Origin of the sequence: Nostoc sp. C117, assembly GCF_043099735.1 — a bacterium.
In the GTDB taxonomy this organism is placed as follows: domain Bacteria; phylum Cyanobacteriota; class Cyanobacteriia; order Cyanobacteriales; family Nostocaceae; genus Nostoc.
Window position 1 is genome coordinate 902,228 of sequence record NZ_CP170991.1, and the last position, 57,671, is coordinate 959,898.

Annotated in this window: 48 protein-coding genes and 1 pseudogene; 31 read left to right on the forward strand and 18 right to left on the reverse strand. The window is 41.9% G+C overall.

Features of this window, described 5'->3' with window-relative positions:
- The first annotated feature begins 605 nt into the window (after window positions 1–605).
- Window positions 606–2,105, forward strand: a complete 1,500-nt coding sequence (locus ACFG4S_RS05415) for an IS5 family transposase (RefSeq protein ID WP_392530881.1) — start codon at window positions 606–608, stop codon at window positions 2,103–2,105.
- Between the two features lie 291 nt (window positions 2,106–2,396).
- Window positions 2,397–2,777: a calcium-binding protein gene (locus tag ACFG4S_RS05420; protein ID WP_392533820.1), complete on the forward strand. Its 381-nt coding sequence runs from the start codon at window positions 2,397–2,399 to the stop codon at window positions 2,775–2,777.
- A gap of 3 nt (window positions 2,778–2,780) precedes the next feature.
- On the opposite strand, the gene ACFG4S_RS05425 is transcribed toward ACFG4S_RS05420, so the two are convergent.
- The 3 genes from ACFG4S_RS05425 to folB all read right to left on the reverse strand — a co-directional run bounded on the left by ACFG4S_RS05425 (window position 2,781) and on the right by folB (window position 6,004).
- Window positions 2,781–3,341 (reverse strand): sugar O-acetyltransferase, encoded by a 561-nt coding sequence (locus ACFG4S_RS05425; protein WP_392533821.1) that lies wholly within the window; start codon window positions 3,339–3,341, stop codon window positions 2,781–2,783.
- Between the two features lie 266 nt (window positions 3,342–3,607).
- A complete protein-coding gene (locus tag ACFG4S_RS05430; protein ID WP_392533822.1) occupies window positions 3,608–4,888 on the reverse strand; it encodes a diguanylate cyclase domain-containing protein in 1,281 nt (426 codons plus the stop codon).
- Between the two features lie 747 nt (window positions 4,889–5,635).
- Complete coding sequence (folB, locus tag ACFG4S_RS05435; RefSeq protein WP_392533823.1) at window positions 5,636–6,004, reverse strand: dihydroneopterin aldolase; 369 nt, start codon at window positions 6,002–6,004, stop codon at window positions 5,636–5,638.
- 259 nt (window positions 6,005–6,263) lie between these two features.
- Between folB and menD the strand changes: the two genes are divergently transcribed.
- Entirely contained in the window at window positions 6,264–8,057 is a 1,794-nt protein-coding gene (gene menD / locus ACFG4S_RS05440) for a 2-succinyl-5-enolpyruvyl-6-hydroxy-3-cyclohexene-1-carboxylic-acid synthase (RefSeq protein ID WP_392533824.1), read from the forward strand.
- A gap of 561 nt (window positions 8,058–8,618) precedes the next feature.
- Here the strand turns inward: menD and ACFG4S_RS05445 are convergent.
- Window positions 8,619–9,446 (reverse strand): carbohydrate ABC transporter permease, encoded by an 828-nt coding sequence (locus tag ACFG4S_RS05445; RefSeq protein ID WP_392533825.1) that lies wholly within the window; start codon window positions 9,444–9,446, stop codon window positions 8,619–8,621.
- Window positions 9,447–9,624: 178 nt separating this feature from the next.
- Between ACFG4S_RS05445 and ACFG4S_RS05450 the strand changes: the two genes are divergently transcribed.
- The 5 genes from ACFG4S_RS05450 (at window position 9,625) to folE (ending at window position 14,711) form a co-directional block, all read left to right on the forward strand.
- Complete coding sequence (locus ACFG4S_RS05450) at window positions 9,625–10,323, forward strand: aldehyde oxygenase (deformylating) (RefSeq protein WP_392533826.1); 699 nt, start codon at window positions 9,625–9,627, stop codon at window positions 10,321–10,323.
- Window positions 10,324–10,495: 172 nt separating this feature from the next.
- The gene (locus ACFG4S_RS05455) at window positions 10,496–11,515 is read left to right on the forward strand and encodes a long-chain acyl-[acyl-carrier-protein] reductase (RefSeq protein ID WP_392533827.1); all 1,020 of its coding nucleotides are present in this window, start codon (window positions 10,496–10,498) and stop codon (window positions 11,513–11,515) included.
- A 114-nt stretch (window positions 11,516–11,629) separates the two neighbouring features.
- Complete coding sequence (locus ACFG4S_RS05460) at window positions 11,630–12,610, forward strand: acetyl-CoA carboxylase carboxyltransferase subunit alpha (RefSeq protein ID WP_392533828.1); 981 nt, start codon at window positions 11,630–11,632, stop codon at window positions 12,608–12,610.
- A gap of 569 nt (window positions 12,611–13,179) precedes the next feature.
- Complete coding sequence (locus ACFG4S_RS05465) at window positions 13,180–13,905, forward strand: SDR family oxidoreductase (RefSeq protein WP_392533829.1); 726 nt, start codon at window positions 13,180–13,182, stop codon at window positions 13,903–13,905.
- 98 nt (window positions 13,906–14,003) lie between these two features.
- The gene (gene folE / locus ACFG4S_RS05470; protein WP_392533830.1) at window positions 14,004–14,711 is read left to right on the forward strand and encodes a GTP cyclohydrolase I FolE; all 708 of its coding nucleotides are present in this window, start codon (window positions 14,004–14,006) and stop codon (window positions 14,709–14,711) included.
- 72 nt (window positions 14,712–14,783) lie between these two features.
- Here the strand turns inward: folE and ACFG4S_RS05475 are convergent, their stop codons facing one another.
- Window positions 14,784–15,440, reverse strand: a complete 657-nt coding sequence (locus tag ACFG4S_RS05475; RefSeq protein WP_392533831.1) for a phosphoribosylanthranilate isomerase — start codon at window positions 15,438–15,440, stop codon at window positions 14,784–14,786.
- Between the two features lie 121 nt (window positions 15,441–15,561).
- On the opposite strand from ACFG4S_RS05475, the gene psaK reads away from it, so the two are divergent.
- The 10 genes from psaK to ACFG4S_RS05525 all read left to right on the forward strand — a co-directional run bounded on the left by psaK (window position 15,562) and on the right by ACFG4S_RS05525 (window position 28,271).
- Entirely contained in the window at window positions 15,562–15,813 is a 252-nt protein-coding gene (gene psaK, locus ACFG4S_RS05480; protein ID WP_392533832.1) for a photosystem I reaction center subunit PsaK, read from the forward strand.
- A gap of 677 nt (window positions 15,814–16,490) precedes the next feature.
- Complete coding sequence (locus ACFG4S_RS05485) at window positions 16,491–17,687, forward strand: site-2 protease family protein (protein ID WP_392533833.1); 1,197 nt, start codon at window positions 16,491–16,493, stop codon at window positions 17,685–17,687.
- Window positions 17,688–17,925: 238 nt separating this feature from the next.
- Window positions 17,926–19,296 carry a ribosome biogenesis GTPase Der gene (gene der, locus ACFG4S_RS05490; RefSeq protein ID WP_392533834.1) on the forward strand — a complete coding sequence of 457 codons (1,371 nt, stop codon included), beginning with the start codon at window positions 17,926–17,928 and terminating at the stop codon, window positions 19,294–19,296.
- Between the two features lie 137 nt (window positions 19,297–19,433).
- Window positions 19,434–20,357 carry an energy-coupling factor transporter transmembrane component T family protein gene (locus tag ACFG4S_RS05495; protein ID WP_392535915.1) on the forward strand — a complete coding sequence of 308 codons (924 nt, stop codon included), beginning with the start codon at window positions 19,434–19,436 and terminating at the stop codon, window positions 20,355–20,357.
- A gap of 122 nt (window positions 20,358–20,479) precedes the next feature.
- Complete coding sequence (locus ACFG4S_RS05500) at window positions 20,480–22,030, forward strand: anthranilate synthase component I (RefSeq protein ID WP_392533835.1); 1,551 nt, start codon at window positions 20,480–20,482, stop codon at window positions 22,028–22,030.
- 535 nt (window positions 22,031–22,565) lie between these two features.
- Entirely contained in the window at window positions 22,566–22,844 is a 279-nt protein-coding gene (gene pipX, locus ACFG4S_RS05505) for a transcriptional coactivator PipX (RefSeq protein ID WP_096536564.1), read from the forward strand.
- The gene (locus ACFG4S_RS05510; protein ID WP_392533836.1) at window positions 22,841–23,509 is read left to right on the forward strand and encodes a YggS family pyridoxal phosphate-dependent enzyme; all 669 of its coding nucleotides are present in this window, start codon (window positions 22,841–22,843) and stop codon (window positions 23,507–23,509) included. The genes pipX and ACFG4S_RS05510 overlap by 4 nt, the downstream gene beginning before the upstream one ends.
- Window positions 23,510–23,892: 383 nt before the next feature.
- On the forward strand, window positions 23,893–24,498 hold the full coding sequence (locus tag ACFG4S_RS05515) for a cell division protein SepF (protein ID WP_392533837.1): 606 nt from the start codon (window positions 23,893–23,895) through the stop codon (window positions 24,496–24,498).
- Window positions 24,499–24,622: 124 nt separating this feature from the next.
- Entirely contained in the window at window positions 24,623–25,441 is an 819-nt protein-coding gene (gene proC, locus ACFG4S_RS05520; RefSeq protein WP_392533838.1) for a pyrroline-5-carboxylate reductase, read from the forward strand.
- A gap of 157 nt (window positions 25,442–25,598) precedes the next feature.
- On the forward strand, window positions 25,599–28,271 hold the full coding sequence (locus tag ACFG4S_RS05525) for a DEAD/DEAH box helicase (RefSeq protein ID WP_392533839.1): 2,673 nt from the start codon (window positions 25,599–25,601) through the stop codon (window positions 28,269–28,271).
- A 209-nt stretch (window positions 28,272–28,480) separates the two neighbouring features.
- On the opposite strand, the gene ACFG4S_RS05530 is transcribed toward ACFG4S_RS05525, so the two are convergent.
- On the reverse strand, window positions 28,481–28,861 hold the full coding sequence (locus ACFG4S_RS05530) for a hypothetical protein (protein WP_392533840.1): 381 nt from the start codon (window positions 28,859–28,861) through the stop codon (window positions 28,481–28,483).
- 242 nt (window positions 28,862–29,103) lie between these two features.
- Here ACFG4S_RS05530 and ACFG4S_RS05535 point away from each other — a divergent pair, with 242 nt between their 5' ends.
- On the forward strand, window positions 29,104–29,664 hold the full coding sequence (locus ACFG4S_RS05535; RefSeq protein ID WP_392535916.1) for a hypothetical protein: 561 nt from the start codon (window positions 29,104–29,106) through the stop codon (window positions 29,662–29,664).
- Window positions 29,665–29,764: 100 nt separating this feature from the next.
- On the opposite strand, the gene ACFG4S_RS05540 is transcribed toward ACFG4S_RS05535, so the two are convergent.
- The 3 genes from ACFG4S_RS05540 to ACFG4S_RS05550 all read right to left on the reverse strand — a co-directional run bounded on the left by ACFG4S_RS05540 (window position 29,765) and on the right by ACFG4S_RS05550 (window position 35,194).
- On the reverse strand, window positions 29,765–30,760 hold the full coding sequence (locus ACFG4S_RS05540; RefSeq protein ID WP_392533841.1) for a PRC-barrel domain-containing protein: 996 nt from the start codon (window positions 30,758–30,760) through the stop codon (window positions 29,765–29,767).
- 58 nt (window positions 30,761–30,818) lie between these two features.
- Window positions 30,819–34,442 (reverse strand): chromosome segregation protein SMC, encoded by a 3,624-nt coding sequence (gene smc, locus ACFG4S_RS05545; protein WP_392533842.1) that lies wholly within the window; start codon window positions 34,440–34,442, stop codon window positions 30,819–30,821.
- A gap of 284 nt (window positions 34,443–34,726) precedes the next feature.
- Complete coding sequence (locus tag ACFG4S_RS05550; protein ID WP_392533843.1) at window positions 34,727–35,194, reverse strand: BON domain-containing protein; 468 nt, start codon at window positions 35,192–35,194, stop codon at window positions 34,727–34,729.
- Between the two features lie 624 nt (window positions 35,195–35,818).
- Between ACFG4S_RS05550 and ACFG4S_RS05555 the strand changes: the two genes are divergently transcribed.
- Window positions 35,819–36,739, forward strand: a complete 921-nt coding sequence (locus ACFG4S_RS05555; protein ID WP_392533844.1) for a ribonuclease D — start codon at window positions 35,819–35,821, stop codon at window positions 36,737–36,739.
- Window positions 36,740–36,898: 159 nt separating this feature from the next.
- Window positions 36,899–37,741, forward strand: coding sequence for a tetratricopeptide repeat protein (locus ACFG4S_RS05560; protein WP_392533845.1), 843 nt, complete (start codon window positions 36,899–36,901; stop codon window positions 37,739–37,741).
- Between the two features lie 243 nt (window positions 37,742–37,984).
- Here ACFG4S_RS05560 and ACFG4S_RS05565 read toward each other — a convergent pair whose 3' ends face one another.
- Together ACFG4S_RS05565 and ACFG4S_RS05570 are read right to left on the reverse strand one after the other, a co-directional pair.
- Window positions 37,985–39,553 (reverse strand): sodium/solute symporter, encoded by a 1,569-nt coding sequence (locus ACFG4S_RS05565; RefSeq protein WP_392533846.1) that lies wholly within the window; start codon window positions 39,551–39,553, stop codon window positions 37,985–37,987.
- A gap of 53 nt (window positions 39,554–39,606) precedes the next feature.
- Window positions 39,607–39,882: a DUF485 domain-containing protein gene (locus ACFG4S_RS05570; protein ID WP_392533847.1), complete on the reverse strand. Its 276-nt coding sequence runs from the start codon at window positions 39,880–39,882 to the stop codon at window positions 39,607–39,609.
- A gap of 706 nt (window positions 39,883–40,588) precedes the next feature.
- On the opposite strand from ACFG4S_RS05570, the gene ACFG4S_RS05575 reads away from it, so the two are divergent.
- Window positions 40,589–41,212 (forward strand): site-2 protease family protein, encoded by a 624-nt coding sequence (locus ACFG4S_RS05575; protein WP_392533848.1) that lies wholly within the window; start codon window positions 40,589–40,591, stop codon window positions 41,210–41,212.
- Window positions 41,213–41,269: 57 nt separating this feature from the next.
- Here ACFG4S_RS05575 and ACFG4S_RS05580 read toward each other — a convergent pair whose 3' ends face one another.
- From ACFG4S_RS05580 to ACFG4S_RS05595, 4 genes are all read right to left on the reverse strand, one after another.
- Window positions 41,270–42,661, reverse strand: a complete 1,392-nt coding sequence (locus ACFG4S_RS05580) for a hypothetical protein (protein WP_392533849.1) — start codon at window positions 42,659–42,661, stop codon at window positions 41,270–41,272.
- Between the two features lie 562 nt (window positions 42,662–43,223).
- The gene (locus ACFG4S_RS05585) at window positions 43,224–44,894 is read right to left on the reverse strand and encodes a phosphatidylglycerol lysyltransferase domain-containing protein (RefSeq protein ID WP_392533850.1); all 1,671 of its coding nucleotides are present in this window, start codon (window positions 44,892–44,894) and stop codon (window positions 43,224–43,226) included.
- 34 nt (window positions 44,895–44,928) lie between these two features.
- Window positions 44,929–45,831, reverse strand: coding sequence for an alpha/beta hydrolase (locus tag ACFG4S_RS05590; protein ID WP_392533851.1), 903 nt, complete (start codon window positions 45,829–45,831; stop codon window positions 44,929–44,931).
- Window positions 45,832–46,042: 211 nt separating this feature from the next.
- Window positions 46,043–46,978, reverse strand: coding sequence for an alpha/beta hydrolase (locus tag ACFG4S_RS05595; RefSeq protein WP_392533852.1), 936 nt, complete (start codon window positions 46,976–46,978; stop codon window positions 46,043–46,045).
- A gap of 148 nt (window positions 46,979–47,126) precedes the next feature.
- Between ACFG4S_RS05595 and ACFG4S_RS05600 the strand changes: the two genes are divergently transcribed.
- The 4 genes and pseudogenes from ACFG4S_RS05600 to ACFG4S_RS05615 form a co-directional block, all read left to right on the forward strand.
- Window positions 47,127–48,071: a lysylphosphatidylglycerol synthase domain-containing protein gene (locus ACFG4S_RS05600; RefSeq protein WP_392533853.1), complete on the forward strand. Its 945-nt coding sequence runs from the start codon at window positions 47,127–47,129 to the stop codon at window positions 48,069–48,071.
- Window positions 48,072–48,338: 267 nt separating this feature from the next.
- Window positions 48,339–48,728, forward strand: coding sequence for an agenet domain-containing protein (locus ACFG4S_RS05605; RefSeq protein ID WP_392533854.1), 390 nt, complete (start codon window positions 48,339–48,341; stop codon window positions 48,726–48,728).
- 245 nt (window positions 48,729–48,973) lie between these two features.
- A complete protein-coding gene (locus ACFG4S_RS05610; RefSeq protein WP_392533855.1) occupies window positions 48,974–49,189 on the forward strand; it encodes a hypothetical protein in 216 nt (71 codons plus the stop codon).
- Window positions 49,177–49,852: pseudogene (locus tag ACFG4S_RS05615) on the forward strand (tetratricopeptide repeat protein); the annotation flags it as partial. The gene ACFG4S_RS05610 and the pseudogene ACFG4S_RS05615, both read left to right, overlap by 13 nt.
- A 450-nt stretch (window positions 49,853–50,302) precedes the next feature.
- Here the strand turns inward: ACFG4S_RS05615 and ACFG4S_RS05620 are convergent.
- Window positions 50,303–50,521 carry a hypothetical protein gene (locus tag ACFG4S_RS05620; protein WP_392533856.1) on the reverse strand — a complete coding sequence of 73 codons (219 nt, stop codon included), beginning with the start codon at window positions 50,519–50,521 and terminating at the stop codon, window positions 50,303–50,305.
- On the reverse strand, window positions 50,521–50,850 hold the full coding sequence (locus ACFG4S_RS05625; RefSeq protein ID WP_392533857.1) for a DUF433 domain-containing protein: 330 nt from the start codon (window positions 50,848–50,850) through the stop codon (window positions 50,521–50,523). The genes ACFG4S_RS05620 and ACFG4S_RS05625 overlap by 1 nt, the downstream gene beginning before the upstream one ends.
- 98 nt (window positions 50,851–50,948) lie before the next feature.
- Between ACFG4S_RS05625 and ACFG4S_RS05630 the strand changes: the two genes are divergently transcribed.
- The 3 genes from ACFG4S_RS05630 (at window position 50,949) to ACFG4S_RS05640 (ending at window position 53,859) form a co-directional block, all read left to right on the forward strand.
- Window positions 50,949–51,242 (forward strand): type II toxin-antitoxin system HicA family toxin, encoded by a 294-nt coding sequence (locus ACFG4S_RS05630; protein ID WP_392533858.1) that lies wholly within the window; start codon window positions 50,949–50,951, stop codon window positions 51,240–51,242.
- Between the two features lie 68 nt (window positions 51,243–51,310).
- The gene (locus tag ACFG4S_RS05635) at window positions 51,311–51,880 is read left to right on the forward strand and encodes a Uma2 family endonuclease (protein WP_392533859.1); all 570 of its coding nucleotides are present in this window, start codon (window positions 51,311–51,313) and stop codon (window positions 51,878–51,880) included.
- Window positions 51,881–52,002: 122 nt separating this feature from the next.
- Window positions 52,003–53,859 carry an aspartate kinase gene (locus ACFG4S_RS05640; protein WP_392533860.1) on the forward strand — a complete coding sequence of 619 codons (1,857 nt, stop codon included), beginning with the start codon at window positions 52,003–52,005 and terminating at the stop codon, window positions 53,857–53,859.
- A 312-nt stretch (window positions 53,860–54,171) separates the two neighbouring features.
- Here ACFG4S_RS05640 and ctpA read toward each other — a convergent pair whose 3' ends face one another.
- Window positions 54,172–55,416: a carboxyl-terminal processing protease CtpA gene (gene ctpA / locus ACFG4S_RS05645; RefSeq protein WP_392533861.1), complete on the reverse strand. Its 1,245-nt coding sequence runs from the start codon at window positions 55,414–55,416 to the stop codon at window positions 54,172–54,174.
- A gap of 521 nt (window positions 55,417–55,937) precedes the next feature.
- Between ctpA and petB the strand changes: the two genes are divergently transcribed.
- Both petB and petD read left to right on the forward strand, forming a co-directional pair.
- On the forward strand, window positions 55,938–56,585 hold the full coding sequence (gene petB, locus ACFG4S_RS05650) for a cytochrome b6 (protein WP_392533862.1): 648 nt from the start codon (window positions 55,938–55,940) through the stop codon (window positions 56,583–56,585).
- Window positions 56,586–56,840: 255 nt separating this feature from the next.
- On the forward strand, window positions 56,841–57,323 hold the full coding sequence (petD, locus tag ACFG4S_RS05655) for a cytochrome b6-f complex subunit IV (protein WP_392533863.1): 483 nt from the start codon (window positions 56,841–56,843) through the stop codon (window positions 57,321–57,323).
- Window positions 57,324–57,671: the final 348 nt, after the last annotated feature.

Consider the following 57,671-nt stretch of genomic DNA (forward strand, 5'->3'; position numbering starts at 1 on the left):
TTATTTGAAATGAATTGAAAATCAAGCTAATAGCAGACTTTAAATATAGGAATCTGGTTTGATTGATGAAGATAATTAGGCATTGTAGCATGTGTTATACGGAATGTCGTAACGCATCAAATCGTTATAAATAGAAGGTTACGCTGTCGCCAATATACACTAGTTGTCTTTTAAAAATCAAAGTTAAATAGGTGGGTAAAAATAAACATTACTATTCAGAATTGAGTATAAAGTATCAGGCATAAGATATGAGAAAAATATAGTTACGTTTAATCGTGCCCAATTATTATTACTTAGGTTTCACTTTGATATTATGATATTATTAAAATCAATTTTTTCATTGAATTATTGATAAGTTTCGGTCAGGAAGTGAAGCTATCTTTGAGACAGCTCTTGCCAGTTAACTTTAATTGTGGTTATCTACTCACTACCAGACCCAGTAATCCAACTAGACTACTTAGGGGTTGCTGAAAAAGAAAGAGAAGCTCACAGGATATAGATTATCTGACCAAAGAAGTATATTCAGGTGCAAGACTTGAGGGTAAAATAGCCCAAAATCCTTGCATAACCGCGACCAGCAGTACACAAGTGTGCTGTTTGTAACCATGTACCGAAAACAGGGGCAAAATCCAATCTCACCAGAGAACTTTGAATTTCCGTTTTCAGGCAAGTTGTCATCAGATAATCGTTGGATTATTCTGGCGAATTTAATACCCTGGGCAGAATTTGAAGAGGAATATTCATCCGGGTTCTCTGTAGAGATGGGAGCGCCAGCAAAGTCATTTCGGATGGCATTAGGGGCATTAATAATCAAAGAAAAACTAGGAATAAGTGATAGAGAGACAGTAGAACAAATCAAGGAAAACCCTTATCTACAGTACTTCATAGGGATGTCATCCTATATTAATGAAGCTCCATTTAATGCATCGATGCTAGTCCATTTTCGTGAAAGAATTAGTGCAGAATTAGTAAACAAAGTAAATCAAGAAACTGTTAAGAGGATACTAGAGACAACATCTTCGACTTTAGCAACTGAATCAATTGAATCAACTGAATCAACTCAAAAAAAAAAAGAAGAATTAGAAAAAGAAGATAACACGCCAAAAAATCGGGGAGAATTAATATTAGATGCGACTTGTGCGCCAGCAGACATCAGCTATCCAACAGATTTCGAGCTATTGAACCAAGCAAGAAAACAGACAGAACAAATAATAGACCTTCTTTATGAACAGATAAAAGGTACATTAGAGAAAAAACCAAGGACTTATCGGGAAATAGCAAGAATTGACTACTTAGAAGTCGCTAAAAAGCGTCGTGTATCCCAAAAAGATAGGAAAAAAGCGATTAAAAAGCAGCTTCAATATATCAAAAGAAACTTATCTCATATTGACCAGCTAATCAGAACAGGAGCAACTCTAGAAAAACTAAGTACTAGACAATATAAAATGTTGCTTGTAGTTGTAGAAGTTTATCGTCAACAACTATGGTTGTATGAAAATAAAAAACAGAGTATTGATGACCGAATCGTTAGTTTAAGCCAACCACATATCCGTCCAATTGTCCGTGGAAAAGCTGGGAAAGCCGTGGAATTTGGGGCAAAATTATCAGCTAGTTATTTTGATGGATATGTATTTTTAGACCATATTAGTTGGGATAATTTTAATGAATCAGGAGACTTAAAAGCACAAGTAGAAGCATATAAAAATTATACTGGCTATTATCCAGAATCGGTTCATGTAGATAAAATTTATCGCACAAGAGAGAATAGAGCTTGGTGCAAAGAAAGAGGTATTATCATCAGTGGCCCTCCTTTGGGAAGACCACCTGCTAATCTTAGTAAAGAAAAAAAGAAACAAGATTTAGAATCTGAGAAAATTCGTAATTGTATTGAAGGAAAATTTGGGCAAGCTAAAAGAAGGTTTAGCCTCAATCGAGTGATGGCGAAACTTTCCCATACTTCTGAAACTGCAATTGCTATTACTTTTTTAGTGATGAATCTTTCTACTCACCTGTCGCGCGTGTTTTATGCTTTTTTATGTCTATTTTTGAAAACTGCACCTTTTTTGCAGTTTCCTATAACTGAAAGTTATTATTTTCTGAATTAGAGACAACAAAAGCTTATCTTTCATTTTGCTTGAATAACTAGTCAACCCAAAAGAATTGCTTTTTCATACTTTTTCAGCAACCCCTACTTATACCCGCATTTCTCACAAGCTTGAGGGAAGGGGCAAAGGAGCAGAGGGGAAAGAACAAGGCACATTGAACTCTCCCCTGCTCCCCTGCTCAAGCAAAGGCTTTGAGAGATGTGGTGAGAAATCCGGGTTATAGGTGGAAAATTGACAGACAGTGGCTAAAACGGTATAAGATATAGTGCATCATACGTAAATCGTTGACTTATGCCTAGTGTTGAACCCGACGACAAACGAGAGCATCGCATTCAAACAGAAATTATTGTAGATGCTGAAGACAAAGAAGACCGGGCTATGGGTTGGTACTACTATCTCGAAGAAACTCTAAATTTTCCATTTATGGCTAAATGGACTAAGAAGGGGCGCAAATCAGCCTCATTAGAGGAGAAACAGGTTGAAGTACTGGGAATGGCACCAGATGATGAGTGCTTAAAAGATATGCTTGTAGAAGTGGCTGATATTAATGGTAAGGATGATGATGTGTATTCTGCAAAGTTATCTGAGATAGTAGCCATTGATGCTGACACGGAAACTCAAGAAGCGATCGCAGACTGGCTCTATTGGATTGCTAGAGGATATAAGTTTTAAATTTTACGATAAATTCCGAATCACGCGGCAGGGATTACCAGCTGCGACAACATTTTCAGGTATATCTTTAATAACTACACTGCCAGCACCAATGGTTGTATTATCACCAATAGTTACACCTGGACAAATAATTGCACCGCCACCAATCCAGACATTATTACCAATCTTAATTGGGGCTGCTAGTTCTCTACCAGAAAGGCGAATATCTGGTTCTGTAGGGTGATAAGCAGTGTAAATTTGCACGTAAGGAGCGCATAAGACATTATCGCCAATGTGAACTGTATTACAGTCTAAAATTACACAGCCATAGTTGATAAATAATCTTTCGCCAGCGAAAATATTACTACCATAATCGCAGTGAAAAGGTGGGAGAATTATTATTTTTTGACCAACTTTTCCCAATAATTCCTGCAAAATTTGTTGTCGTTGCTCTTGCTGTTCTTCAGTTGTAGAATTGTAACTTCGCAACAAACGACTAGCCCGCTTATTTTCGGCAGCCAATTCTGGATCTTCTGCAAGGTATAATTCCCCTGCGAGCATTTTCTGTTTTTCGGTTTTTTCCATAACAGATTTATCGAGCTTGGAGATTAGACCTCTTGCAAAAGTACTTTTTGCAAGAGGTGGGAAAAGGGAAAAGGTTAAAGGGGAAGGGGAAAATACAAAACCTTTCCCCCCGCCCCTTATCCCCTTCTTGGGACCCCACCTTCCCCTTTTCCCGACTTCTGGAAGAAGTCTATTGTCTGCAATATACCTTATAACAATTCTCGATCAACGCTCAATTATCTTCGGACTGAAGAGAAGAAATTAAAAATCAAACATACGCAGATTAACTAAAATATTGCATAAGTAGCTTTTCCTTCGCGTTTAGCTCGGTACATAGCAATATCGGCATCTCGTAGTATGGTTGCTGGCTCTTCATAGTTAGTACAATTCCAAGCAATTCCAATACTAGCTGTAGTACATAACTGATTTCCATCAAGGCTGAGTGGTAAGCTTAAGGAATCTTGAATACGTTTGGCAACATTGGTGGCGTCAGTAACATCTTTAATATCCTCTAAAAGAACAGTAAACTCGTCACCACCAAATCGTGCTACAGTATCACCACTTCGTAAGCATGACTCTAAACGTCTAGCGATCGCTACTAAAAAATCATCCCCTACTCCATGCCCAAAGCGATCGTTAATCTCCTTAAAGTTATCTAAATCCAAAAACAAAACTCCAAGATAATAATCACTTTTGCGTTTGCTACGTTCAATTGCTTGTCTAAGCCGATCTAGAAATAAAACACGATTTGGTAATGCTGTGAGTCCATCATAAAAGGCATTGCGGATTAATTCTGCCTCTGTCTGCTTGCGTTTAGTAATGTCTTGAAAAACTAAAACTGCACCAGTAATATTGCCATCTCGATCGCGGATGGGTGCAACATTATCCTCAATAGGTATTTCTTTACCATCTTTGGTGATTAGTGTACAGTTGTCCGGTAGATTTAAAATTTCACCTGTTTCGATTGTATATGTAGCTGAATTTATAATTGGTTCTCCTACATCTTTGTCAACTAAGCCAACAACTTCTACTAAATCTTTACCGAAAGCTTCGCTTTGCTTCCAACCAGTGATAATTTCTGCCATTGGATTCATCATTTGAATAGAACCATTTGCATATGTCACAATTATTGCACAACCAATACTGTTAATAATCGCTATCAGCCTCTGTTTTTCTTCCTCTAATCTCTTGTCAGTCTGATGTTTATACAGAGCCATTTCAATCACAAAATGTAAATCTCTTTCAATAAATGGTTTGACTATATAGCTAAAAGGCTCATCAATATGATTTTTTTGTAATATTTTATATCTGTAATTATCTATTAAATAGACTACAGGCAAATTAAAACTATTTTGGATAATATTCCCTAGCTCTAAACTGTTACTTTCTCTATCTATGCAGATATCAATTAATACTAAATGTGGATGAATTTCTGCTACTTTTTTTATTGCCTCTTGACTAGACTCGGTAATTTCGGGAACGGAATAGCCTAATTTTTGTAAACTATTTCTAATATTTGAGGCTAGGTTTTTTTCATCCTCAACAACTAGGATTTTGCGGGCGAACATGTTACAATTACCTGTTTGCTAAGGTTGAGATTTTGTTGTCATTCTCAACTCGATCTAAAATTTGATAATTTTATCATAAACAATCTTTCAGTACCTTGCTAATTCGCAAACACTATGTTGTTTATCTGTGATAATTTCTGTGTTTCCTAAACCTAAATATAATTACTATATGCAGCTAATATCATGTTATTAATGTTCAATCAAAAATTGAACTTCAGAAATATGGAATAATTATTTTGCTAAAAAGTAAAATTGGTTACATATGATGTCTATTTAAAAATTAATCAAGAAGAATTCACAACATAATAGTAAATCTGTAATTCCTTTTGTTGATGAAGAAGTTTTGAGGCAGGATAGAGCAGCTGTAGCGAGTCCGCATAGTCCTTCCCTACCTGACGCTGTGCGAAGGAAGAAGCAAGCTACGCGCAGCGTCTCATATAGATCGTCGGCAGAAGTTAGAAACTATTGATGTCTGATTTTAATTCCTGCATTTTGTACCTCATACCAATTTAACGTGAAGTTGCACATATCTTGATCCCCCTAAATCCCCCTTAAAAAGGGGGACTTTATTTAATAGATGTTTTTCTGGTTCCCCCCTTATTAAGGGGGGCTAGGGGGGATAGAATTATATGGAGCTTCATAAAAAATTGGTATCAGTTACTTGCAAACTGCTGTATTTCAGCCTCAGATAAACCCTCTGCCTTCACTATTTTATAAGTTTTGATTTAGAAAAACATGCTTTGTTTTTCAGTGGGTGGCCTTAATTTTAGTGAGTTCAATGGTAATTTTGCCACCAAAATCTGGAATAGGTGCGCCAGGTTTGGTGAGAGTAACTTGGACTTGTGTTACACGATCGCATTGTTGGAGAATAGAATCTGCGATCGCTGTTACTAGCTTCTCCAACAAAGCAAACTTAGAGGTTTTGACCAGATGTTGTATCAAGCTAATAACGCTGCGATAATCTAAAGTGTCTTCAATGGCGTCAGTATTCGCCGCTCTGGAGATATCCAACCATAACCTCACATCCACCTCAAACCATTGTCCTAGCACTTGTTCTTCTGGCAAATATCCAGTGTAGCCATAGCAGCGAATTCCGGTTAAATGAATGCAGTCCATAGAAGTTTGAGAGCAAATTGTGTGCATTTTGTAGAAGGTGTAAGTAGAGCGGCGTAAATAATTCAAGGTTTGTAGTGTTCGCGTAGCTTGCTTCCCCGGAGGGGTACACTACAAACTAATCTCAATATTTTTTACATTACTTAATGTACTTTGATTTACTCTCGCCTACTTACTTAGTCACTCAGGGCGAACTTTCCCAGACGGATTTTAAATTAAATTTCCCGAAACAAAATCTAAAATTTAAGATTGTTTTATAGCTATGTTTGATTTGATGCCGATCGCCTTTAAAAATATTAATCAAGTTTGGGCTTATATCTTAACAGAGACGCTAAAGCAGCTGGGATTGACTTGTGCCGTCATTTGTCCGGGTTCACGTTCCACACCCCTAGCAATGGCCTTTGCTCAACAAGTACCTGATATTGAAGCAATTTCCATTCTCGATGAACGTTCAGCTGCATTTTTTGCCTTGGGACAAGCTAAAGCAACTGGACGCCCTGTAGTACTACTTTGCACCTCTGGTACAGCCGGAGCTAATTTTTATTCAGCTGTTATTGAAGCTTCATATAGTCGCGTACCACTGTTGGTATTAACTACCGATAGACCAGCAGAACTGCGAGATTGTCACTCGGGGCAAACCATAGACCAGTTGAGATTATATGGTAACTACCCAAATTGGCAAGCAGAGTTAGCCTTACCCTCTGCTGATATGGGAATGTTAGCTTATCTCCGACAAACGATCGTTCATAGCTGGGAAAGAACGCAAACGCCTACCAAGGGTGCAGTACATTTAAATATTCCTTTTCGCGATCCCTTGGCGCCTCTTCCCGACGGACTTGACTTGAGTGTTTTACGGTCGCAGTTCCACCCAGAAGACTTCTTCGCAGAAATAGCAAACCCATTCCCCATTTCCCATTCCCCATACCCCATATCCAAAGAGTGGAAAGAATGCGATCGCGGTATCATTATCGCTGGTGTTGCCCAACCCCAGCAACCAGAGGAATATTGTAGAGCCATCGCCTACCTTTCCCAAACTCTGAAATGGCCTGTTTTAGCAGAGGGACTTTCCCCAGTCAGAAATTATGCCCAACTCAACCCCTATTTAATTTCCACTTACGATCTGATTTTACGAAATCAGCAACTAGCCAAGCAATTAACACCCGAAATGGTGATTCAAGTGGGTGAAATACCTACAAGTAAAGAACTGCGTACCTGGATAGATGCAACCCAACCACGACGCTGGATAATTGACCCCAGTGACCAAAACCTCGATCCTTTGCACGGGAGAACAACGCATTTACGGGTTGCGGTAGAACAAGTGGGAGAAGAAGACACGGGGATATGGGGACACGGGGAGGCGGCGAAAGTACTCTCCGCTTCTTCCCCTAGCTATCTCCAAGAATGGTGTACAGCAGAAATGCAAGTTAGGTTAGTTATTGAGCAGACAATGGGGAAAATAGATCAAATCATTGAGAGTAAAGCAGCTTGGTTAATTTCTCAGATTTTACCGCTCGGAACGCCACTGTTTATTGCTAATAGTATGCCTGTGCGGGATGTGGAATATTTCTGGAAACCGAATCATTTACAAGTGCGATCGTATTTTAATCGGGGTGCAAATGGCATTGATGGCACATTATCCACAGCTTTAGGAATTGCTCATCGCCAGCAAAGTAGTGTGATGTTAACGGGAGATTTAGCTTTGTTACATGACACTAATGGTTTTTTAATCCGCAATAAGTTTGTCGGGCATTTGACGATCGTATTAATCAATAACAACGGCGGTGGGATTTTTGAAATGTTACCCATTGCCAAATTTGACCCACCATTTGAAGAGTTTTTTGGCACTCCCCAGGATATTGATTTTGCCCAGTTGTGCGCTACTTACAATGTGCAGCATGAATTGATTACTTCTTGGGAACAATTGCAGCAAAAATTAAATCCACTCCCAACTACAGGAATTCGAGTTTTGGAGTTGCAGACAAATCGCAAAACAGATGCAAAGTGGCGACAGGAGAATTTATCGCACATTCCGCAAGTCTTCCAGGTAAGTAGATAATAGAACTGCCTTAAAAACAGGGACTGGGGACTGGGGACTGGGGAAGGTGGGGTTCCAATACTTTTCGGTTAAACCCAATAATCTCTTTTTTGGTCTGGGGAAAGGTTAAAGGGCAATGGGGAAAGTGAAATTACAAACCCTTTCCCTTTCCCCTTTCCCCCTTAACCGAAAAGTATTGGGTAGGGTTCCCTCTGGGGATAAGGGGTAATGGGAACAGTGGTTAAAATTGAGGGATAAATCGCTCACTACAAACCCTTCAAAATTAATGCGATAGACCACTAGTAGTCTATCGCACCTGGTGAATCTGGGCATCAGTGAGAGGTTAAGGTTATAGAGCTTTTGTCAATAAGCAATAATACTTAAAATTATGCTGCCAATGGAGCTAATCAACAGAATTTTCGGGCTAGCGATCGCGTCATATTTAAAAGCATCATTTGTTCTTGCCTGAAAATTCAGTACGTAAATTTATTTAGTACTCAGATATTTAGCCAATTTTCAGCAAAATTACTAGTTGACAAAAATAATTTTATCTTAACCTCTCACGAATGGGAATCTGGGTGTTCAATTTTTAATTCCCGTCGTGGCAATACCCTGAATAAACTGACGCTGACCAATGAGAAATAATACCATCACTGGGATAGTTGATATTGTCACAGCTGCCATCATCAAAGGCCAGTTATTCGTAAATTGCTCCTGAAACTCAGCTAACGCCAGCTGCACTGTCCTTAATTCTGGTCGTGTGGTAAATACCAAAGGCTTAAACAAATCATTCCATTCACCGATGAAGGTGAACAAAAATAGCGTTAATAATGCCGGACGGGCTAAAGGTAACATCACCCGCCATAAAATTTGCAGTCGGTTCGCCCCGTCTATAGCTGCGGCTTCTTCTAACTCCACGGGAATTGTCTGGAAATATTGACGTAACAAGAAAATGCCGAAGCCATTGACCGCAGTGGGTAAAATGAGCGCCCCATAGGTATTTATCAGGTGTCCCCATTTCAATACCAAAAAGATGGGAATTACTAACAATTGAAAGGGAATCACCAAAGTTGCTAAAACTACTAACAGCAGTGCTTGGCGTCCCCGAAACTTCAGGCGTGCGAGGGCGTAACCAGCCAAGGCAGAAGTGACAATCTGAAACGCCGTCACCGCGATTGCTACCAAGGTAGAATTAGCAAACGCCAGCAAAAATTTACCTTGCTGCCATGCAGCCTGATAATTAGCTAAAGACCAGTTATTTTTAGACAAATCTTCTGGGTTCGCGGCCGTCGATGCAAAGGAGGTGACAAAGACCACAAACAGCGGTAGCAGAACGATAAATGCCCCTAGCAGTAAGACTACTAGGCTCAAAAAATCGCCAGATTTGAAATTCCAGTTCGGTTTGGACATGAGTGCAAAGGCAAAGCATTTGTTTCTCTAGGACTAGAGCATCGACCCCAGCAAAAGCTAATCTATAAATATAGTTACTTGTTAAGTTAAATTAAACCACAATGATTGTTACCCTCTGTTCATAGGGTAAATTGAATCCTGGTGTTAAATAATTCAAGTTTACAGGAGTAAACATACCATGCAGCAGCTTGCAGACGAAGTTAAAGAAATTGATTTCAAGAGTGAAACATACAAAGATGCCTATAGCCGGATTAATGCCATCGTCATTGAAGGCGAACAAGAAGCTCATGATAATTACATCCAATTAGCCCAACTGCTACCAGATTGTGAAGAGGATCTGATTCGCCTGTCTAAGATGGAAAGCCGCCACAAAAAGGGATTTGAAGCTTGTGGACGGAATTTGCAAGTCACCCCAGATTTGCAATTTGCCAAAGCATTTTTCTCTGGACTACACCAAAACTTCCAAACAGCCGCCGCTCAAGGCAAAGTCGTTACTTGCTTGTTGATTCAGTCTTTGATTATTGAATGTTTTGCGATCGCAGCATATAACATCTACATCCCCGTTGCTGACGACTTTGCCCGTAAAATTACTGAGGGAGTAGTCAAAGATGAATACAGTCATCTCAACTTTGGAGAAGTTTGGTTACAAAAACACTTCGCCGAATCCAAAGCTGAACTAGAAGAAGCAAATCGCCAAAACCTACCCATCGTTTGGAGAATGCTCAACGAAGTAGCAGATGATGCCAAAATTTTAGCAATGGAAAAAGATGCTTTAGTAGAAGACTTTATGATTCAGTATGGTGAAGCATTAAGTAACATTGGTTTTACAACCCGCGATATTATGCGTTTGTCAGCCTACGGACTCACAGCCGCTTAAAGAGTGCAAAGTTGTGAGTGCTGAGTTATGAGTTATGAGTTATGAGTAAAGAAATTATCTTATTTTCTTTGTCATTTTTAATCTAATTCTTTTTACTCAGCACTCAGCACTCAGCACTCAGCACTCAGCACTCACTTAGCGATCAAGACAGCACAAGGCTAATAATCACTACATGTTTGGTCTAATTGGACATCTGACTAGTTTAGAACACGCTCAAGCGGTAGCTAAAGAATTGGGATACCCAGAATATGCCGATCAAGGGCTAGACTTTTGGTGCAGCGCCCCGCCACAAATTGTCGATAGCATTACTGTTACCAGTGTCACTGGACAAACAATAGAAGGACGGTATGTAGAATCTTGTTTTTTGCCAGAGATGCTAGCTAGTCGTCGCATCAAAGCAGCAACCCGCAAAGTGCTTAATGCTATGGCTCATGCACAAAAAAATGGCATTAATATTACGGCTTTAGGCGGATTTTCTTCGATTATTTTTGAAAACTTTAAGCTCGAACAATTTAGCCAAGTCCGCAATATTAAACTAGAGTTTGAACGCTTCACCACAGGAAACACCCACACTGCCTATATTATTTGTAAGCAGGTAGAAGAAGCATCAAAACAACTGGGAATTGAACTCTCAAAAGCAACAGTTGCTATATGTGGTGCAACCGGGGATATTGGCAGTGCAGTTACACGCTGGCTAGATGCAAAAACAGATGTCCAAGAACTTCTACTAATAGCCCGCGATCAAGAACGTCTCAAAGAGTTGCAAGGCGAACTGGGACGAGGAAAAATCATGAGTTTGAGCGAAGCACTACCCCAAGCTGATATTGTAGTTTGGGTTGCTAGTATGCCCAAAGGCGTGGAAATTGAACCCATCGTTTTGAAACAACCATGTTTGTTGATTGATGGTGGTTATCCTAAAAATTTAGCAACAAAAATTCAGCATCCTGGTGTATACGTGTTAAATGGTGGAATTGTAGAGCATTCTCTGGATATTGACTGGAAAATTATGAAAATCGTCAATATGGACGTACCAGCACGCCAGTTGTTTGCTTGTTTTGCCGAATCCATGTTGCTGGAATTTGAGAAGTTGTACACGAACTTTTCGTGGGGGCGTAATCAGATTACCGTAGACAAAATGGAGCAGATTGGTCGGGTATCAGTGAAACATGGATTTAGACCATTATTGGTTTAGTCATTGGTCATTGGTCATTAGTCATTGGTCATTTGTTATTTGCGAATGACTAAGGACAAATGACAAAGGACAACTGACAAATTTATAGATAACTCGTAACTCATAATTCCTACGATGGCAACTACTGAACGTAAACCGCTACTGTTGGATTTTGAAAAGCCCCTAGCAGAACTTGCAACCCGAATCGATCAAATTCGGCAACTTGCAGAAGAAAATGGCGTTGATGTTTCTGGTCAAATTCGCCAACTAGAAGCACGTGCTACGCAACTGCGGGAGGAAATTTTTACTAGTCTATCCCCATCTCAGCGATTGCAAGTCGCTCGTCATCCGCGTCGCCCTAGTACTCTCGATTACATTCAAGCAATTAGTGATGAATGGATGGAATTACATGGCGATCGCTGTGGTGGTGACGATCCGGCATTGGTTGGTGGTGTTGGGCGTCTAAATGGGCAACCGGTGGTCATGTTAGGTCATCAAAAAGGCCGCGATACCAAGGACAATATTGCCCGTAACTTTGGAATGCCTTACCCTGGCGGTTACCGCAAAGCATTGCGGTTGATGGAACACGCCAATAAGTTTAGTATGCCGATACTAACTTTTATCGACACGCCGGGAGCTTGGTCTGGGGTAGAAGCCGAACACCAAGGTCAAGGAGAAGCGATCGCCTACAATTTGCGGGAAATGTTTTGCTTTGATGTGCCAATTATCTGCACAGTCATCGGTGAAGGTGGTTCCGGTGGCGCACTCGGAATTGGTGTAGGCGATCGTCTCCTGATGTTTGAACACTCAGTTTATACCGTTGCGACCCCCGAAGCCTGTGCCGCCATTTTATGGAAAGATGCTGGCAAGGCTCCCCAAGCCGCCGTCGCGCTGAAAATTATTTCCCACGACCTGAAAAGCCTGGGAATTATTGACCAGATATTGCCCGAACCCACAGGTGGCGCTCATTCCGATCCTTTAAAAGCCGCTACCACGCTCAAGCAAGTACTGTTAGAAAATTTGGAGGAGCTCAACCGTTTAACGGCTCCAGAACGCCGCCAACTGCGCTATGAAAAATTCCGCAAAATTGGTGTTTTTACAGAAGTTGCTCACTAACACTAGTGCATAATAATTTATTCGCTGAGTAGCAATGCTATAATTGCCTATGGTGCTTAAAGATTTTTAACAATCTGATTAACCATAGGCATTTGTATGTTTGGAAAATCTACTTAATTTGATTGAGTGGCTTTTGTGTTATTAGAGAAGAATGCAAAAGTTAGAATGGGCTATGCAGCGTTGCGCTAACAGGAGTCATAATCAATGAGTGGGGCATCTAAACCCACCACTTTATTGTATTGTTGAACACCAAATTTTAAATTTGGTGGGCGACTTAAACCTGTTTATTCATTCGCCAGTTGTATAGAATTTATTCTGAATTCTGACTCCTGAATTCTGTATTCTTCTTCAAGTAATTTACTTTGAGTCTATGGGGTGATTTCTCAGGTGATGATTTGTCGTCTTTACTGGAAAAACCCACAATATACCAACTATCGAATTGCAATATAGCAGTTGCTCAATGAAAATCATCAGATTTTTAGATTCTTTTAATCTATCGAAACTCAAAAAAGATGAGAATAATTGGGTAGTAATAGGCTTTGGTAACTGCCAAAAAATTGAGAGACACCATGAGTCCTGAGCAAAAACGACGCGCCCTGATTACAGGGGCAAGTAGTGGAATTGGGAAAGCAACGGCTTTAGCCTTTGCAAAGGCGGGAATAGATGTTGCCTTAGTTAGCCGTTCTTTGGATAAATTGGAGGCGGTAAGAGAAGCCTTAGAGCCGACTGGGGTGGAAGCAAAAGCTTACGCTATAGATTTAGGGAAGATCTCCCAAGTAAAAGAAAAGATCCAGGCGATCGCTCTTGACTTTGGTGACATAGATATTTTGGTAAACAATGCTGGCATCGGATATACAGCTAGCTTGAGCGAAACTCCCCTAGAAGGTTGGCAACAAGTAATTGACCTGAATCTCACCAGCGTGTTTCAGTGTATTACAGGGATATTGCCTTTAATGCGCGATCGCGGCAGAGGCACAATTATCAACATCGCCTCTATTGCCGGCAAACAAGCATTTGCCAACTGGGGAGCATACAGCGTCAGCAAAGCAGGTTTGATTGTTCTATCTCAAACCTTGGCACAAGAAGAACGCGCCCACGGTATTCGTGTCACAGTTATCTCTCCTGGTGCAGTCAATACCGAAATTTGGGACACAGAAACAGTCAACGCCAATTTTGACCGTTCCAAAATGTTAACCCCGGAAATTGTCGCCCAGTCAATTCTCCACACAGTTCTGTTACCACAACAGGCAGTTATTGATGAATTGACCATAATGCCCAGTGCTGGCGCACTCTAATTAGTCCTTTGTTATTTGTCATTATTCCTTTGCAAATGACCAATGATAAATGACCAATGACCAATGACCAATGACCAAACTATAACCAAAACCCAATCATGACTATCGCTAGTTCCAATGGTTCCAATTTCTCTCAATCACCTTTGATTCCCGACTTGGCAGAAGCAATAACTCCTCGACCCGATCGCAATACCCACAACGGGCGACAAGCAGATGTGTCCCCGCCAAAAGAGGAACAGATGGAGGAAATGAAAGATGCCGTGCGGACATTAATCTTGGGCATTGGAGAAGATCCAGAACGCGAAGGACTCCTCAAAACACCCAAACGAGTAGCCGAAGCAATGCGGTTTCTTACCAGTGGCTACAACCAATCTCTTGAAGAACTCGTTAACGATGCCATCTTTGATGAAGGGCATAACGAAATGGTACTAGTTAGAGATATTAATTTCTTTAGTATGTGCGAACATCATATGTTGCCATTTATGGGTAGAGCGCACGTTGCTTATATCCCCAACCAAAAAGTTGTAGGACTGAGTAAATTAGCCCGTATTGTCGAGATGTATTCTCGCCGCTTGCAAGTACAGGAGAGACTAACCCGCCAAATTGCCGAAGCAATTCAGACCATTCTCGAACCTCAAGGTGTCGCCGTTGTCATGGAAGCTAGCCATATGTGCATGGTGATGCGGGGAGTTCAGAAACCAGGTTCTTGGACTGTCACTAGCGCAATGGTTGGAGTGTTTAAAGAAGAACACAAAACCCGCGAAGAACTCTTTAATTTGATTCGCCACCAAGCAGCATTTTATTAGGGTATAGGGCATGGGGCAAACCAGTACTGAGTGAGGAGTGCTGAGTGAGGAGTGAGGAGTGAGGAGTTTTGTTTATTTCCTTATCCCCTTGTCTCCTTGTCCCCTTGTCCCTAGTTGCTGAAATAGGAGTGCTACCAGATCTAAATCCTTATCTCCAGGTGCGCGTTCTACACCACTAGATAAATCAATACCATTAGGATTTACCTGGCTCAAAGCTTCCACAATATTATCTGCTGTTAGTCCCCCAGCTAAAAACCAAGGGCAACTGGGATTAAATTGCTCTAGGATTTTCCAATCTAAGGTTTTGCCTGTACCACCCAGTTGTTGTGGATGGTAAGCATCAAGTAGCAAAGTATCTACATATTTTGTGTAATCATTGCTTGTCTCAAGATGTTCAAAACTACGAATTCTAAGTGCTTTAATAATTTCGACATTCGGTAAAAATTCACGTAGCTGGTAGCAAAAATCTGGTGATTCGTCTCCGTGTAACTGGACGCCAGTTAACCCAGAATCAACAACTGTCTGCTTGATTTCGTTAATGGTAGTGTTGGCGAAAACACCAATCTTGTCAATATTTTCTGGTAATGGTGTCACTGCTGCGCGAATTTGGGATGTGGTAACGTACCGAGGTGAGGTAGGCACACAAATAAATCCTAGTGCCGTTGCGCCAAGAGAGGCGATCGCTACAGACTGTTGTGGTTGAGTGATACCGCAAATCTTAACGCGCATGAAAATCTCACAAATTTAGAATAATCACCAGAAAAGTCTAGACTATCTAAAAAACTTTTGCGCCCGGTAATTTTATAATCTTGTAGGTCTAGATCAACTTTTCCATTTAGGAGACAAAAGCTTGTTTTCATCTATTTTACTAGCTGCTGCATCTGTTCCCGCAACACCTGCGTGGACTCCCACAGTCGGGATTATCATCAGCGTCAGTAGCCTATTAGTTGTTTTGCTAAGTACTAAGATTGAAAAACCCTTAGTAGGTCCCAAGTTCCCAATTCTGCCGATCAGTATTCCAACATTCGTTGGTGCTATGGCTTTTGGTCATCTTATCGGCATTGGCATAGTTCTAGGACTGACTAATATCGGTCGTCTGTAGTTCTGTAAGGGACTGACAAAGAAAAAACATCCCAAATTTTCTTGTGGGATGGGTGTCCGCACCCGTCCGATATTCAGGGCGGGCAGGATGCCATTGGTGTTAAAACGCAAAAGTTATGTCCCACAAGGAACTGAAGTTCCTTGCTAATAGCAAAAGTCATCTGAAGATGACTAAATATCCCCAAAAATTTTTAGTCTACTTCAGTAGACTTTAACTATTAGCCTTGAACTAAAGTTCAAGGTGGGCGATCAGGCCAAGCGTTAAGCTACCCATAGCTTAAGTTGACACCAATGGCAGGATGCCCACCCCATAAGATGGATAATTTATTTCTTGGAAGTTCCTAATGCCAGAGACATTACTTGTAATGTCACCTTGAAGAAATAGACAAGGGGACTTAGCGAAATCTGTCCCCTTTTCCCCTTGTCCTTTTGGATAAAGAACTCCTGCCTTTTCTTTCCCCTCTGCCCCTCCGCCCCTCCGCCCCTCCGCCCCTCCGCCCCTCCGCCCAATTCCCCCATTCGAGGGTTTTGCTCACACCCATTAATTGTCTATTCTAGAAAATAGAGCATTTTATAACCGAGCATTAATTCAGTGATGTTTGGAATATATATTTACTGAGCTTTACGTAATATTACAGTATAGAAACTACTGGAAATATCTAGTTGTAGGACAATCTAATGCAAACAAATTGGAAAATTGGGTCTTTATTTGGAATTCCGCTGTTTTTAGACCCGTTGTGGTTTGTCATTTTAGGGTTGGCAACTCTCAACTTTGGGGTAGCTTACCAAGAATGGGGGAATGTCATAGCTTGGAGTGCTGGAATAGTTATGGCATTGCTGCTATTTGGTTCGGTGTTGTTACATGAGTTGGGTCACAGCTTGGTAGCCCGATCGCAAGGGATTAAAGTTAACTCTATTACCCTGTTTTTGTTTGGCGGTATCGCTGCTATAGAAGAAGAATCTAAAACTCCGGTACAAGCGTTTCAAGTGGCGATCGCTGGTCCTTTGGTGAGTATCATACTGTTTTTGCTGCTACGTTTAGTAGTTATTGTTTTACCTGATACAAGCCCACTCAGTATGATGGCTGGAGATTTGGCGAGAATTAACTTGGTAGTAGCTTTATTTAACATGATTCCCGGCTTACCTCTAGATGGAGGACAAGTATTAAAAGCAGCAGTTTGGCAAGTAACAGGTAATCGTTTTCAAGCCGTACACTGGGCTGCAAAGGCTGGGCAAATTTTGGGTTATGGTGCGATCGCCTTAGGATTTATTGTAGATTTCTTGACTAGGGAGTTAGTAACTGGTTTGTGGATTGCGCTGTTGGGTTGGTTTGCTGTCCGTAACGCCAACAGTTATGACAACGTGACGACATTACAAGAAAGCTTGTTAAAAGTAGTGGCGGCTGATGCCATGACCCGCGACTATCGGGTAGTTGATGCTGACCAGACATTACGTGCCTTTGCCGATTTATACCTATTGGAAACTACCCCTCTCCAAGTTTATTTTGCTGCTTCTGATGGACGTTACCGAGGTCTAGTTTCCATAGACGATTTGCGTTTAATTGAAAGAAGTCAATGGGAAATCCAAACTTTACATAGCATTGCGCGTCCCCTGACAGAAATACCTACGGTTGTGGAATCCACTTCTCTGGCTGAGGTCATTAACAAACTAGAAAAGCAGCAATTACCTCGGATTACCGTGCTTTCTCCGGCTGGTGCTGTGGCTGGTGTAATCGATCGGGGAGATATTGTGCGGGCTTTGGCGCAAAAGTTAAATTTACAGATAACCGACGCTGAAATTAAGCGGATTAAAGAAGAAGGTAGCTATCCGCCTGGGCTGCAACTGGGAGTCATCGCAAAATCCACTGCAAAATAAGTGTCATAGCTTCGTCATGGGTTTGCAATAGATATGTCAAAAGCCTGTGTGATATTTAATTTGGTATTTGGTTACAAAATGCTTTTTTTGGGTTCAAGGTAGGGTCACCTACCTTTTTTCCTTTTTTAGGCAGTCTAGCGATCGCCTCAGAGATTATTTATTGGAAAATTCAATTAAATCTTAAAGTGAGTAAAATGTAAGGACGTGATATACTACGTCTCTCACTTACCCTGGTTTTATGGGACTGCCAATTGTTGCTATTATCGGACGCCCAAATGTGGGCAAATCTACCCTGGTTAATCGTCTCGCCGGGGAACAAACGGCGATTGTCCATGATGAACCGGGAGTGACACGCGATCGCACTTACATGGATGCCTACTGGAGCGATCGCGAATTTCTGGTGGTAGACACCGGAGGTTTAGTTTTTAATGATGATACCGAATTTTTACCATTGATTCGCCAACAGGCAATGACAGCCCTCGCAGAAGCCAGTGCGGCTATTTTTGTCGTTGATGGTCAAGTAGGACTAACATCGGCAGATCAAGAAATCGCCACCTGGTTACGCCAGCAACCTGTACCCGTCTTATTAGCTGTAAATAAATGTGAATCCCCAGACCAAGGCTTAATCCAAGCTGCCGAATTTTGGAAATTGGGATTGGGCGAACCTTATGCCATTTCCGCGATTCATGGGAGTGGTACAGGAGAATTACTCGACGACTTAATTCATCATGTACCCACTGTTGGGGAAATCCCAGAAACGAACGAAATTAAAGTTGCAATTGTGGGACGCCCAAATGTGGGCAAATCTAGTTTACTCAATTCTTTTGTTGGGGAAGAAAGGGCGATCGTCAGCCCGATTTCTGGTACAACCCGCGATGCAATTGATACCGTCATCGAACGGGATGGACAAACTTATCGCTTGATTGACACCGCCGGTATTCGTAAAAAGAAACAAATAGAATACGGTACGGAATTCTTTAGTATTAACCGGGCTTTCAAAGCGATTCGTCGCGCTGACGTGGTTTTATTAGTCATTGATGCCGTCGATGGAGTCACAGAACAAGACCAAAAATTAGCCGGGCGGATTATCGACGAAGGTCGAGCTTGCATCATCGTGGTTAATAAGTGGGATGCTGTAGAAAAAGACTCTTACACAATCTACGATTACGAAAAAACTCTGCAATCACGGTTACATTTTACCGAATGGGCAGAAACAATCTTTGTCAGTGCCTTGTCAGGACAACGGGTAGAAAAGATTTTAGAGTTAGTGAAAACAGCGGCGGAATCACACAAACGCCGTGTTAGCACATCAGTGATTAACGAAGTCTTAACAGATGCAGTTAGCTGGCATTCACCACCAGCATCTCGTGGTGGGCGTCAGGGCAAGATTTATTATGGTACACAAGTCAGTACCCAACCACCAGCGATCGCCTTATTTGTCAACGAAGCCAAACGCTTCAACGACAACTACCGCCGCTACATAGAGCGCCAATTCCGCCAACAGCTAGGATTTAAAGGCACCCCAATCATTTTGCTGTGGCGGAGTAAAAAAGTTCGTGATATGGAAAGTGGGAATGTTAATCGAGCAACTCGCGTCAAATTAAGTTAACAGAGGCGATTAATCACATTTGTACAGAAGTTATGAGTTAAAGTCAAAACTGCTAAATATAAAACCCTATCGACTTGAGTTTGATAGAAACACAAGTTGAAAGTTATAAGCCAAAACTCCTAACTCCTAACTCTAAAATGGATTTACTGCGATCGCTGCCACTTGGACTTTATTTAGAACAACCCCAAACTTGGCTGCATAAAATCGATCCGCGAGTCAAGTTTGCCTGGTTAATGAGTTTTTTAACCAGCTATATATTATCGAACAACGTTTGGCGTGTGCTGCTGGTAGTAATATTGATAGTTGCGACCTTACTTGCTAGGATTCCCCAACGAGTATGGCGGCAGCAAATGGGTTGGTTATTGATGCTATCATTTTTCGTCTTAGCGATCGCCGCCATTACTCCCGATGCAACTGGTGTAAATTATCAACCGCGCTTGCCAGCGAATGAACAAATCTTAACCCAGCCAGCAAACTCGAATAATGTAGTTCAAGAAGAAACAGGCAGTCAAAAACAAAAATATAGTTACGTACTATTTCACAAAGGCATAGTTAAAGTGACTCGCCGCTCCTGGGATTTGGGGGTAAATCTGAGTAGTATTATATTTACCGTCATTTACAGCACCAACCTTTATCTACTGACAACCGCATCAGAAGAAATCACGTCTGGCATAGAAAGCTTAATGCAACCCTTGCGGCGTCTAAAGTTGCCTGTTACAGAAATTACTTTAACTTTAACTTTATCTTTGCGCTTTATTCCCCTAGTTTTAGAAGAAGTACAAAATCTATTTCGCTCTGTAATGACAAGGGCAATCAATTGGAAAAAGCTGGGATTAAAAGGAGCATTTAAGCTTTGGATGACAGTCGCAGAGAGACTGTTAGACAATCTCCTCTTACGAGCGGAACAAATGGCGAATGCAATGATGGTGAGGGGTTTTACCAGTCCCAATGAACATCGAGTCCAGTGGCACGAATTACGATTAAAAGCCCTTGACTGGTTGGCAATTGCAACTTTAGTCTTATTCTGGGGAATACGACTGGCGATAGGAACTAAAGTCTAATTTTGGATCGAGAAAATAGTTCAGAGCAAAGTCTAACGAGCTATTTTGCTAAACAACGCTGAATAAACCTCAACAACGCTCCCAATTATGGGATTTTTGTATTGACAACGTTTATAAACAGTATGACCAAGGCTTGGTATTGGCGATCGCTACCCTTAGAGAAACGTACAGGTTCAGAAGTTTTTACCGCTCTGTTTCGCCCCACTACTGCGTCGGCAATTGCTACCCTACTGGAAAGTCCTTACCCAACTCCAATCGAACATCCTCAACTTAGCCGATATTCTATCTGTGCAGGTACTCCTCGTATAGTTGATGATGTCCCACAGATGTGGACACCAGAACTAGGACAGGTTTTTCCCTTCCTAGAAGAGTTATTGCAATCTCAAGGACACGGGGAAAAAGGACACTCTGATGCTGCGAGTGTTTGCGATAAATTCCCCGCATCATCTTCCCCACCTCCCCACCTCCCCTTCACCGGCGGTTGGTTGGGTTGGCTAGGCTACGATGTGGCATGGGAAATTGAACGGCTACCCCATGAGAAAATTGATCCCCTACCATTTCCTATAGCTTTTTGGTACGAGCCAGATTCTTTTGCCATTTTGGATCACGCACAACAAATTCTGTGGCTAGCCGCCAGCGATACGAGTGGACTCGATGAATTACAAGAGAAATTGGAGAAAAGACAAGGAATTGAAGAAAGAGACAAGGGGACAAGGAGACAAGGGGACAAGGGGAACAGAGCAGAATTTTCTCCCTCATCCCCTATTTTTTTGACCTCGCAAACAGATTATGAAACAGCTGTCAACCAGGTGAAAAAATATATTCAGGCTGGAGACATCTTTCAGGCAAATCTTTCATTGCGATTTCAAGCGTCTACAACGGCTTCTGGTTGGGAAATTTATCAAACCTTGCAAAAAATTAATCCTTCTCCCTTTGCCAGCTATTGGCAAACACCTTGGGGAGAAGTGATGAGTTGTTCGCCAGAACGGTTGGTACTGTTGCAAAATCGACAAGCCGAAACTAGACCGATCGCCGGGACGCGATCGCGTGGCGCAACCCCAAAACAAGATATGCAACTGGCACAAGATTTACTCAGCAACACCAAAGAACGCGCCGAACACATCATGCTCGTGGATTTGGAACGCAATGATTTAGGGCGAGTTTGTGAATGGGGAAGTGTTGTTGTAGACGAATTGCTGACAATTGAGCGATATAGTCACGTGATGCATCTTGTCAGCAACATTAAAGGCACTTTAGAAGGCGATCGCACCAGGATTGATTTAATTCGTGCCACCTTCCCCGGTGGCACAATTACCGGTTGTCCCAAAGTCCGCTGTATGGAAATAATTGAAGAACTAGAACCCGTGCGGCGCAGCTTATTCTACGGTTCCTGCGGTTATTTAGATTGGCGCGGTAATTTAGACTTAAACATCTTAATCCGCACCCTGCTACTAGCCCCTGCGAATGAAGATGAGGGACATGAGGGACTAGGGAGAGAAATTACTTCCTCATCCTCCTCATCCTCCCACTCCCCACTGAATATCGTCTGGGGACAAGTTGGTGCAGGAATTGTCGCAGACAGCGATCCTGAGAGAGAATGGTACGAATCTCTACACAAAGCTCAAGCACAACTGGCAGCGCTAAAAATGCTGAATAATCAACAAGGAAATTGAGCATAGGGCATAGAGCATAAGGTATGAGCTATGGAAAGAGGAGAACAGAAGATGGGGAGATGGGAGATAAACAAAACTCCTAACTCAGCACTGAGGATTCTTTTGCCCTATGCCCATTCACATAAGCTATGTTGCTCCATTAAGCGACAGTTGTGGCAGTATGGAAAGAAGTTAGAAAGTTGCCTGTTGCCGTTAGAAGTTGATCGTAAATTAAAGGCAGTAGACCCCTTCTCTACCAAACACTCTCGCATTCGTCTACAGGTAGCTTCAGTTTCAGTCACGGTAACAGTAGCCTTATGTAACTCTCTTCAATTTTGAATTTTTAACGGGTGTTTTCCCTTGCTACGCCAAACTTTCAACAAGTTCCGCTTCACTAGCTACCACTAGCTTCATTTACTGATTAAAAACTAGATCAAGGTCTTCATAACCGCAGTTTCGCATTTTCAGAAAATATTCTGGCGAATGTTGGTATTATCGTCTGAATATTTAGAATTGACTGCGAAAAGATATACATAACTCCCACCTTGACTATTAAATGAACCCAGAAAACGCAGAAACTTACATAAATCATCCAACTTGGGGTTTACTCTATAAGATCTGTATGGTTGATGAAAACCAAGATTTGTTCACGACACTTTATGCCCAGCGATTGTTTTTTTTGGTGGCAAATGACATTAAAGGTGTGAAGTTCCAGCCCATAGGACGTACCGAAGCGAGAATGATGTTGGAAAATCGCTTGCGTACTCTGCGCCGCACTGGGCAATCTCAAGAGTACGATCAACTTCAGAGTGTTTTCCAACGCACCTTCCAATGAGCAGTTCGATTTCCGAACGTATTGTTACCATTCGCTCCTCTCTGCCAACTTCAGTCCGCTTGATTGCTGTTAGCAAGCAAGTTTCTGCTGAGGCGATTCGCTCTGCCTATGCCGCAGGAATTCGTGATTTTGGGGAGAGTCGTATCCAAGAAGCCGCCATTAAACAAGCCGAGTTACAAGACTTACCGGATATTACTTGGCACTTTATTGGACATTTGCAAAGCAATAAAGCCAAAAAAGCCATTGAACAATTTCATTGGATTCACTCCGTCGATAATTTGAACCTGGCTGCGCGCTTAGAACAATTGGCGCAACAGCTAGGAGTGAGTCCCCAGGTTTGTCTACAAGTGAAAATTATCCCCGATCGCAATAAGTCGGGTTGGAGTGTGTCAGAACTTTTGGCTGATTTACCCATCCTCAATCAATACAAAACTTTACAAATTCAAGGTTTGATGACAATTCCGCCTTTAGGACTAAATCAGCCGGAAATTCTGAGTGTATTTAATCAAAGTCGTGAGTTGGCAAAAGAAATCGAGCAGCAAAACTGGTCGCACATTAAAATGCACGAACTGTCTATGGGTATGTCAGGCGACTACGAACTAGCAGTGGAAGCTGGCGCAACGATGGTGCGATTAGGAACAATCTTGTTTGGCGATCGCTCCTAACTTATTCGTCATCAGCCTTGTGGTTCAGTATTAATAGAACTAAGGATTTGATGACAAGAATTTTGTTAGAGACTGGTGCAATTGGAAACAAAGGATATAGTATTGACAAGAGCAATCGCCAAGTAAAAATCGGGTAAAAAGAACTTTCCTTCGGACAAACCTTAGGATATAATCTTGACTCATTATTGTGTTTAGGCGATGCACAGACCTTGCCAAAAGTGTCAGTTCATCGCTAAAACCCGTAGTAGAGGCTACAAATAGCAATATACTTGCTGAAGTATCCACCTATGTAGCGTGGTTTACCGCCGAAGGCACCGCTCTTAACTCAATCAATCCTCAGCCAAGTCAACATAGGCTATTCGCACCAGGAGAGTACACACACAATGAACAACATCTTTTCCAAACTCAGAGACTTTGTGGGTCTAAATGAGCAAGTGGAATACGAATATTACGAAGAAGAACCAGAAACAGATAATAATTACCAAAATCTGTATCAACAAGAAAATCCCCAACCAGTACCACAAGAAACCCCAGCAACTCAAAATCGACGTTGGCGGGAACCAGTGCCTACAATGGGAGATGATATAGCAGCAGGGTCCAAGCCAATGGGGAATGTTATTGGTATGCCAGGAGCAATTAACGGAATTTCGGAAGTTTTAGTTCTCGAACCACGCACCTTTGAAGAAATGCCTCAGGCAATTCAAGCACTGCGCGAACGGAAGTCAGTGGTATTAAACCTGACAATCATGGACCCAGATCAAGCTCAGAGAGCAGTAGATTTTGTCGCAGGTGGTACTTACGCCCTAGATGGACATCAAGAGCGTATCGGTGAGAGCATCTTTTTGTTTACGCCCAGCTGTGTCCAAGTTAGTACCCAAGGTGGGGTTCTTCATGAAGTACCACAACCGCCAGCACGTCCTTCTCGTCCCGCCGGTTCTTCATCTTCAAATCAAAATTGGGGTAACGAACCTAATCGGATGGCACAATAAAGTTAAATTAGTCTTTTTGTCCTTTGTCTTTTGTCCTTTGTTTAGTTAACAATAAACAATGACCAATACTTCGACTACGCTTAGTACAAGTGACAAATGACAAATGACAAATGACTAATGACCAATGACTATTAAATTTGGCTTAATTGGTGGTGGGGTAATGGGAGAATCGCTGTTATCCCGCCTTATCACGCTGGAAATTTATCAATCATCAGAAGTAATAGTTAGCGAACCGCTATCCTCACGCCAGGATTTTTTAAAGCAACAGTACAACGTTGCCGTGACGACAGATAGTAGCGAGGTTTTCACCCAAGCAAAAGAAGTTGTCTTTTTGGCAGTGAAACCGCAAGTCTTTAGCACGATCGCTCAAGAATTAGCAGATATTCATATTCTGAATATAGAACATCCACCGTTGATTATTTCCATCTTAGCGGGTGTACCTTTAAGTCAATTAGAAGCTGCATTTGTGCAATTGCCAGTAATTAGAGCAATGCCCAACACCCCAGCAACGGTGGGAGCAGGGATTACGGCGATTTCTTCAGGTGCATATACAAACCCTAAGCATCACCAAATAGCACATAAAGTTTTTTCTGCTGTTGGGGAAGTGGTAGAAGTTTCAGAAGTGCTGATGGATGCAGTTACAGGGCTATCTGGTAGCGGACCAGCTTATGTAGCGCTCATGGTAGAAGCACTTGCTGATGGCGGAGTAGCCGCAGGTTTACCTAGAGTTATTGCCAATCAACTAGCCTTGCAAACTGTACTGGGAACAGCGAAGCTGTTACAGGAAACCAAAATGCACCCAGCAGAACTTAAAGATCGGGTTACCAGTCCCGGTGGTACAACAATCGCTGGGATTGCCAAACTAGAACAGGCAGGATTTCGTTCAGCTTTAATTGAAGCAGTCAAAGCTGCCACCGAGCGATCGCAAGAACTGGGAAAATGAGAGACTGGGGACTGGCGACTAGGGACTAGGGACTGGGGGATGAGGGAAAAATAACCAATACCCAATCCCCAATCTCTAATCCCCGATCCCCAATTCCTAACGAAGTTGACAAAAGACTCGTTAATATAGTAAACAATCTGGTTGCAAATGTGATTGAGTGAATTATCCCGCGCCATCTCCAGAACTTGACCTGAGGTCGATATTTCCCTTTGAACTGGATCAATTCCAGAAAGATGCGATCGCGTCCCTCAACGCGGGACGTTCGGTAGTCGTATGTGCGCCCACTGGTTCGGGCAAAACTTTAGTCGGAGAATACGCCATTTATCGCGCCCTGACGCGAGGAAAACGTGTGTTTTACACGACTCCTCTCAAGGCGCTGTCGAATCAAAAATTACGTGACTTTCGAGAAAAATTTGGGTTTGATTTGGTGGGACTGTTAACTGGAGATGCTTCCATTAACAGAGATGCACCGATTTTGGTGATGACCACAGAAATTTTCCGAAATATGCTCTATGGCACACCCATTGGGCAAGTCGGCATCTCATTAGTAGACGTGGAAGCGGTGATACTTGATGAGTGTCATTACATGAACGATCGCCAGCGCGGTACAGTTTGGGAAGAATCAATCATCTACTGTCCCCGTGAAGTCCAACTGGCAGCCCTCTCAGCAACTGTTGCCAATAGCGATCAACTCACCGACTGGTTAAATCGGGTTCATGGGCCAACAGACCTAATTTACTCCGATTTTCGCCCCGTACCTTTGGAATTTCACTTTTGCAATCCCAAAGGATTATTTCCCCTGCTGAATGACAGCAAAACTAAAATTAATCCGCGTCTGGCAAATCGGGGCAAAAAAAGACAAGGCGATCGCGGCAAAGCTGGTAGACCAGAAGCTCCTGGTATTATTTATACCTTAAGCCACTTGCAGCAACGGGACATGTTACCAGCGATTTACTTTATCTTCAGCCGTCGGGGATGCGATAAAGCAGTAGCAGAAGTGGGTGATTTATGGCTGGTAAATAATGAAGAGTCCCAAATTTTACGAGAACAAATTGATGATTTTTTAAGCCGTAATCCCGACGCCGGCCGTTCTGGACAAATTGCCCCCTTATACCGGGGAATTGCCGCCCACCACGCCGGGATTTTGCCTGCGTGGAAAGCATTGGTAGAAGAACTATTTCAGCAGGGGCTAATTAAAGTAGTATTCGCTACTGAGACACTGGCAGCGGGAATTAATATGCCCGCCCGCACAACAGTAATTTCCACCCTTTCTAAGCGTACTGACACTGGACATCGGCTGTTAAATGCTTCCGAATTCCTGCAAATGGCAGGAAGGGCAGGCCGCCGAGGAATGGATAAACAAGGTCATGTGGTGACAGTCCAAACTCCTTTTGAAGGATCTAAAGAAGCCGCGTATTTGGCAACATCCAAGCCAGATCCCCTTGTCAGCCAGTTTACGCCGAGTTATGGCATGGTACTTAACCTGCTGCAAACCCACACCATAGAGCAAGCTAGGGAACTGATAGAACGCAGTTTTGGGCAGTATATGGCGACCTTGCACTTAAGACCAGAATACGATGAGATTGCCGAACTGGAAGCACAATTAGCCCAATTACGCGAGCAAATCGCCGCCGTCGATGAAAATGAACTAGCAATTTATGAGAAATTGCGGCAACGGCTGAAAGTGGAACGCCAGATATTGAAAACTCTCGAACAGCAAGCGCAGTCTGACCGGCAAGAGCAATTAGCAATGATGTTGGGCTTTGCAGTGTCAGGAACTCTGTTAAGTCTCAAGGGTAAAAATATCCCAGTGCCTTCACCCATAACCGCAGTGTTGGTGGGAAAAACGCCTGATTCTAATCAAGCTCCTTACTTTGTATGCTTGGGACAGGATAACCGTTGGTATGTGGTAACTACAGGGGATGTCGTTGATTTGTATGCCGAACTGCCGCGAGTTGAAGTGCCCCCTGATGTGCTACCACCAACAGAAATGCCCTTGAGACCAGGACAGTCACATCGTGGTAGTCAAGAAACATTTGCGATCGCCACCCGCATTCCCGAACCCCTAGAATCTTTGTATATCGCCCCAGAGGTAGCCGAACAACTCAGTCGCACTGCCGCCATCCAAGAACAACTAGAAACTCACCCCTTACATCAATCAGGCAATGCGGCAACGCTTTTCAAACGCCGAGCGCGTTATGTCGAACTAGAAGCCGAACTCGAACAGGTGCAAGAGCAAGTAGAGCAACAGTCACAACGTCATTGGGAAGAGTTTGTCAATTTAATCGCAATTTTGCAACACTTTGGCGCATTAGATAACCTAGTACCCACAGTATTAGGGCGAATTGCTGCTGCTATTCGCGGTGAAAATGAATTGTGGCTGGGTTTAGTATTTGCTAGTGGTGAATTAGACAATTTAGATCCGCACCATTTAGCAGCAGCAGCAGCGGCTTTGGTGATGGAAACGCCCCGACCAGATAGCAAGGTTAACTATGACCTCAGTAATGAAGTAGCAGAAGCCTTGGCAAAATTGCGCGGAATTCGCCGGCAAATGTTTCAACTACAACGGCGGTATAATGTAGCGTTACCAATATGGTTGGAATTTGAGTTAATTGCCTTAGTAGAACAATGGGCCTTAGGAATGGAGTGGATAGAACTGTGCGAAAACACCACATTGGATGAAGGCGACGTGGTGAGAATTTTACGGCGGACATTGGATTTATTATCGCAGATACCCCATGTCCCTCATTTGCCAGACTCTTTCCAACGTAATGCTCATCGGGCAATGCAACTAATTGATAGATTCCCTGTAAATGAAGTGGTTGAATGAAGAGGGTGCGGGGACGCGAGGACATATGGCTCTAAGGAAGGCGGGGAAATTAATTAATCTCCCTATCCCGACTCCTCTCCATCCCCGCGTCTTTTTCTCTGTGGTGCCTAGTTAAAAATGCTTTTTTGGTTTTGTATACTTTAAACATTAGTCACATCTATGTAAGTTATCAAGATGTTGTTAAAAGTCTATTAGGAGTGATTGCGATCCTAATATACTAAGTTTCCAGTTCCCCGCAATTGACGCAAAGAATTGATACATAATGGACAATCGCAACCAAATGTCTTAATTGCAGCATCGCTTTCTTCATCAGTAAAGTCCAACATTGCAATATTCTTATCTGATACAGATGTAACAATGGTTGAAGAACGTGTAGAAGTATACGGGCGCACTCTCTCTGAATCTCGAATACACACAAAATCTTTTCCACCATGTGGGTTAGTAATACAGGTACGGCCATCTTGTGTGTGCAGTAATCGCTGAGTAATAGTAACACTCGCATGGGCAGGATGCATTATTCCCAACGTAGACATTAGGGAAGTAAAAACGGTGGAAGTGGAAAGCAAACTAAGTATTAATTTTCTGCTCATTGGTTTGACAATAAAGTGTTTCTGAACGCTAAGGCTATCCGATTAATAGTTAGAGGTCAAGTGACCTTTTATCTATATAACCAAAAATTTATCAGATTTTTAACTTCCAAGTAAGTCAAAGCTAATTAATTTGGTATTTTATTATTCCCAGCTTTCACACTTTTTTATCTATAAAATGCGTAATTTGATACTTAAAATGGGTATTACAAATAAGTGTTTTAGATGAAATTAGGTTTGTAATGATGATTTTAAACTTTAAAAAGATCGGTGCTGTGTGCGCTGTATTTTTATTAGTCAGCGTTAGCAGCTTGCACAAGTCAGCTGTAGCCACTATAAACAATCAGTCCCAACTGATAGCACAAGGAAACAGTAGAATCCAGTCACATCCAATTTTTAAATCTATTTTGCCCAAATTAAAACAAAAAACTCAAATTAAGATTTTATTACCAAAGTTTATTCCTGAGTCGGATGGAGAAAACCCAATTTATGCGATTATAGAAGCTGTCAGCCAAAAGAGGTACGATATTTTACTCGGTTTCAGTCCCGATTGTAGTGGTGGGACTGCTTGTCGTTTGGGTGAGCTTTATGCTGAAGCAGTAACTCGCAAAACACCCCGCCTTACTGGTAAACCTGTATCCCTAGCAAAGGGTATTACTGGCTATTTTGTGGATTTTAGTTGTGGTGCTAATTGTTCAGATGCTACCTTGACTTGGCGACAACAGGGTGTGCAATATACTTTTGGGTTAAAAGCTGGCGATCGCACTTCTTTAGTAAAAATGGCTAATTCTGCAATTAATCCTTAAATACGCGATATTATGTCGCTAACGCACCCTACACCTAAAAAATTAACCCTCTCCTTGTCAGTAAGGAGAGGGCTGAATTTAATTACGAATTACGAATTACTTAATATCCGCCTTCTTCTTCGTATTCTGGCTGTCTTTCCTTGACTTTCTTGGGAATATTCACGGGCTTTGGCGCATCTTCCCAAGCATCGCCTTCTACGTCGTCATAATCATCGTAATCGTCAACGTAGGGTTTGCCATAGGGCTGGGATTCTGACTTTAGCGGTTGCCGTTGTTTATATCTGTCGCTACCACTTGCTTCGCTCCAGTTATCTTCTTCGTCGTCTTCTTCATATTGAATAGACTCATACTGGCGCGCCTTCATTACCTGACGCTGTGGCCTTTCCTCTTCTACATAGTCTTCAGTCCATTCTTCTTCCCGCGCTACAGGTTCGGGGGCGCGAACTTTTTGCCTGGGTGGTTGCAATGGCACTCCACTAGGCAGTTGATTCGGTGGTGCAATTGTACGTGGTGGAGTGTAGCCGTATTCTTCTTCTGCATCTCGCTCCCAAGGCGCTTTACCGATACCCAAACGCTCTAGTAAACCGACTGTCAACTGTTCCACCCGTTCTTCGGCTCCCTCAAACACAATCAACCGATTGGGGCCAGTACTGACAATTTCATCCACTGAGAACTCGTAAGTACTCAAAAATTGATCGGGAATTTGGGGCAATCCTAAAGAAGCGATGACTATAGATTCAAGTTTACCTGTTTCGCCGTTGAACTTGAAGCCCCGGACTTTGCCTAATACTTCACCAGTTTCTGTAATTACTTCCCAGTTGATTAGATTACTAAGAGATTCAACTTCAATATCTTCTATTACATCTTCGTTATCAACTAGGATGACATCACCAATTTGGTTGATAGTGTTGAGGTACATATAGCGCGGTATGCCCGAAATGGAGATCAGGCTGTCTCGCAAACCAAGAGCCACAACCTCTCGTTGATCGATATCAACCCAGACTTGACTGACGATGCCTAGCCGCTTGCCGTTGTCGCGGGTAATCACCTGGGTATTTAATATGTCGGAACGCCTAATTATCTGTTCGGAGGTCATTCTATACCGAGTCCTGATCTCGAATCCGGTTTATCTATACACTATTATTAACAAAAACTCAAGCAGATGTATTGGATGATTGTAATTTAATCCCCAAAACTTGAGTGTAAGCTCCTCGTGCTTGAGTAACGCCGATTGTGCGTTCGGCTGATTCTATCATCGGACGACGCAAACTAACAACTATAAATTGGGCTTGTTGTGACTGTTGCTTGATCATTCTAGCTAATCGTTCTACGTTTGCTCCATCTAAAAACATATCCACTTCGTCAAAGGCGTAAAATGGGGATGGACGGTAGCGTTGAAGTGCGAAGATAAAGCTCAAGGCTGTAAGTGATTTTTCTCCCCCGGACATGGACGCTAGGCGCTGTACTGGTTTACCTTTGGGATGCGCGACTAAATTGAGTCCGCTGCTAAAAGGATCTTCGGGATTTTCTAGTTGTAGGTAGCCGTCGCCGTCAGATAGAACGGCAAAAATCGATTGAAAGTTTTCATTGACAGCATCGAAAGCTTCTTTAAAGGCGAGTTGCCGCAATGTGGTAAAGTTTTCAATCCGCAAAAGTAATTCGGTGCGTTCACCTTCTAGTGTCTCTAATTTTTGCGTGAGTTCTTGGAGGCGGTTTTGGGTGCGTTCGTATTCTTCTAACGCCAGCATATTCACAGGTTCCATCGCCTGTAAGCGTTTGGTAAGCGATCGCAATTCTTTTTGCAATTCTTCTAAATCTACCTTATCTGGAACTTCTGGCAAGGGATTTGGTAATTCTGCTCCCAGATCCCGCAATTGGTTTTGCAGTGCAATTAGTTCCTCCCGCCGCTTCTCTTGGGTTTCTTGGAGTTTTTGAATTTCCCATTCCAATTGTTGTTGGCGTAAAAGATGCGATCGCACTTCCAGTTCTGTCGCGTCGCGTTTTTGTTTTTCTTCTCCCAAATTTTGCTCCATTTCACTCAACGATAAACGGGTTTGGGTGATTTGGTCGTCTATTGTTGTGATTTGGCTTAAGACGCGATGAATCGCATCTCTACAAGAGATTTGTTGGGTTTCGTATTCGGTGATTCGGGTTTCGGCTTCTTGGGTTTTTTCTTGCAAACGTTGTTGTTGATTTTCTAAATTTTTTAATCTTTGTTCAGCTTCCCGTAACGCTGTTTCGCGTTGTTGCAATTGTTGCTCTTGAATTTTAATGGTTGCCTGAATTTGTTGCCATTCACTGGGGGTTTGGGATGCTTCTAACTCTGCTAATGCGTGTCGCAATTGTTGCAATTCGTTTTCTTGCCCAGGTAATTCCCGCTCTAAAATTTCTAATCGGGATTGAGCAGTGGTTAACTTTTGGCTGTTTTGGGCGAGTTGCGATCGCGTCCCCTCTAATTGCGCTGTTAAACTCTTAATATCTTTCTGCAACTGTTCCAATTGCAACTGCTGTTCCCGCCGCGCCTGTCGCGCTTCAGTGAGTTCCTGAGTGAGCTTTTTGGTTTTGGTTGACAAAGTTGCGATCGCTTCAGTACAACGCTCTAAAACCCGCTCAATGTCTACCAGGCGACTTCTTAAGGCGATTGCTTCATCAGATTCTCCCGCTTCCGCATTGCCAAAGCGCAAGGCTGAACGCTGGGTATTGCTACCACCAGTCATTGCACCACTGGTTTCCAGAAGTTCCCCGTCTAAGGTAACGATGCGATACAATCCTAAATTCTTCCGCGCTGACTCCAGGTTGGCGAATACTACCGTGTTCCCGAAAACATAGCTAAATACATCTTTGTAACGGCGATCGCAATCAACTAAGTTCACAGCATAGTTAACGAAGCCGCTAGCAAAACGCAGCGTTGCATCTTGAGTAAATTTAGGCGCGTGAATTTTATTCAGCGGTAAAAAAGTTGCTCTCCCGGCACGTTTCTGTTTGAGCAGTTCAATACCGGCTGCGGCGATGCTGTCATCTTCTACCACAATATGTCCCAAGCGTCCCCCAGCCGCCATTTCCAAGGCTAGTTGATGGCGGGGTTCCACCTTTGCCAATTGCACAACTAAGCCACAAAGTCCAGGCATTCCTGATTGTAAAATGACTTTACTCGCTTGAGTTCCTTGGACTTCTTGCTGGGCTTGGGCTTGGGCTTCGATTTTATCTAACTGGCGTTGTTTTTCTCGTTGTTCAGAAAGTAACCGTTTTTGGGTTTCCTGTTGGATTTGCAGTTCTTGTTCTGTGGCTGAGAGATTTTGAGCTAAATTTTGGATGGGTTCGCTAGAGGCGTTAAATTCCGTTTCAACTCCATAACACTCAGTTTGTTTTTCTGCTAATAGCGGTTCGTCGCGTTCAATTAACTGGGTTTGCTCTTGGATAAGTTGCTGTAACTGATTATTGCGTTCCCTGAGTTGTGCTTGTTCGGTGCGTTGGGGTTCTAGGGTATGGAGTAAAGCTTCAATTTGACGGTTGAATGCTGTTTGTTGCTGCACCCAGGCTTCTGAAGCCGAGGCGATTTCTGCGGCGGCTTCGCGGGAGGTTTCTAAGGCTTGGTGGGCTTCATTTCTTTGCTGCTGGGAAGAGGCGATGAATCGCGTCTCTACAATTTGGGTTTCGGCAATTTCTTTTAGGGAATGGCGGTGTTTTTGAATTTCTTGCTGAGTCTGAGTTAGACGTTTGGCAGTTTCTTGGGAAGCTGTTTGTAATTCTGTGAGCTGACGCTGGAGTTGCTTGCGTTCTGCTTCTTGGGTGGCAAGGGTAGATTGTACTGCCAACAGTTCTTCTTCTCCCAAGGCTTTTACATGGGCGTTGAGTTGTTCGAGTTCCGCAGTTTTTTGGATGATTTGGGAATTTAGGTTTGTTAGTTGGGTTGTGAGTTCAGTAAAATTGCGATCGCCTGTTTGAATTTCGTGAACTAACTTTTCTTGTTGCGCTTGTAGCGATCGCCATGATAAAACAGCTTCCCAGGATTGCTTCGCTATAAATTCTGTGCGGAGTTTTTGATATTTCTCAGCTTTTGCCCGATCTTGGGAAAGGCGATCGCGTTGTGCAGTTAATTCCGTTTCAATAATCCGACAGCTATCTTCTTTTTCCTTCACCTCATCTAAAGTTGATTTGGCTTGGACAATTTTGCGATCGAACGCCGCCACCCCAGCCAACTCATCAATAATTTCCCGTCGTTCCCGCGCATTCATCGAGATAATACTAGTCACATCCCCTTGCAACACCACATTGTAGCCTTCAGGATAAACCCGGAGATTACTTAGTTGCTCATGCAACTCCGTCAGCGTGCAAACTTCACCATTGATATAGTAATTCGATGTGTAAGTCCCTTGATGAGTCACCCGCAGCCTTCTAGTAACACTCCATTCAGTGCTGAGTGCTGTTGCGTTTAGCTCGTGCTGAGTGCTGAGTGGTTCTTCCTCATCTTCCTCCCTCTGGGTCTGGGCGCCTCTGCGTGACACTTCATCCGACAAATCAAACGTCACCGTGACGCTAGCTTCAATAGAAGCGCGTCCTTTAGCTGTTTGAGTATTATTCACCAAATCCGGCAGGCGATCGGCTCGCATTCCCTTAGAACTGGAGAGTCCTAGACAAAACAGCAGTGCATCTAAAATATTAGATTTACCCGAACCATTTGGCCCAGATATGACAGTACACCCCGGCAGCAAAGGGACTGAGGTAGTACCGCCGAAGGATTTGAAGTTGGTAAGTTCCACGCGCTTGATATGAACCATAGGCGCTGGTTAACTGGGCTAATGAAGAACAAGTGTATCAACTAATTCAGGAATCGCAAGAGGGTAAGGGGGAGAATTTAGGATTATCGTAGATGGGTAGCGGCTTGTCCTTAGATATGTATATCCGTTTCTTCAGTTATATTCAACATTTTGGCGATGCTTGTGCAGCAAAAGCGATTGAAACTATCCTTCATTTAAACAAATCAAAAACAGGACTTACGCAAATGTAAGTCCTGTTTAGTTTTCATGCCGATGTTAACTTAAGTTGAGCCATTGTCCTGAGCTTATGGCTTTTTCAAAGTTTCAATTTTTGCTTCAACCTTCACTGTTTTCACACCTTGAACTTCCTTAGCTAAACTTTCAGCTTTTTTCAGTTCTTGAACAGAAGTAGCTGTACCTTTGAGGATAATTTCACCCTCTTTATTTTCCACTTGTAATTTATTGCCTGGTAAACCATTATTCAATTTTTGACTAACTTCAGTTTTTAAATCACTTTTAGCTTTTGTTGCTGCGATTTTTGGGGAATCGGTTTTAACTTTAGTGTCTGTACTAGGTGCTAAAGAAGTGATTGGTGGTTCCGGAAGTTTAGTTTTATCGTCAGTTGCATTTGTCTGGGAAGCTGGAGTTGCTGGCGCTTGTGAGGCTTCATTAGTAGTGCTAGGAGTTTCCGAACCAGTTTTAGGAGCTTCTTGGCAGCCAACAGCACCAACTAGCAGAATGCTACTAACTAAAAGTAGAATTAGCTTTTTCATTATCTATCTCCGAATTGAGTACTTGAAGCGATTAATTGATTTGTGTGTGATGTTGAGGAGCAAATGTTAAAAATTTATATGTCAAGTAACAAAAGTGCTAAATCAAGCACTCAGGTTACTAAAAATTCAAACTTGAACCATTTCTTGAAACTAATAGCACTTACGCGGCATATTATTTTTAGTTCGTAGTAAGGACTTTAGTCCTGAAAATCAGGGCTGTTCGCAAAGCGTTCCCACAGGGTAGCCCTGACTACAAACTAAAAATTTTAATTTTCTGTGACACTTGGGTAAATCCTAACTAAGATTTTGCAGTCAGTTTTGGGAAATGCTAATTCAGTTTTCCTGACGGGTGCTAACCAGGATGACTCTGCATTAAGTTTGTAGCTCCCTGTAAATTTAACGTAGATGCTGATTAGCTCTTTCAATGGTAGATCGTGCCATCCCACAGTGGTGATTCGATGTTATCAGATTTGAGGAACTTTGGCGATGTCTACATCAGCTTACCCACGCAATTCAAAATTTCACCGTTTTTGTAATACTGTGCCAACAAAGTTACCAACAAAATGTTAATTTGGAAAATTATGGCTTGCTGATAATGCCCAAAATACCAGGAAAAATTAGCCAATGCCCTACCTTACTTCCGCCCCCGAAATTCGTGCCATTGTTGCTGAATATACCGCTGCTAAAACACTCTGGATAGATACAGAAGTGGCTGACTATAAAAGTCGTAGTCCCAAACTGTCGCTGATTCAGGTATTAGATAATCCCGAAGATATGAGTGGCGATCGCGTTTACCTTTTAGATGTCCTAGATCGAGACGATATTATAGCTGAGTTTATTCAAAAAATCATGGTAAGTTCTACCATTGAAAAAGTCTTTCATAATGCCAGCTACGATCTCAAACTTCTCGGTAATAAGAAAGCCAAAAATATTACTTGTACTTTGGAAATGGCCAAGAAGATTCCCTATTATCTTTTGCCATTACCTAATTACCAACTCAAGACTTTAGCTACTACACTTTGTAGCTTTAACAACATCGATAAACAAGAACAACAAAGCGATTGGGGAAAACGTCCCCTAACTGAAGAACAAATAGAGTATGCTTATCTAGATTGTATTTATCTTGCTCAAATACACTCAAATTTGTTAGGCTTACAAGCCCAAAGCAGCCCCGATCCGGCAACGGAAGATTTAATATCACTGAGTGCTAGATCTTCGCAACTGGAACAGCAATGGAAGTTATTAAATTCAGAATTTGACCATTTGCAAGAACGCATCAAAAAAGCTATGCAAGTCCAAAATATATCTGAAACGAGTTATTACAAGCTGGGCAGTTATGAACGAACTACAGTCAAAGCTACATTTACAGAATTGGCAAGACTAGTACAAAGTCAAGGTATTAACTTAGATTTTCCCATCACACTAACTCAGAAAATCCAAAAAGATTTAGGGTCAAATCTGGAACAATTGTCTGTAGATATTGACAAAACTACTGCTTGGCGACTAACTCCGAAAACTCAAGATACTGAAACGGATGAGGATTAAATTGTCTAGATAGCTACAAATAAATACTTGATGGATTTATTGTTAAGAATAAAATTTATAAACCTGTATCAAAAGTTAGAATAAATATTTAGTTAAAGAATTAAAATTTGGATTTTGGGATTAATTTGTTTCAGGTCTTATGAAAGTTTATTTTAACTTATGATACCGCGTTTATTTGGGCAAAAGCGAACAAAGGTAAATAAAGTATTTACCATAGCTATTTTTACTACATTGACAGCAATCACCAGTGTTTCTTGCAGTAAGAATGACAATGTGTTGGTGACAGAAATCGGAGTTAGTCCACCTACTCGTGGTTCGGCTATCAGATCCAAAGCTGAAGCCTTCTATGTTCAGGGAAAGAATCAGCATGTCAACGGCGATTTGCAAGCTGCGATCGCTTCCTTTGGTAAGGCAATTAATGAAAATTCTCGATATGGCGCAGCTTACAACGGTCGAGGATTAGCCTACTTTGACTTGGGGGATAAGGAAAAAGCGATCGCAGATTACAATCAAGCGTTGCGTATCAATCCCAACGATGCTGAAGCCTACAATAATCGGGGAAATGCCCGCGCCTCAATAGGAGGTAACAGAGAAGCCGTTAAAGATTACACTGAAGCAATTCGCCTCAATCCCAATTATGCCGAAGCCTACAATAATCGCGGAAATGCCCGCGCCACTAATGGAGACAAAAAAGGCGCACTAGACGATCTAGATCAGGCCATTCTCTTGAATCCAAAATATGCGATCGCCTACAATAACCGAGGAAATGCCCGTGCTGCCAATGGAGATCCACAAGGAGCGATCGCAGATTACAATGAAGCCATTCGCCTCAATCCTAACTTTGCCCCTGCCTACAATAACCGAGGAAATGCCCGCGCCATCAATGGAGACAAACAAGGCGCATTAAAGGACTTGGAACAAGCAGCAAGTATATTTCAAACCCAAGGTAACAATGACTTATATCAACAAGTGACGAAAAACATCAAAGAACTTGGACAGTAGGGAAAAGCTACAGCCAACATGAAAAGGGCGGTTAGAAACCGCGTCTACACAGGCAAAACCCACCTATGTGGGTTAAAAAAACCTCATTTTTCATTAGTCCGCGCAGGTGGTCACTGAGGCTGTCGTACCACTTCGTGGAAGCAAGCTACGCGCAGCGTCTCGTAGAGAAGTGCGGACTTTGTTTGTGTAGCCGCGAATTCCATTCGCTAAGGCTTAAATTTACTTGTTTATGCGTTGACAAAATCACATCCCAGAACCAATGTGAATGCGATCCTCAACTTCTGCAAATTTTTCCTGTGCTTCCTGTTCGCTACTCAATAACGAAACCACAATTGCCACAACAAATGCCAGTGGGATACTGATTAATCCAGGATTTTTTAGGGGAAACGGTGCGCTTGCGTGCTTGAGAATTGTTACCTGAATAGTAGGTGACAAATAAATCAGCACTAGAGAGGAGACAGTACCTACTAACATACTCGCAACCGCACCGTTGGTAGTGAAGCGTCGCCACAGCATTGATAAAAGCAAGGCTGGGAAGTTTGCACTAGCAGCGATCGCAAATGCTAAACCTACCATATAAGCGACGTTTTGTCCTTTAAACAAAATGCCCAGGAATATCGCCACTAACCCCAAAAGCATTGTTGCACCACGAGCTACCTTCAGCTGTTCTGACTCGTCAGCATGGCCAGACCGCACCACATTCACCCATAAATCGTGGGACAATGCAGCTGCACCTGAGAGGGTCAACCCAGCCACAACCGCCAAAATCGTTGCAAAAGAAACAGCGGCAATAAAACCTAAGAAAGCATCACCACCGAGAAATTCTGCCAACATCGGCGCAGCCATGTTACCACCAGTACCAATTTGCTTGATGGCATCTTGACCTACCAGTACCATTGCTCCAAAGCCCAAAATGAAGGTAAGGAGATAAAAAACCCCAATAATAGCTGTGGCATAAGTAACTGAGAGCCGCGCTGCTTTGGCGTCTGGTACTGTGTAGAAACGCATCAAGATGTGGGGTAATCCAGCGGTGCCGAACATCAACGACATCCCTAAAGAAATAGCATCCAAGGGATCGGAAACTAGTTTGCCTGGAGCTAATACACCTGTATACTTTTCGGATGCAGCAGCAAAAAGAGCGATCGGATTAAAGCCAAATCGTGCTAGCACCAAGATAGCTAGTAAGACTGTTCCACCAAGCAACAGAACTGCTTTAATAATTTGTACCCAGGTGGTGGCAATCATCCCACCAAAAATCACATAAGCCATCATCACGCAACCGACGATCGCCACAGCTAATTCATAATCAAAGCCAAACAAGAGTTTGATTAGCTCGCCAGCGCCTACCATCTGGGCAATTAAGTAAAAGCTAATCACTACCAGCGTTCCAATTGCAGAGGCAATACGTACAGGTTTTTGCTGCAAGCGATAGGCCACTACATCAGCAAAAGTGTATTTACCTAAGTTACGTAGTGGTTCGGCAATCAAAAACATGACAATCGGCCAGCCCACTAGGAAGCCAATAGAATAAATTAAACCGTCAAAGCCATTGAGTGCCACCAGCCCAGCGATACCTAAAAAGCTAGCAGCACTCATGAAGTCTCCCGCTAAGGCCAGCCCATTTTGGAAACCGCTAATCTTACCGCCAGCTGTATAGAACTGTGCTGTATTTTTGGTGAGCTTTGCCGCCCAATAAGTAATGCCTAAAGAGCTGGCAACAAACAGAAAGAAGAAGGCGATCGCTAACGGGTTAAAATGACCAAGACTGGTAATATCCGCCGCTATTGGCAGATTGAACCACACACTATTCATGCTTTTTTGGTTTAGTATTTTAGATTTTGGACTAGAAATTGCTAATAGCTAATTTACTTGCGTGTCAGCTTTGCTATTTGGTCGTCGTAACTGCTATTTGCCCAGCGCACGTAGATAAAAATTAATACCCATGCTAAGACAATTACTAGTGCCCCTAGTAAAATTCCCAAGCTGAGGCCAGGAAATACTAATGACCCCAACAGAGGCTTATTGAAAGCGATTAACAGAATAAAGCCAAAGTAAATAAACATCATAGCTCCACTCAGTATCAGGGATACTCGCCAACGTTCAGCCGCGAGAGCCTGGAGAGCCTTTGTGCGATCGTTCATGTCTTCCTTTAAGTTGAGAAGATTAGGTCAGATTGTCCCATTGAAGTTGATTTCTGCGGAATTTTCTTAAAGATTATTAGTAAATCTATTGCCATATCAGGTATTAACAATTCAAAATTCAAAGGGGGATTTTAACCCAGACTCAAACTCATGAGAGTCGGACTCTAATCAATATTGAATTCTCAATCCTGAGTTTTCAATTCTTATTCGTAAAATTTTTATATACAAAAAAATAATTTAAATCAGTATTTATGGGCAGGTTTTTAATATTTAAAGTGTTATGAAACGTTTTTTGATCCGCTATATTATTAATTAAAAAAAATTACTTTGTTAAGTTTTATTTATAGAATATACCAAAAAATACCGGAGCTAATTACGTAAGCAAAAGAGTAACATTTATATCATTCGCGCCCACCTACACAGACTGAGGATAAGCTGTTAACCACTGAACTTGTATATTTAGCTGGTGAGGGTTAATGGTTGATTGATGACCGATAACCGTTAACCATCAATGATTATCAAGAGTGTTTATCTAATTTATACCGATATCAGCTTATTAGTTTCTTGAAAATATTTGGGAAAGAATACGAAAATCATCAACCTAAGTTTGTAGATCGGTATATATCTACAAAAGTGAGATGCACTTCTTAACTTAGTCCTCCAAAAGCCCAAATTTCAGCTTCTACCATACCACGAACCAGAATATATGTTTATTGAAACATTAATCACAGAGCCGATTTATTTTTTCAGAATCATTATAATTGTCATATTTTCTATCACTTTACATGAATTGGCTCACGGTTGGGCTGCTATGAGTCAGGGAGATAACACTCCCCAAAAAACTGGTCATCTCACGCTTAATCCTGTAGTTCATATGGGCAAGGAATCGATCATTTTTCTCTGTCTTATGGGTATAGCTTGGGGACAAATGCCCGTCAACCCCTCTAAATTTCGCTCTCGCAAACTAGGCAATATTTTAGTATCATCTGCTGGACCATTATTAAATCTGGCTTTAGGTATTTTATTTATTGCAGTGCTTAAAATTCTCGTTAATTTCAGTCTTTCAGGACTATTTAGTGTTGAATTTCTATACTTAGCAGCTCGAATAAATTTGACTTTATTTCTGTTTAATCTCTTGCCAATTCCACCACTTGATGGTTTTCATGTTTTTAGTGAAATTTTCCCGAAGCTAAAGCCATTACAAAATACCCAGTTTGGCATTTTTGCGATGATGCTACTATTTATAATTCCAGAATTTGGGACTGGAATTGGTGGAATTGCTGATTTAGTTATACAGTCGGTGCTTGGGACAGAATCAGCAGATTTTTGAGAAAATCTAATTTAGTTCGTTAGAACCCCGACTTCTGAAAAAAGTCGGGGTTGTTGTTTATGAAGAATGATTTAGGGTAGCCACCTTTTTGCTGTAATATTCAGTTTTTGTATAGATGCTGATAATACTATCACCAACTGCAAAAAAAGTACCTTGCTGCTCATTTTTAGAAAATTGTAAATTTGGGTATTTAGTAGCAGCTTCCTCAGCAGTCATGGCTTTTGCTTGCATTTGTTCTGGCAATATTCCAGTACAACCAATGTAAAATACTAAGGGAGAAATCTTATCTTGGTAAATTTTAGCTGCATATTCCTCTAGCTTGTTATTAGCAGTTGTGAATGCTGCAACCATTTCTTCTTTACTGATTTGCTTACCAGTTTGTTTATCCTGCAATAACTGCACCAAACTATCAGCGCCAACTTTTGTCAGAATATTTATGACTATACCATTTTTCTCAAGCCCAAGAAAATCATCAAAAATTGCTTTCATCAGCTCGTCAACTTTTGTAATCTTGGTGCGTGATGACAACAGCCTGTGCCTGAAAGCGAGATTCTCATTGAATGACATTTCAAAACTAGGCTTCATGATAATTTCTCCAGTAGTTTTATCATAAAGACGATACATTCTATTCAGAAAACTGTTCGCAGAATGTAACTTTCTCAGGTTAAGAATATCTTGATTGCCGATGTCGATTTTATAGCTCAATCTTGAGTCAAGAGTACCATTGAATAAAGCTTTATCGATGTCTGTATATTCATTAGTTGTAGGAAAGTTGATGTAAATATTCTTCGATAGATAGTGCTTTTGAAACTCATCTAACTGTGCGTCAATAAATATATCTGATTCCTTTTTCAAGTGAGCAGAAATAATACTGGTGAGTATTTTAATTTCTGCGAGTTGATTGAATAGTCCATCAATGCTGCTGTAACGACTATCAGCAGCTACAAGTGGTAAGTTATCTAACTGGATGTTATGTTCAGCAGAAAAGTCAAAATCTTTTGCATCCAGCACACCCTTTTGTTTGAGTAAGTCAAAAGCTTTTTTGCTACTAATTTTGACTTGTAAAGACTTAACGTTTATTTTCCCATCGCTTACAATCGTGTAATTATTAAAGCTATTGAGGTCATTTACTAGCAAACCTGCTACCTCAAGTGTGGGTGTTTGGTCTTCAAACTTGGTAAGTTTGACTTTACGCTTGATAAGCATATTGATAGTAGCGGTATTGCGATTAAAGTGAAACTCACCCATTCCAACATACTCAGCATTGTCTATATATTCTGTTTGTAACCAAGGCTGGAGTAGTTCACCGTTTTCGTTTCTAACACCTTTAATACGCTTGATACCTGTTCTTTGATAATGTTCTTGTAGGTCATTGATATTGACGATAATATTGTGGCGATACTGCCCAAAAATTTCGATTAGTTCTACTAGAGAAATTTTGTTTTCCATCAAATTGACACCTTTCATCTAAAGGTCAAGAATATTTTTAACCCACGGTTTCTCAAGTCTATTAATCTCTCAAAATAAGCTGTTGAATCAGGGAAAATTGAAGTGTAAACACACGAAATTTTGCTGAATAAAAGTATCAAAATTTCACTCTGCGAACTGAGTGAAAGACTGAGTTTTCACACTTTGATGCAAGAGTTTGGAAATATTCATACCTTTATTATAGTACATTTATACTATATGTCGAGTTGGATATATCTAGTCCATCGTAGACATAGCCCTAGAATGAGGTGTTATGGCAATACTGCTCGGTTAAGCATTTTTAACTCGGAATTGGGTTTGGGGAAAAGGTTAAAGGGTAAAGGTTAAAGGTTTTTTCTTTCCCCTTTCCCTTTCCCTTTCCCCTTTTCCCCTTTTCCCCTTAACCGACAAGTATTGGGTGTTATGGCAGGTTAGGTTAAGGTTTTTTGATGAAAATTCTAGAACAAAAACGCGATGAATCGCCGTCTCTACAATAATCAATCCTTCGTAGAGATGGCGATTTATGGCGTGGGTGTTTCCCGCATTAGGCTCCGGGTTTGAAATAATCGAAGAGGCGATCGCCTGAATCTGCCCGAATCAATGCTACAACTACATCTGGTAAGACAGCTAAACTGGGGTAAACTAAATAACGTGGTTCCCAACGCGGACGGAACTTCTCTTTGTAGGCGTGTAGCCCCTTAAAGTTGTAGAAGCGGTTCAAATGCTCGTACAGATAATGCAATATTTTTTCTAAGCGGCGCGATTCTGGGTTATCTCCAACTCCAGCTAGAGCTGAAAGACCAAAATTAAAGCTGTCGTAACCATGCTCTTTAAAGTGCTGAAGCATGGAAATAAATAAAAAGTCCATTGTGCCATTTTCCAGAGACGAGCGATGTCGCATCATGTCAATAGTCGCTTCGTTAAGCTGGTACTCCCGGATAATGTTCGCAAAAGCGCTGATTTGACCTTCAGGATTATGCACCACAGCAATCTCGCAGTCTCTTAGATAAGCTTCATCAAACCAACCCAAAGAAAAGTGTTTTTCTGAACCTTGTGCCATTTTTAACCATTCATCACTCACAGGTTTGAGAAGATGCAATAAATCATTGGGGATAGGTGGTTGATAAAACTCGATTTGGTATCCTTGTTTAGTTAAACGACTGATTGATGGTCTAAAATTTTTACCAGCTTTACCTTGTAACGTAAAACTTTTTAGATCGACGATCGCTTCTTCTCCAATCTTGAGTACCTTAAATCCTAATGACTTATAGAGTTCAACATCATCAGGCATAGTTTGGTAAAAGCCAGGATACCAGTCGTTGCGTTGACAAAACTGCCAGAAAGCGACAATTGTTTCTTTGCGGTCTTCAATGGGACCAATGGGATCTCCTAAGGCGATCGCACCGCGTCCCTTGGGAACATAAGCAATTAAACTTTTACCAGAAGGACTAAAATAATAACTTTTATCATTTAAGAGGGTTAATGCTGCTAAAGAAGAACATCCATATTGCTCGACAATTTCTTTAGCTTTTTGGCGTTCATTTGAGGTTGTTAAATTCCGCCAAAACACAGGTTGCAACAGCATGAATATTGCATATGTAATAGTCACCGCTGCAATAATATAAATAGAGTTAGCAAAAAATTCTCCAAATTGGCTCTTTGGTTGCAGTCCCCAATTATCCTCAGTGAAGAACATTGCTAAAGTCTGAAGTGCAGCTTCCCGCCAATTAAAATTCTCGGAAAACTTGCCATCTAACAAATAAAATCCAATAGTTCCATATGCCAGAGTGAATAGTAAAGCGCCTATTAGCACTCGGACTCCCCGTGCAATGGAAGGACGGTCTGATTGCGCGGTGAAAAAATGGCGCATCAGGATTAATTGGACTAGTAAAACTCCAGAGAGTATACTTTCTTCATAGTCCAATCCCTTTAGTAAGTGGCTGAAAATAGAAATTATTAGTAAACCAACGGTAAGTAACCAAGCTATTCTTTTTCGGCGTAATAAGTTAGTCGCAATTGCCAGTAAAACAAACCCAGTCAACGCTGCAAAAATATGACCGCTAGCACGAATGTCAAATGGTAAAAATTCCTTTAACCAATGATTCCGCCCATACAAGTTAGGTGTCACGGCTGACAACAAATTTACTACTCCGACTAAACCTGTAAGAAACGCTGCACTCCAAAGTCCAATCTGAGTTTTTAAGTTATTAGTCATTTGTCATTGGTCATTAGTTTTGGGGTTAAAACTCTTAACTCTTAACTTTTTTAAACTGTTCCCCGACGTAGGAGAGGGAATCTTTGAGATGTTTGTGAAAGTAGTTCCAGCCAATATTTGCACCAGATAAACCATGACCTCCGGGAAAAGCATAAAATACATGATCGATGCCTAACTTATTTAAAGTTTCGTTGAAGGCTTTGGTAGAAGATAGTAAATTAGTATCGTTCAGTCCTGCATCCAAGTAAATACGCAATTGCCCTCTATCTTGAGGTGATAGCTGTTGCACAATTTGTTGAGGACTATTTTGCGATCCACTACTATCAGTAAAATAACCGCTATGGCTAAACAGAATGTGGAAGTTGTTAGGATAGCGTAAACCAATATTAAAAGCTCCCCATCCCCCAGAAGAGAGACCTCCCAGCGCCCAAAACTGGGGTTGTTCCAAAGTTCGGTAGCGGGACTTGACAACTTTCACCAATTCTGAACCTATCAAAGTCCCTATTTTACCATTCGGCCCATCAAAATAATCAGGGTCGTACAAGGGACTAGAACCGCGAAGATCGTTACCATCAGGTGTAATCACAATTGATGGCGGTAATTTTTTAGTTTGATACAGTTCATGCAACACATCTAAAACTGCATATTTATCAGCAAAAGCACGAGCATCATCATGACCCCCGTGTAATAAGAATATCACGGGGTAGCGCTTTTGCTGATTTTTGTTATAGTTGGGGGGCAAAATCACACCGTAGTTACGGACTTCACCCATCGCTTGGGAATTGAAGGTTGCTAATTGAAACTTTAGCCCAGTATTTACTTGTTTTTTGGGCGGGTCTAGTTGAGGCGCACCTAAGACGAATACATAATAATAACCAAATGTGCCCAGGAGTGCGATCGCACCTACTAAGCTAATTAAAAATTTAGAAATCTTCATATTTATTTTCCGGATTAAAAAAATTCACCTCCATTAAAGCTTAATGACACTTAATCGGCTGTAATTTGTCAGCAGATAAGCTGTTACGCATAAAACTAGTATATTTACTTGATAACGGTTGACTGTTGGCTAATGACCATCAACCGCTAACCGCCAAAGATTATAAAGAGTGTTTGTCTAAATTTAGACGCATCTGCCTTATTTTCAGGATTTATGAATGCTTTGGATTATCAGCAGAGCGAAACTGTTGACCGACAAATGTCAAAGAATCAGCTAAATGTTCTCGCCAATATTGCCAAGTATGGCTCCCAGGATACTGACGAGATACATAATAAATTTTTAGTTTTTTTAGCACCTTGCTAAATTTTTCAGATTCTTCGATTTCTTCCATATCTGAAGTACCTGCGTCGAGGTAGATTTTCAATCTTTTCTGAGCTTGTAGAGGAATGTTTTTAATATAAGATATTGGGCTATTTGTTGGGCCACTTTTATCCTGAAAATAACCACTATGACTAAATAAAATTGAGAAATGATCCAGATTGTGTAGTCCCACATTCACTGCACCCCAACCACCAGAAGATAAACCACCTATCGCCCAAAAATTTGGATTGTTGAGTGTACGATAACGACTTTGCACAACTTTGACTAATTCATTTCCTACGGCTGTAGAAACTTTACCGTAGGGACCATCGATATATGCAGGATCTCGGTAGGGACTAGAACCGCGTTTATCGTTGCCATCTGGTGTAATAATGATGCTGGGTGGCAACTTACCTGTAATATAAAGTTGTTGCAAAGTTTTGAGAGCTTCTCCCTTATTTTGAAGAAACCAATCACTGGGATTACCATGTCCACCGTGAAGAAGAAAGATTACGGGATAGCTTTGTTTTGGGTTTTGTTCATAACCAGGAGGTAAAGAAACGCCATAAGTCCGACTTGCTCCCATTACTTGACTATTGAAAGTTTCAATCTTGTAAGTTAAAGAAGTAGCTAAATCGCTACTCTTGGCCTGTTTTTGAAGTAAGAAAGGCGTTGTTTGTACATCTTGCTGTTGTCCTGGTTTTGCTGCTACACGTTGAGAGTAATTACAGCCAACTAGAGTTAATACTGAAACTAATAATAGAATTTTTGATTGTTTGTAGTTCATCTTTGGATATTAATTATTAAGCTTACTCTTTTAACCAATTAGCGATCGCCTCGATTCAACAACTTTGCCATTACTGTTTGTCAATGCTGTGTCAAGGTCATGGAAAGTTTGCGACTGGTTGTCAAGTCAAGTCAAAAGGACTTTTAAAATGCTGAAAAAGCTGCAACTCAATTCTTTGTTTGGCTTATTGCTGCTGCTGCTTTCCCTGTGGGCGATCGCTAACGAACTACACGAGTATAATTATCGTGATATTCTCGACTCTTTAGCTGCTATTCCCAAAAGTCGCTTAAGTTGGGCAATTTGGCTGACAGCTTTGGGCTATCTAGTGATGGTTGGGTACGATATCTTTGGTTTTAACTACATTAATCGTTCCCTAGCTTGGAATAAAATTGCTTTCACGAACTTTATTAGCTCCGCATTTAGTAATACTATCGGTTTTGCCTTACTGACTGGTAGTGCTATCCGTTATCGATTTTATACTAATTGGGGTGTATCGAAACTGGCGATCGCTCAAGTTATTGCTTTCGCCAATTTTACCTTTTGGTTGGGGATGTTCGCCGTTGCTGGGTTAATTTTTGCCATCAACCCTTTGACAATTCCCACACAACTACATTTACCTTTTGTAACAGTACGTCCCATCGGTGTAATTTTTCTGCTGTTGATTGTGATGTACTTGTTGGGAAGTATTTTTATCAAACAACCATTAATCATTCGCCACCAAGAATTTCGCTTTCCTTCTTTGGCAATATCCCTAGCTCAAATTGCTATTTCTAGCTTTGACTGGATTTTAGCGGCGGCGGTTCTTTATGCAGTGCTTCCTAGTAATATACCTTTCTCTTATGTTGACTTTTTAGCAATTTATTTACTAGCAATGTTTGCAGGTGTCGTTAGTAATATTCCTGGTGGTTTAGGTGTCTTTGAAACTGTGATATTGCTGTTTCTCTCTCATAAAATTTCAGCGGCGGCAGTTTTGGGAGCGCTCTTAGCTTATCGTGGAGTATACTACTTTTTACCTTTGCTGCTTGCAGCTGGGATGCTAGGAATATATGAAATTAAATTTAGAACCGATAGTTTCAAAAATTCAAAACATTAAAGTGAGATAACATTAGTGACTTTGATTATAAATCCTTAATCTGAACCTGTACTTCTCTCAATTAAGTAAAATCAACAACTATGTGAATTGGAAATACGGTAGCGTTCAGCAATATCTTCACAAACTAGAGTGTAAATTCATAATTTTTGCTGAGGCGATCGCCAATTCAATTTCCTCAAAATAGTGACAGTTAGTTGCAAATTTTGATTGAGATTTATATAAATCATCATCAAAATTAAATTTTACTTATTGAGGAGAGAAAAAATCATGAAAAACAAACTATTGTTTGGTGCCATCTTTATGGCGACTTGGGTAGGAACATTAATCCCCAGTGCTTTTGCGGCTTCACCCTGTTCTGTGGGACAAAAAGCTGAGGTTCTTTGGAAGGAATCATGGTATCCAGCAACGGTACTTAAGGTTAATAATGATAATTGCTATATTACATACGAAGGTTACGATAGCTCCTGGAATGAATGGGTTGATGCTGAACGCTTTCGGGTATCATTTGAAGCTGGGGATGCAGTAAGAATTTTGTGGAAAGGGAAATGGTATAAAGGGCGAGTTTTAGAAGTTAGTAACGATCTTTATAAAATTACTTATGACGGTTATGATAGCTCTTGGGATGAGTGGGTTGAACCTGCACGGGTAAGCAGATAAAAAATATTTCATTTTTATAAGTTTAAAGGGACGATTTCACGTGTTGGAGTCGTCCCTTTAAATTTATAAAAGGGCGGTTAGAAACCACAGCTACACGAGACTTTACCCACCTCCGTGGGTTTCAAACTCTCAATTTTTATTTAGTCCGCAGAGGCGGACTTTGTTTGTGTAGCCGCGATTTCCATTCGCCCTAGCTCTGTTAAACTGAGAACCATAAGTAAAATCTCGTATAGTTTGGCAAACTTATGGAGCCAGTATCACTGACAGCCGCTGCGATCGCAACTTTGGTAATCACCAAAGCTATAGAAAAAACCGTAGAGAAGATAACAGAAGGTACGCTGGACAAGCTAAAACTGCTGCGTCAAAAAATTTGGGATAAGTTCCAGGGTAAGCCGAAAGTACAACAAGCTTTAATAAAAGCCGAACAAGGTTCTAAGGAAGATTTAAACTCAACAACCTAGCGTTACTCTACTACTCCCAAGGCAGATACAACGAAGCCGAACCTCTTTACATTCAAGCTTTGGCACTCAAGCACAACCTTCTGGGAGAAGAACATCCAGATGTCGCACAAAGCCTCAACAACCTAGCGTTACTCTACTACTCCCAAGGCAGATACAACGAAGCCGAACCTCTTTACATCCAGGCTTTGGCACTCAGGCACAACCTTCTGGGAGAAGAACATCCAGATGTCGCACAAAGCCTCAACAACCTAGCGTTACTCTACTACTCCCAAGGCAGATACAACGAAGCCGAACCTCTTTACATCCAGGCTTTGGCACTCAGGCGCAACCTGCTGGGAGAAGAACATCCAGATGTCGCAAAGCCTCAACAACCTAGCGGGACTATACGACTCCCAAGGCAGATACAGCGAAGCCGAACCTCTTTACATCCAGGCTTTGGCACTCAGGCGCAACCTGCTGGGAGAAGAACATCCAGATGTCGCACAAAGCCTCAACAACCTAGCGGGACTATACGACTCCCAAGGCAGATACAGCGAAGCCAAACCTCTTTACATCCAAGCTTTGGAAATTTTTAAGTGTCGGTTAGGGCTGGATCATCCCGATACTGTTATTGTGCGTAAAAATTTAGAAGATTTGGGCGATCGCCCCACCTCAGAACAGTAAAATTCAAGTTCTCAAGCTCATAAATCCAGCTTTTATCTCCAAGGTTCGTGTTCTGAACTCAAAGTTTCCTGTTCCAAGTGAGAACGTTTCTGTTCCAAGTGAGAACGTTTCTGTTCCAAGTGAGAACGTTTCTGTTCCAAGTGAGAATGTTTCTGTTTCAAACGAGAACGTTCCTGTTTCAAACGAGAACGTTTGTGTTCTAAATGAGAATGTTCTTGTTCTGAGGTGGAATGATGGTGTTGTAAACGTGTAGGCGTAGCCCGTCGTAGACATCGCTCTACTTTAAAGTATAAATCTACAGGCGATCGCTTAAAAAGGAATCCATTCCAACTGATCTATCCATTCTTGTGCCTCAGTAGTCTCCCAAACTAGCAATAGTTCTTGTGCTAATTGCCCTATTGGTATTCTCGGACGCAACCAGAATAAGCCGCAAATATATCCACCTTCTGCCTAATGTGCTTCTAAATTAGCCGGCATACTAGCACGGTTATCTGTCACTAACAGCCGTTGAGATAATTGCAGATAAACCAACACATCAGGGTCTAAAGTTCTTAATGTCGGTGCATTACTTTCACCCAGGCGCAAAATATCTATTGCCGGGTTAAGACGAAGAATAGCTATTTTCAGACGGGGTGACAAATTTTCATCAAGCAAAAAACGAACTTTCACTAAGCACTTACCTGACGTTCATTTCTTTGAGTTTTTAAGATTCTGAGGCGCTGTACTAAAAATGAAGGATTTGCAAGCGATTCTTGGTAACGCTGTTCCCGCCATGTTGCCAGACGTGACAGATAAGCTTTGATATTGGTGCGATTATGGAGATAATAAGTAATGGTAGCGTGAATTTGCTCTAAACTCAAACTAGGTAGATTAGCAGCAATTTCTTCCGGCGTATATCCTTCCAAGTAATAATCAAGTACATTGTCGATGCCGATGCGGTGTCCTTTTAGGCGAATATCATCGGCTGATAAAAAGTCAAAATAATCTTCTAGTTGCATTGGTCTACCCAAATGGAATTCATAGCTATATTATCTCGCCATTATCTCGCCTCAAAGCTTTGAATGATGGTGTTGTCAAGGCGTAATACCAATTTTTTATGAAGCTGCATAGAATTCGATCCCCCCTAACCCCCCTTAATAAGGGGGGAACCGGAGTCAAAGTCCCCCTTTTTAAGGGGGATTTAGGGGGATCTAGAATTTTTTGCTACCAAGAAGAGGACTTTTCAAACATCCTCTTAGAACAAAATGGCTTTTATTTATTAAGAGAAGGAGGAAATCATTCTATTTATACTAATGATATAAAAACTCTTCCTGTAAAACGGCATCGTACCATTGATAGGATTACGGCTAATGAAATTTGTAAACAAGCAGGTTTATCAGCTAATTTTTAACTGATTATAAAGTCTACTGCGCCTAACGCACCGCCATAGGTAAATCGGCACAATAAAACCTTTAAAATATGATAGCCTCGCCCCAACAAAACTACCTCACTGCTGAAGAATACCTCCAAATGGAGGAACAGAGCGATATTAAGCATGAATATATAGATGGCTACATCTATGCGATGGCTGGAGCGCTCGATCCACACGTTACCATTGCGGGAAACTTATTTGCTCTCCTCCGTAATCATGTGCGCGGCTCTGGTTGTCGTGTTTACATCGCTGACATGAAAGCCCGAATTGAATCTCTGAATCGCTTTTATTATCCCGATGTGATGGTAACTTGCGATCGACGCGATCGAGAAACGCCAGCTTATAAAAGATTTCCCTGTTTAATTGTCGAAGTTTTATCTAATTCTACCGAAGCCTTTGACCGGGGTGACAAATTCGCGGATTATCAAACACTGGAAAGTCTGCAAGAGTATGTTTTAATTAATACAAAACGTCAGCGAGTTGAGTGTTTTCGCCGCAATGAGCAAGGGTTGTGGGTTTTACAATCCTATACAGCAGAAGATAAATCATTTCGACTCAACAGCGTCGATTTTGAGGAAACAATGGCAGCACTTTACGAAGATGTCGTTTTTGAATAATCAACTGATGATTGGGTAGGCTACACAATTTTTAGTAAACTAAATATCTATTAATATTTTCAAGGCTTCCTAACCCGGCGGAGGCATTGAGCAAAACAGACACAATTGATTGCATAAAAGTTATGGCGCTCATAGTTCAGAAATACGGTGGTACATCTGTCGGCTCAGTGGAACGCATTCAAGCTGTCGCACAGCGTGTTTATAAAACTGTTAAAGCTGGAAACTCTCTGGTAGTAGTGGTTTCAGCAATGGGCAAAACCACCGATGGACTCGTCAAACTAGCTAATGAAATTTCCACAAATCCTAACCGCCGGGAAATGGATATGCTGCTTTCCACTGGCGAACAAGTAACCATCGCTTTACTCAGTATGGCATTGCAGGAACTCGGACAACCAGCAATTTCCATGACTGGCGCTCAGGTAGGAATTGTTACCGAAGCCGAACACAGCCGCGCTCGGATTTTGCATATTGAAACAACTCGCCTAACTCGCCACATCAAAGCCGGAAAAGTAGTTGTAGTAGCTGGTTTCCAAGGCACATCCAGCGGTGGAGAGATGGAAATTACGACTTTGGGGCGTGGTGGTTCTGACACCTCAGCAGTAGCTTTGGCAGCCGCATTACAGGCGAATTTTTGTGAAATTTATACAGATGTTCCAGGGATTTTAACTACAGACCCACGCTTAGTTCCCGAAGCTCAGTTAATGGATGCCATTACCTGTAATGAAATGTTAGAACTAGCTAGCTTGGGCGCAAAAGTGCTGCATCCCCGCGCTGTGGAAATTGCTCGTAACTATGGTGTTCCTCTCGTAGTCAGATCTAGCTGGACAGATGAGCCAGGTACTTGGGTAACATCAGCCAAACCTCAAGGGCGATCGCTCATTAATCTAGAAATCGCCCGTCCTGTAGATGCTGTAGAATTTGACACCGATCAAGCAAAGGTTGCTCTATTGCGCGTACCTGACAAACCAGGAGTAGCAGCCAGATTATTTGGCGAAATTGCCCGGCAAAAAGTAGATGTAGATTTAATTATTCAGTCAGTTCATGAAGGTAATAGTAATGACATTGCCTTCACTGTCACCACACCAATATTAAAACGAGCTGAAGCAGTAGCAGCAGCGATCGCCCCAGCCCTAAGGAGTCAATCTCACCCCAAATTTGACGAAGCTGAGGTAATGGTAGAAAATAACATTGCCAAAGTCAGCATCGTCGGTGCAGGAATGATTGGGCGTCCCGGTGTAGCTGCGAAGATGTTCGCCACCTTAGCCGAAGCAGGTGTGAACATCCAAATGATTTCCACCAGTGAAGTGAAAGTCAGTTGCGTAGTAAATTCAGCAGAATGCGATCGCGCCGTCACCGCACTCCGCACTGCCTTTGAAATCGAAGCAGGGGAGCAGGGGAGCAGGGGAGCAGGGGGAGATGAGGGAGTCGGGGGAGACAAATTAATTTTCTTATCCCCCTCATCACCCCATCACCCTCCCATTCGTGGTGTCGCCCTCGACTTGAACCAAGCACGTCTTGCTATTCGCCAATTACCAGATCGGCCGGGAATGGCAGCGAAATTGTTTGGACTATTAGCGGAACATAATATCAGCGTTGATATGATTATCCAATCTCAGCGCTGTCGGGTAATTGATGGTGTTCCCAGACGCGATATTGCCTTTACTGTCTCCCAGATGGATGGAGAAAATGCCAAACAAATGCTCATACAAGTAGCAACAGAATTAGGATGGGGTGAAGTTGTTTTAGATAGTGCGATCGCTAAAGTCAGTATTGTGGGTGCCAGTATGGTAGGACAACCAGGCGTTGCCGCTAAAATGTTTGAAGCGTTAGCCCAACACCAAATTAATATTCAAATGATTGCTACCTCAGAAATCAAAATTAGTTGTGTTGTAGCACAAGAACAAGGTGTTAAGGCTTTGCAAGTTATTCATAACGCTTTTGAACTGGCTGGTAATGAAAAATTTGTCGTACCAGCCTAAAGCCTTACGTTAATTTTCCAGCAGTTCGCGCATCGACTCTTGAGTTAGGCGATGTTAAACATGATGAAACTGGAATCCCATACAATCTGATAATCGCTGCCCTTCAAGCCGGGGAGTATATTAATACACTCGCAATACTTGTCGAGTTTTGGGGAAAAGGGGAAGGTGGGGTCCCCTCTGGGGATAAGGGGCGGGGGAAAAGGGAAAGAAAAAACCTTTAACCCAACCCCAGTAACCTTTTCCCCAAACCAAATTCTGAGTTCAAAATGCAAAACCCGAGCAGTATTGAATACACTCCCCACTCAAAACTCCTCATGCCTTTCCCGCCACCACCGACTTTTCAACCAAAAGTTTCACTGCTGCTTGATATTGCAGATCCGCTTCGCTGCCAATCTGTTCGCGGTTAATCGCTGGTTGGGAAATCACTTTATCCGGCTTAATACCTAGTTTGTTAATATCCCGATGTTGAGGAGTTTCATATTTAGCAATTGTGACTGCTAAACCTGAACCATCTGATAATTCAAATAAAGATTGAATTAAGCCCTTGCCAAAAGTAGTTTCGCCTACCAATTGGGCACGAGCGTTATCTTGGAGTGCCCCGGCAAGAATCTCACTCGCACTAGCAGTTCCTTGATTCACCAAAATCACCAGAGGATCGTTCGTTAAGGCTGACCCAGAGGCTTCAAAACTACCTTGAATGCCTTGTCGGTTAACAGTGTAGACGATAGTACCAGAATCTAACCACAGACGGGCAATTTCAATTCCGGCTTGCAACAGTCCCCCAGGATTATTTCGCAAATCCAGAATGTAGGCAGCAGCGCCTTTTTTTTCTAGACTAGAAATAGCGTGTGCCAATTCCGTTGAAGCGTTGGCATTGAATTGAGTCAGACGGAGGTAGCCAATGGGTGTACCCTCAGTAGAAACACGCAATTCTGATACTACAGGATTAAGAGCAATGCGATCGCGCTTCAATCTAATTTCTGTTTCTGCCTCTCCGTCTCGTTCGATGACGAGAGTCACAAGGCTGCCACTCGGCCCGCGCATTTTGGTTGCAGCTTCATCAAGAGTGAGATTTTCAGTGGGAACGCCTTCAATTTTGAGAATGCGATCGCGTGGCTTAATCCCCGCTTTATCTGCTGGTGAACCTGCAATGGGAGCCACTACTTCCAACTTACCGGTTTCACCATTGAGAGCAATTTGCAATCCCACCCCCGTCAGTTCTCCAGAAGTATTTACCTGTAAGCTGCGGTATTGTTCCGGGTCTAAAAAACGGGTAAAAGGGTCATCAAGGCTCTTGAGCATCGTCCCAATAGCCGTATAAGTGGCATTTGAGTCCTTGAGAGGCTTCTCCAGAACCTTTTGCCGGACAGCCGCCCAGTTTTGATGATTAAAGGTCTCATCTAGATAACTACGATTGACAATTCGCCAAACCTCAGAAACCAGCTTTTGTTCTGCCGTCAAAGCCACTGCGGGCTGGGTAAATGTACCCAACACCAACCAAAACGCCATTAGCAGTGAAAATCCAACTCGAAAAAACTGTTTGTTCATGAACCCCATTATCAATTCCACCTCAACCCAAATTGCCTAGAAATGCCCAGTTGTCCTGTTGTTGATGAAATCTATCTCTCGATTATGTTACTTTTTTTATAGAAGTGGTGCATTCTTCTCATCAACTTGTTTTGTCAACTGATGCAGTTCATCCCACTCACCAAAGGATAAAATCTACTTTGTGTCCACCATTTTCTGGGTTAGAGCATAAAGAGATCGCAATACATTCCATCTTTACAGAGTGTAAAGTTTCTGAAAACTCATAGCACGCTGAAAGCTGAAAAGCAAACAAAAACCTCTTTACTAAAATCCCAAAATTGCTAATTGGGAGAGAAGCCTAAGCGGCGGCTTCAGGAAAGTCCACAGAGAGTTATGCTGCTACCCTAGCTTGTGGCATCCCTTGGGGTAAAGGGGAACGCCGAAAGCCGAACCCGCAGAATGTCCAAGCTGAGGACTCTTAGAACTTCCGTCGCCGATTTAGAACTTCGGAATTTATCAACCGCAACCGATTCTTAGGAACTTGAGATTGTATGGCCAACGTTTACGACTGGTTTGAGGAACGCCTGGAAATTCAGGCACTCGCCGAAGACGTTACTAGTAAGTACGTCCCTCCCCACGTCAACATCTTCTACTGCCTGGGTGGAATAACCCTGGTTTGTTTTCTCGTCCAGTTTGCAACTGGATTTGCGATGACGTTCTACTACAGGCCAACAGTCGCTGAAGCTTTCTCCTCAGTCCAGTACATTATGACTGAAGTGAACTTTGGTTGGCTAATTCGCTCCATCCATCGCTGGTCTGCGAGCATGATGGTGTTGATGATGATTTTGCACGTCTTCCGGGTTTATCTCACAGGTGGTTTCAAAAAGCCCCGCGAATTGACCTGGATCAGTGGTGTCATATTGGCTGTAATTACCGTTTCCTTTGGAGTTACCGGCTACTCCTTACCTTGGGACCAAGTTGGCTACTGGGCTGTGAAAATCGTTAGTGGCGTACCCGAAGCAATTCCTGTAGTAGGCGTTCTCATCTCCGACTTACTGCGTGGTGGTTCTAGTGTTGGTCAAGCAACCCTAACTCGTTACTACAGCGCACACACCTTTGTACTGCCTTGGTTGATTGCAGTCTTCATGCTGTTTCACTTCTTGATGATCCGCAAACAAGGCATTTCTGGTCCTTTGTAATCTCAACGATTAGCAAAAGGCAACATTTATTCAGTTTCCAGATGAAGTTGTTTGTTTTAAACTTATGAAACACAAGAAATTAATTGTACGTAAGTTACCAAAAACAAACACTCACATCCCTAGCCCAAAGCTTGAGACGCCCTCTAGGCGGTCGATCGTAGACAGATAAAACGTTGCCGCTTGTTAGGGTTGCTTACTAGCCGATGGCTTTCACAAATGCTTTAATTCAACTTAAGCAAGAGAGCGCACTTCAAAATGTCAACACAGAAAAAACCTGACCTGAGCGACCCTCAGTTAAGAGCTAAACTGGCTAAAGGTATGGGTCACAACTACTATGGTGAACCTGCTTGGCCTAATGACCTACTTTACGTCTTTCCAATCGTAATTATGGGTTCCTTTGCTGCCATTGTGGCTCTAGCTGTGCTAGATCCCGCGATGAACGGTGAACCAGCAAATCCTTTCGCCACACCTTTGGAAATTTTGCCCGAGTGGTATTTGTATCCAGTGTTCCAAATTTTGCGATCGCTCCCTAACAAACTTTTAGGAGTGTTAGCAATGGGTTCTGTACCTGTAGGATTAATCCTCGTTCCCTTTATTGAGAACGTGAATAAGTTCCAAAACCCCTTCCGCCGTCCAGTAGCAACCACAGTATTCCTATTTGGTACCCTTGTCACCATCTGGCTGGGTATTGGTGCTGCTTTGCCATTGGATAAATCTTTGACCTTGGGACTATTCTAAATTAGTCACCACAAAGTGCTTTGACGCCTGTGAGTTTTAAGAGCATATACAAATGTGCTTTTGAAAAAATTAACAGGCGTCAATTTTAATAATCCCGCTTAGACTTGGATTTAAAGTTTTGGATGGAAAAGCTATGCCAAAACCTAAAGCCAGTAAAACTCAACAAATACCAACATTTTTTACTTACTTCAGGTAAGTTGCTAATTCAAACCTTCGGAATACCAAAATTGTTCATGTTTTGTATTTTGGTAGACAGAATATGTCAATTTAGATTTTTATATCTCAGACAACTTTTGCAAAAAGCACAAAATTTAATCATTACCAAGTTGAGTTTGCTTTTATTCAAGT

Excerpts from the sequence above, each read along its gene's own strand:
- ACFG4S_RS05450 (WP_392533826.1), top strand. The coding sequence starts at position 9,625 with ATGCAGCAGCTTGCAGACGAAGTTAAAGAAATTGATTTCAAGAGTGAA.
- ACFG4S_RS05535 (WP_392535916.1), top strand. The coding sequence starts at position 29,104 with ATGATTTTAAACTTTAAAAAGATCGGTGCTGTGTGCGCTGTATTTTTA.
- ACFG4S_RS05445 (WP_392533825.1), bottom strand. The coding sequence starts at position 9,446 with ATGTCCAAACCGAACTGGAATTTCAAATCTGGCGATTTTTTGAGCCTA.
- ACFG4S_RS05585 (WP_392533850.1), bottom strand. The coding sequence starts at position 44,894 with ATGACTAATAACTTAAAAACTCAGATTGGACTTTGGAGTGCAGCGTTT.
- ACFG4S_RS05575 (WP_392533848.1), top strand. The coding sequence starts at position 40,589 with ATGTTTATTGAAACATTAATCACAGAGCCGATTTATTTTTTCAGAATC.
- ACFG4S_RS05595 (WP_392533852.1), bottom strand. The coding sequence starts at position 46,978 with ATGAACTACAAACAATCAAAAATTCTATTATTAGTTTCAGTATTAACT.
- ACFG4S_RS05465 (WP_392533829.1), top strand. The coding sequence starts at position 13,180 with ATGAGTCCTGAGCAAAAACGACGCGCCCTGATTACAGGGGCAAGTAGT.
- ACFG4S_RS05600 (WP_392533853.1), top strand. The coding sequence starts at position 47,127 with ATGCTGAAAAAGCTGCAACTCAATTCTTTGTTTGGCTTATTGCTGCTG.
- ACFG4S_RS05565 (WP_392533846.1), bottom strand. The coding sequence starts at position 39,553 with ATGAATAGTGTGTGGTTCAATCTGCCAATAGCGGCGGATATTACCAGT.
- ACFG4S_RS05430 (WP_392533822.1), bottom strand. The coding sequence starts at position 4,888 with ATGTTCGCCCGCAAAATCCTAGTTGTTGAGGATGAAAAAAACCTAGCC.
- petB (WP_392533862.1), top strand. The coding sequence starts at position 55,938 with ATGGCCAACGTTTACGACTGGTTTGAGGAACGCCTGGAAATTCAGGCA.
- ACFG4S_RS05485 (WP_392533833.1), top strand. The coding sequence starts at position 16,491 with ATGCAAACAAATTGGAAAATTGGGTCTTTATTTGGAATTCCGCTGTTT.
- ACFG4S_RS05425 (WP_392533821.1), bottom strand. The coding sequence starts at position 3,341 with ATGGAAAAAACCGAAAAACAGAAAATGCTCGCAGGGGAATTATACCTT.
- ACFG4S_RS05555 (WP_392533844.1), top strand. The coding sequence starts at position 35,819 with ATGCCCTACCTTACTTCCGCCCCCGAAATTCGTGCCATTGTTGCTGAA.
- ACFG4S_RS05550 (WP_392533843.1), bottom strand. The coding sequence starts at position 35,194 with ATGAAAAAGCTAATTCTACTTTTAGTTAGTAGCATTCTGCTAGTTGGT.
- petD (WP_392533863.1), top strand. The coding sequence starts at position 56,841 with ATGTCAACACAGAAAAAACCTGACCTGAGCGACCCTCAGTTAAGAGCT.
- proC (WP_392533838.1), top strand. The coding sequence starts at position 24,623 with ATGACTATTAAATTTGGCTTAATTGGTGGTGGGGTAATGGGAGAATCG.
- der (WP_392533834.1), top strand. The coding sequence starts at position 17,926 with ATGGGACTGCCAATTGTTGCTATTATCGGACGCCCAAATGTGGGCAAA.
- folB (WP_392533823.1), bottom strand. The coding sequence starts at position 6,004 with ATGGACTGCATTCATTTAACCGGAATTCGCTGCTATGGCTACACTGGA.
- ACFG4S_RS05460 (WP_392533828.1), top strand. The coding sequence starts at position 11,630 with ATGGCAACTACTGAACGTAAACCGCTACTGTTGGATTTTGAAAAGCCC.
- pipX (WP_096536564.1), top strand. The coding sequence starts at position 22,566 with ATGAACCCAGAAAACGCAGAAACTTACATAAATCATCCAACTTGGGGT.
- ACFG4S_RS05415 (WP_392530881.1), top strand. The coding sequence starts at position 606 with ATGTACCGAAAACAGGGGCAAAATCCAATCTCACCAGAGAACTTTGAA.
- menD (WP_392533824.1), top strand. The coding sequence starts at position 6,264 with ATGTTTGATTTGATGCCGATCGCCTTTAAAAATATTAATCAAGTTTGG.
- ACFG4S_RS05625 (WP_392533857.1), bottom strand. The coding sequence starts at position 50,850 with ATGCAACTAGAAGATTATTTTGACTTTTTATCAGCCGATGATATTCGC.
- ACFG4S_RS05455 (WP_392533827.1), top strand. The coding sequence starts at position 10,496 with ATGTTTGGTCTAATTGGACATCTGACTAGTTTAGAACACGCTCAAGCG.
- folE (WP_392533830.1), top strand. The coding sequence starts at position 14,004 with ATGACTATCGCTAGTTCCAATGGTTCCAATTTCTCTCAATCACCTTTG.
- ACFG4S_RS05640 (WP_392533860.1), top strand. The coding sequence starts at position 52,003 with ATGGCGCTCATAGTTCAGAAATACGGTGGTACATCTGTCGGCTCAGTG.
- ACFG4S_RS05630 (WP_392533858.1), top strand. The coding sequence starts at position 50,949 with ATGAAGCTGCATAGAATTCGATCCCCCCTAACCCCCCTTAATAAGGGG.
- ACFG4S_RS05570 (WP_392533847.1), bottom strand. The coding sequence starts at position 39,882 with ATGAACGATCGCACAAAGGCTCTCCAGGCTCTCGCGGCTGAACGTTGG.
- smc (WP_392533842.1), bottom strand. The coding sequence starts at position 34,442 with ATGGTTCATATCAAGCGCGTGGAACTTACCAACTTCAAATCCTTCGGC.
- ACFG4S_RS05610 (WP_392533855.1), top strand. The coding sequence starts at position 48,974 with ATGGAGCCAGTATCACTGACAGCCGCTGCGATCGCAACTTTGGTAATC.
- ACFG4S_RS05515 (WP_392533837.1), top strand. The coding sequence starts at position 23,893 with ATGAACAACATCTTTTCCAAACTCAGAGACTTTGTGGGTCTAAATGAG.
- ACFG4S_RS05605 (WP_392533854.1), top strand. The coding sequence starts at position 48,339 with ATGAAAAACAAACTATTGTTTGGTGCCATCTTTATGGCGACTTGGGTA.
- ACFG4S_RS05495 (WP_392535915.1), top strand. The coding sequence starts at position 19,434 with ATGGATTTACTGCGATCGCTGCCACTTGGACTTTATTTAGAACAACCC.
- ctpA (WP_392533861.1), bottom strand. The coding sequence starts at position 55,416 with ATGGGGTTCATGAACAAACAGTTTTTTCGAGTTGGATTTTCACTGCTA.
- ACFG4S_RS05540 (WP_392533841.1), bottom strand. The coding sequence starts at position 30,760 with ATGACCTCCGAACAGATAATTAGGCGTTCCGACATATTAAATACCCAG.
- ACFG4S_RS05590 (WP_392533851.1), bottom strand. The coding sequence starts at position 45,831 with ATGAAGATTTCTAAATTTTTAATTAGCTTAGTAGGTGCGATCGCACTC.
- ACFG4S_RS05580 (WP_392533849.1), bottom strand. The coding sequence starts at position 42,661 with ATGGAAAACAAAATTTCTCTAGTAGAACTAATCGAAATTTTTGGGCAG.
- ACFG4S_RS05635 (WP_392533859.1), top strand. The coding sequence starts at position 51,311 with ATGATAGCCTCGCCCCAACAAAACTACCTCACTGCTGAAGAATACCTC.
- ACFG4S_RS05530 (WP_392533840.1), bottom strand. The coding sequence starts at position 28,861 with ATGAGCAGAAAATTAATACTTAGTTTGCTTTCCACTTCCACCGTTTTT.
- ACFG4S_RS05475 (WP_392533831.1), bottom strand. The coding sequence starts at position 15,440 with ATGCGCGTTAAGATTTGCGGTATCACTCAACCACAACAGTCTGTAGCG.
- ACFG4S_RS05510 (WP_392533836.1), top strand. The coding sequence starts at position 22,841 with ATGAGCAGTTCGATTTCCGAACGTATTGTTACCATTCGCTCCTCTCTG.
- ACFG4S_RS05500 (WP_392533835.1), top strand. The coding sequence starts at position 20,480 with ATGACCAAGGCTTGGTATTGGCGATCGCTACCCTTAGAGAAACGTACA.
- ACFG4S_RS05420 (WP_392533820.1), top strand. The coding sequence starts at position 2,397 with ATGCCTAGTGTTGAACCCGACGACAAACGAGAGCATCGCATTCAAACA.
- ACFG4S_RS05560 (WP_392533845.1), top strand. The coding sequence starts at position 36,899 with ATGATACCGCGTTTATTTGGGCAAAAGCGAACAAAGGTAAATAAAGTA.